Here is a 57671-nt window from a genome sequence, read left to right on the forward strand (position 1 = left end):
GTTTTGCCATTTGCTTCCTTCAGATTTCACCTCACGATGAACACCCTTGCATAGGCTAACGGTTCCCGCTCGACTGAGCCCGTAGAGGACTTTCACCTCCTAGATCAACGCCATGCTCGGCGCACAACCAAAACGGGTAAGGAATTATCTTACCCGTTTTTTTAAAACGTAAGGATTGAACTTAACGGATATCGATCGGTGCAAAGCTCTTAATCAAATCATCCAACGCTTTCATTTGTACTAAGAAAGGTTCGAGCTTATCCAACGGTAAGGCCGAAGGACCATCACATTTCGCTTGATCAGGCGTTGGGTGAGCTTCGATAAATAAACCAGCGATGCCCGTCGCTAAACCAGCTTTAGCCAGTTCCACGGTTTGTTCACGGCGACCACCGGAAGCGGCTCCTAATGGATCGCGCATCTGCAGTGAATGGGTAACATCGAAAATGATTGGACTGCCTTTAGAGGCTTTTTTCATCACGCCAAATCCGAGCATATCAACTACTAAGTTATCGTAACCATGGCAAGCACCACGCTCACATAAAATGACTTGCTCATTGCCACATTCCGCGAACTTTTCAACAATATTACCTACTTGTCCTGGGCTCATAAACTGCGGTTTTTTAACGTTAATGACTGCGCCCGTTTTTGCCATCGCTTCGACTAAATCCGTTTGACGTGCTAAAAATGCTGGCAATTGAATCACATCAACGACCTCAGAGACTGGCTGAGCCTGCGCTTCGGTGTGTACGTCGGTAATAATTTTCACCCCGAAGGTCTCTTTCAGCTCTTGAAAGATTTTCATGCCCTCTTCCAAACCTGGCCCACGATATGAATGTACCGAGCTACGGTTAGCCTTATCAAACGATGCTTTAAACACGTAAGGAATACCAAGCTTTTCGGTTACTTTGACGTAGTACTCGCAAATTTGCATCGCCAAATCACGAGATTCCAACACATTCATACCAGCAAACAGAGTAAAGGGATGATCATTGGCGACCGGAATATGACCGATATGAACAATTTTTTGTTCCATAGTGAGTTCTCTTAAGTTGTGATTAATGCAGCGTCACTGGATAAACCGTTAGCGCATTCATTTGATTCTTGAGTAACTGCGCTGCGGGATCATCAGGGCAGTGTTCAATAAAATATTGGAAATCGGATAACGCCACCTGATGACAGTCTAACTGCTGATAGATAAAACCACGATCGCGTATTTCATAAGGATCATCAGGGACAAAGGTTAACGCTAAATTGGTGCAGCGCAGCGCCAAAGTATAGCGCTCTTCGCGCAACAAGGCACTTTTCAATAAGGCTAACCAACGACCAATAATCGTTGGATTATCGGTCGGTTTTAGATGCTCAGCCTGCAAGCGGGCCAAAGGGCCTTTATGACCAACCAACCACGCATTGAGCATGTATTTCGAGACAAACTCGCCGGAAAAAGGATTGAGATACAGCGGAGCTTCATCAGGCCACTGCACTTCAAGTAAAAACTGGGTAGGAAAAGTAATTCCTTGCACGGGAAAATCAAAGCGCCTAGCAAAATAGAGCAGCAACGCTCCAAGACTCACCGGTATTCCCTGACGACGTTCGAGGACTTTATCAATAAAACCGTTACGAGAATGAAAATAGGTTTCTTTATCGCCAACAAAGCCCCATTGATGATAAAAAACATCCAAAAATAGGGCAAAGCGCTGCTTTCTATTTGATTCATCAGCTAAAGCTAACTCAGCTTGATGGTACAGCCTTTGCAATTCAGCGAGAGCCCAATCGACTTTAGTCTCCGGATTGATGGCTTTATTTAATGCCAGCGCACCTTCCACTAAATCCATTGCATCAAAATCTTCATCAAATAAATTCAGCATTGATTTATCGAGTCCATAATATTAACTGAAAAACATCGGTGCTTTAGAAGCCGTCACTTTACCCGCCATGATCAGCCAGCCCATCGCGCCAAGAAAAGCAAACGAGCGTAACAGCTTATTACGACCAAACTTAAGCGCAAAAAAGCCCAAAGCGATATAAGCCAAGACACAAGTAATTTTATCGGTCATCCACGGCGCTGCAGCCGTATAAGGTATAAAGCCAGTGATCACGATAAGCCAAATGCCAGTAACTAATAACAGACTATCGTTAATGTGCGGATAAATTTTCAGAAACTTATGTTGTAGCCAATGGGAATCCATCATCATTAAAATATAACGAACACTCAATAAGAAAGCGCTAGTAGCTATAGTGAAGAGATGGAGTGATTTAAGTACTTCGTACATGTGTTCCTCTTTAAAATCGACATTGACCCAAGGTGACTCGATCGTTACCAGCGTAGTCTTGCTCCGTAACCACTTGCTGATAGCCCAGTTCACTCAGAATAGTTCGCACTGCTTTGCCTTGTTGGTAACCATGTTCAAACAACAGCCAGCCTTGATCGAGTAAATATTCACGCGCCGAAGTCGCGATATGTTTAATATCGGCTAATCCATTATCGCCTGCGACCAGAGCGCTTCTCGGTTCAAAACGAACATCCCCTTGCTGTAAATGGGGATCGTGTTCCTCAATATAAGGCGGGTTAGAAGCAATCAAAGCAAACTTTATACCGTTAGCGAGAGGGGTAAACCAACTGCCTTGCAAAAATGTGACATTGGAGAGCTGTAATCGTTTGCGATTATCCTCGGCAAGCTCAACGGCCTCTGAACGCAGATCGATCCCCAGCACGTGGCGCTGAGGTAGCTCTGAAGCAAGCGCTAATGCGATAGCTCCAGTTCCTGTGCCTAGATCAAGGATATCGCCCTCAATAAATGCGGCCTTATCCAGTGCTAATTCAACTAAGCGTTCAGTATCCGGACGAGGTATTAAGGTCGATGGTGCGACTTTTAGGGGCAGCGACCAAAATTCGCGTTCACCAATAATATAAGCGATCGGCTCACCGGCGATACGCCGTGCGAGCAACACCTCGAAAGCAGAAATAGCGTCTGCATCGAGCCTTTTATCTGGCCACGTCAATAAATAGGAGCGCGGTTTTTGTAACACATGGCAAAGCAGCAGCGCGGCATCAAGAGACGACGAATCGCTGCCGCTCTCGATAAGTTGCCGCTTAGCGTTAGCCAATAAGGCTTGTATCGTCATGATAATGAATGAATTAATGGTTATCAGATAACGCAGCCAGCAGATCCGCTTGATGCTCTTGGACAACAGGATCAATCAAGGCTTGTAAATCGCCTTCCATCACCTCATTGAGACGATAAATGGTGAGGTTAATACGATGATCGGACACTCGACTCTGTGGATAGTTGTAAGTGCGAATGCGATCACTGCGATCGCCTGAGCCAAGTAGATTGCGTCGGGTATCGGAGATTTCCGCCGCACGTTTTTTCTCTTCAGCCTGAACAATCCGAGCGCCAAGTACAGACATCGCTTTAGCTTTGTTCTTATGTTGAGAACGCTCATCCTGACACTCAACCACAATCCCCGTTGGCAAGTGAGTAATTCGAATTGCTGAATCCGTCGTGTTAACGTGCTGGCCACCTGCTCCTGATGAGCGGAAGGTATCAATTTTTAGATCGCTGGCTTTAATTTCAGGAATTTCGGCTTCAGGGATCTCAGGCATCACAGCCACAGTACACGCAGAAGTATGTACACGACCTTGAGATTCGGTCGCGGGAACACGTTGCACTCGGTGACCGCCCGACTCAAATTTCAATACCCCGTAAGCTCCGTCACCATTAACTTTGGCTATCATCTCTTTGTAACCACCATGCTCAGCTTCACTCGCCGACATGACTTCAATCCGCCAGCCTTTTTTCTCAGCAAAACGGCTGTACATCCGGAACAGATCACCAGCAAAAATCCCGGCTTCATCACCACCCGCCCCAGCACGAATTTCTAAGAAACAGTTGCGATCATCATTCGGATCTTTAGGTAACAGAAGAATTTGCAGCTCAGCACTTAAGCGTTCAATTTCCGCTTTAGCCGCTTTCATTTCATCTTGGGCCATTTCGCGCATTTCAGCATCGTCTTCTTTGGTCATCTCTTCTGCGGCCAGCAAATCTTCCTGAGCTTGCTGATAGGCTTGGAAGCATTGGGTGACTTCTTCGAGCTGCGAGTACTCTTTTGAGAGCGATCGAAATTTATTTTGATCACCGATCACGGCAGGATCGCCTAATAAGTGTTGCACTTCTTCGTAGCGCTCCACCAAAGATTCAAGCTTAACTAAAATCGACGCTTTCATAGTTTCTTCTTTAATAAATAAGGATTTACAAATTATTACAGGTCATCAAGACCCAAACTTTGTCTAATAATTGCCAGTTTTGCTGGCTCCCCTTGCTCGGCTGCCATCTGCAACGCGCGCGTTGGGGTATGGATCAATCTATTGGTGAGTTTATTACTTAATTCGACCAATAACTTTTCCGCATCGCCTCCAGCGGCTAACGCTTGTAAACTTTTACTGAGTAATTCTTCACGGATATTGTTCGCCGATTGACGATAGTCACGAATGCTGTCGACCGCCTGCAGCGAGCGCATCCAACTCATGAATTCTGCGCTTTCTTCGCTGACGATCGCTTCGGCTTGAATCGCCTCAATCTTACGTTGCTCAATATTACTCTCAACAATCGATTGTAAATCATCCACTGAATAGAGATAAGCATCGTCAAGTTCACTGACTTGTGATTCCACATCACGCGGAACGGCAATATCGACTAACAGCATCGGTTGATGACGACGCGCTTTGAGCGCGCTTTCGACCATCCCTTTACCGATGATGGGCAGCGGACTAGCGGTCGAACTAATCACAATATCCGCCTGTGCTAAATAATCTGGAATCTCATTTAAGGTAATCACTTCAGCGTCAAAATTTTGCGCTAATGCCATGGCCCGTTCGCGTGTTCGGTTAGCAACGATCATTCGTTTACAACCATGACCGTCCAAATGTTTAGCGACCAATTCGATGGTCTCTCCTGCGCCAACTAATAGCACCGTAGCCTGCGTTAACGATTCAAAAATATGTTTTGCCAGCGTACAGGCGGCATAAGCAACAGAGACCGCATGACCACCAATGTCGGTTTCAGTCCGCACACGCTTAGCAACCGAAAACGCTTTTTGAAACAACTTATCTAAGGCCGAATCGACCATGCGATTCTCTCGCGAATCCGCATACGCTTGTTTTACTTGACCCAAAATCTGTGGTTCGCCCAGTACTAATGAATCCAATCCACAAGCAACGCGCATCAGATGACGGATTGCCGCTTGCTCTTCATGGACATATAAACTCGGCTTTAAGGTTTCCAGATTGACTTGATGAAACTGAGATAACCACTCTATCAGTTTATTCTTACTTGCCACCTTAACGTCACAATACAGTTCAGTTCGGTTACAGGTTGATAAAATCACACTTCCCTTGACGTAAGGTTGGCCAGATAAATGGCGCAACGCTTCGGACAGTTTATCTGCTCCAAAGGCCACTTTTTCTCGCAACTCAACCGAAGCTGTATTGTGATTGATACCAATAACAAGCAAGGACATGTATCGAGGGTTCTCTGATAAGAAGTGGATTGAGCGGCGAATTTTACTTGATGCACCTATTTATTGAAAGAGCGATTGGGATTTGTTTTCCCGAGTTCGTGATATCAATGGTATAGTGACGGCTCTTGTGTCCCATAAATGGATAAATAACGAGCATATGATGATATCACCGCCACGTATTTTTCTTATTATTACCTTACTCTTAGGACTATGGGGCTGTAGCAGCATTCCCGACCCCATTAGTGACGTTGAATGGCAATCGCACCAAGCTCGCTTAAAGACCATTACGCAGTTTCAACTGGTTGGAAAACTCGCCTATATTGACCCCAATCAGCGTCAATCTCTTAATTTTCAGTGGCAAATTTCACCTCAGCAAACCCAGCTCCGCCTAACGACCTTTTTAGGACAGACGGTATTAAACTTATCGATTGATCAACAAGGAGCGCAAGTCATCACCCATGATGACAACGTCTACCGCGCTGACAGTGCCGAACAATTGATTACCTCTCTGACTGGATTAACGCTCCCTATTGAGCTTTTACAAGCATGGATTGTCGGCTTACCCACTCAAGCCGATCACTTTGAATTAAATTCGAACAATACCTTGGCTAGATTACAAAAAAACCAAGGTTTTTCGCGCTGGACGGTAGATTATCATCGCTACCGCGAATATCTCTGGCAAGATAAACCTCTCCCTCTGCCAGACCGAGTATTACTCACCCAACAGGACACCTCGATTAACCTTGTGATATCTAAATGGACACTCACGCCATGATACAACGACCAACCGTATGGCCATCACCCGCGAAATTAAATCTGTTTTTGTACATTACCGGACAACGCGCTGATGGTTATCACGACCTGCAAACATTATTTCAATTTATCGATTATGGCGATGAACTGACGATTACCGCGAATCAGACAGGGCAAATCACACTCTCACCGCAACTGCCTGGCGTCGCACTGCAAGATAATCTAATTTACCGTGCGGCTTGCGCCTTACAGCAGCAAACCGAGAGCTCATTCGGCGCAGATATTCAACTAACCAAACGCTTACCAATGGGCGGGGGGATTGGTGGCGGTTCTTCTAATGCGGCAACGGTGTTGGTCGCACTCAATTATTTATGGAGCTGTGGGTTAAGCGATGATCAACTCGCGACGATTGGCCTAACCTTAGGGGCCGATGTTCCAGTTTTTATTCACGGCTTCTCAGCTTTTGCCGAAGGTATTGGAGAAAAGCTCCAACCGGTACAGCCCGAAGAAAAGCATTATCTCGTGATTCGCCCAAATGTGAGTATTGCGACAAAAGTAATTTTTTCTCATCCAAAATTACCGAGAAACACAGCAAAACGTGATATTAATACTCTACTCAATGCGAACTACGAAAACGATTGCGAAAAAATTGTCCGATTGGAGTACCCAGAGGTTGATAAGCAACTTTCATGGCTGCTACAATACGCGCCGTCAAGATTGACCGGGACCGGGTCTTGCGTTTTCGCTGAATTTTCGAGCAAAAAAGAAGCGCAAGCTGTCCTTGCGAAACTCCCAGACACTGTCTCTGCGTTTGTCGCTCAAGGCCGCAACGTTTCACCACTAAAAGAGACACTGGCTGATTACCAATCAGCCGACACCCAACCTAATTAAAAACTGGACGCAACCCTGAGGTTTCCACCGTGCCTGATATGAAGCTATTTGCTGGTAACGCCACACCTGAACTAGCCCAACGTATTGCTGAACGTCTATACATCTCCCTTGGTGATGCTACTGTTTCTCGCTTCTCTGATGGAGAAGTGGCAGTGCAGATCAACGAAAATGTTCGTGGTAGCGATGTATTTATTATTCAATCAACTTGTGCACCAACCAATGACAATTTAATGGAATTGGTGGTAATGATTGACGCAATGCGCCGCGCTTCAGCAGGCCGTATTACTGCTGTCATCCCTTACTTTGGCTATGCACGCCAAGACCGTCGAGTGCGTTCTGCTCGTGTTCCAATTACGGCGAAAGTCGTTGCTGACTTTCTCTCTAACGTAGGGGTTGATCGGGTCTTAACCATTGACCTACACGCAGAGCAAATTCAAGGTTTCTTTGATGTACCGGTAGATAACATCTTCGGTACACCCGTTCTCTTGGAAGACATGAAAGCACGTAACTTAGAAGATCCTGTCGTCGTATCTCCGGATCTAGGTGGTGTGGTACGTGCTCGTGCAACAGCAAAAGCACTCGGTGATATTGATATCGCGATTGTCGATAAACGTCGTCCTCGTGCCAACGTCTCTGAAGTCATGAACTTAATCGGTGACGTTGAAGGCCGTGATTGCGTGATTGTTGACGATATGATCGATACCGGCGGAACCTTATGCAAAGCGGCTGAAGCACTCAAAGAGCGCGGAGCAAAACGTGTGTTTGCGTATGCAACCCATGCTGTCTTCTCAGGTAATGCCGCAAAGAACATCAAAAATTCTGTTCTTGACCAAGTGATCGTCACAGACTCCATCACTTTATCTAAAGAAATGGCAGCAACGGGTAAAGTTACCCAATTAACGTTATCAACCATGCTCGCCGAGGCGATCCGCCGAATCAGTAACGAAGAGTCTATTTCAGCCATGTTTAACTAAGCAGCGATAGTCTTGGATCGGTAAAATACCTCGTCAAAATGACGAGGTATTTTTGTTTCACGGCGTCGAGCATCAGCCATCTCGCCCTTTTGCGTTTTTCTATGCTATCATACCGCGCTTTTTTCGTTTCCGAAGGGATCCTAGCCTTGAGTCAACCAATTAAATTACTTGTCGGTCTGGCCAACCCGGGCCCTGAATACGTCAATACTCGACATAATGCAGGAGCATGGGTCATCGAAGAACTGGCCCGAGTGCACAATACGACACTGAAAAGTGAAGTGAAGTTTTTCGGATTAACCGGTCGTATATTGGTTAATGGTGAAGATCTGCGTTTACTGATCCCAACGACTTATATGAATTTATCTGGTAAAGCCGTCGCAGCCCTTGCTAAGTTTTATCAAATCAAACCGGAAGAGATCATGATCGCTCATGACGAACTGGATCTTCCTCCCGGCGTGGCTAAATTTAAACAAGGTGGCGGGCATGGTGGTCATAATGGGTTAAAAGACACCATCAGTAAATTAGGCAACAATAAAGAATTCTATCGTCTTCGTATTGGCATTGGCCATCCAGGACACAAAGACAAAGTTGCAGGCTATGTGTTAAGTAAAGCTCCTAACAAAGAGCACGAGTGCATACTAGCAGCAGTAGATGAATCTGTTCGCTGTCTCGATATTTTACTGAAAGATGGCCTAACTAAAGCGCAAAACCGCTTACATACGTTCAAAGCTGAATAAGGTTACCAAACATGGGTTTTAAATGTGGCATTGTGGGTTTACCTAACGTAGGTAAATCAACCCTTTTTAATGCACTGACTAACGCAGGTATCGAAGCGGCTAACTTCCCGTTTTGTACTATTGAACCAAACACTGGTGTGGTACCAGTGCCTGATTTGCGTCTCGACGCATTGGCAAAAATTGTTAATCCACAACGCATACTACCAACCACAATGGAGTTTGTTGATATCGCAGGCTTAGTGGCTGGGGCATCAAAAGGTGAAGGTTTAGGTAATAAATTTTTAGCCAACATCCGCGAAACCGATGCGATTGGTCACGTTGTCCGCTGCTTTGAGAACGAAAATATTGTTCACGTCGCAGGAAAAGTATCACCAATTGAAGACATCGAAGTGATCAATCTTGAGTTGGCTCTCGCTGACTTAGATAGCTGCGAACGCGCGATTCAACGTCAAACGAAACGTGCCAAAGGTGGCGATAAAGACGCTAAATTTGAGCTTGGTGTCTTAGAAAAACTATTGCCCGTACTGACTGAAGGTGGCTCTGCACGCTCTGTCCCCTTAAGCAAAGAAGAACTTGCTGCGGTTGGATACCTTAATTTCCTGACCCTTAAGCCAACCATGTACATTGCTAATGTGAATGAAGATGGCTTTGAAAATAACCCCTATTTAGACGCGGTCCGTGCTCATGCCGCCCAAGAAAATGCCTCTGTCGTCGCCGTGTGTGCTGCTATTGAAGCCGAGCTTTCTGAATTAGAAGAAGAAGAGCGTGCTGAGTTTCTTGCCGATCTGGGTATTGAAGAACCAGGCTTAAACCGAGTGATTCGTTCAGGGTATGAACTGCTTGATTTGCAAACTTACTTTACCGCAGGGGTTAAAGAGGTCCGTGCTTGGACCGTTCCGGTAGGCGCGACAGCTCCTCAAGCAGCAGGAAAAATCCACACCGATTTTGAACGTGGATTTATCCGTGCCGAAGTGATCGGTTACAATGACTTCATCCAGTACCAAGGCGAAAGTGGTGCCAAGGAAGCGGGTAAATGGCGTTTAGAAGGCAAAGATTATATTGTCAAAGATGGTGATGTCATTCATTTCCGCTTTAACGTATAAAACCTAACCACTATCGAAAGAAGCCAACACAATGTTGGCTTTTTTTTGCATCGAACTTTCATGGCTTACTTTTACATTCATCGCTAATAAACCATGATCATCTGCTTGACGTATAATGAGAAAATCACTCGGTTTGGGATAGATTTTGATCAGAAATAGCTAGCTTTGTTTAAAAAAAACTCGAACAGTTGGTTTTGAGGAATTTATTCAAAAAAACTATTGACGCTCTACAGCCATATCCGCATAATGCGCACCGTTCGCAGCGAGAAGGCAACTTCGAAACTCCGAGCGTAACGCTGACTGTGAGTGATAAGCAGTTTAGCAATTGGCTACGTAGCTCAGCTGGTTAGAGCACATCACTCATAATGATGGGGTCACAGGTTCGAATCCCGTCGTAGCCACCATTTCCTAAGTGTTCTTTGTGTAGAATAGTTAGGAAATAATGCGGAAATGGCGAAATTGGTAGACGCACCAGATTTAGGTTCTGGCGCCGCAAGGTGTGAGAGTTCAAGTCTCTCTTTCCGCACCATTTATTGATAAGCTGCCCAAAGCAACTTATCACCGTAGGTCTATCGCCAAGCGGTAAGGCAGCGGCTTTTGATGCCGCCATTCCCTGGTTCGAATCCAGGTAGACCTGCCATTGTTTCTTTAGGTTTCAATACGTAAAAACTATTGGAACTGATGGCGAGAATAGATTATAGTTTCTCGCTCTAAAAAGATGGCTACGTAGCTCAGTTGGTTAGAGCACATCACTCATAATGATGGGGTCACAGGTTCGAATCCCGTCGTAGCCACCACTTATTTTACCTCTTCTCTTGAGATAAGGTACAATAACGAGATGCGGAAGTGGCGAAATTGGTAGACGCACCAGATTTAGGTTCTGGCGCCGCAAGGTGTGAGAGTTCAAGTCTCTCCTTCCGCACCATTATCTCGTTATAAAAGTAAAGTTTTGCGGAAATGGCGAAATTGGTAGACGCACCAGATTTAGGTTCTGGCGCCGCAAGGTGTGAGAGTTCAAGTCTCTCTTTCCGCACCATATTAGAGGTCAGCAGTAGATAGCTGTTAACCGATGTAGGTCTATCGCCAAGCGGTAAGGCAGCGGCTTTTGATGCCGCCATTCCCTGGTTCGAATCCAGGTAGACCTGCCAACTATTTAGTTCCATCAATACTGTGTCAGCATTGACTGAATTTGTGGTGGTGGCGAAATTGGTAGACGCGCTAGCTTCAGGTGCTAGTGTCCGTTAGGACGTGAGGGTTCAAGTCCCTCCCTCCGCACCAAGTTCAGTATTACAGGTCTATCGCCAAGCGGTAAGGCAGCGGCTTTTGATGCCGCCATTCCCTGGTTCGAATCCAGGTAGACCTGCCAATTACAACGATGATTTGAGTCAATCAAGTTATCTAAAAAATTTGTGCGGAAGTGGCGAAATTGGTAGACGCACCAGATTTAGGTTCTGGCGCCGCAAGGTGTGAGAGTTCAAGTCTCTCCTTCCGCACCATTTATTGAGTTAGCATAGCCTGCTATCAACAACAGGTCTATCGCCAAGCGGTAAGGCAGCGGCTTTTGATGCCGCCATTCCCTGGTTCGAATCCAGGTAGACCTGCCAATTACAACGATGGTTTGAGTCAATCAGATTATCTAAAAAATTTGTGCGGAAGTGGCGAAATTGGTAGACGCACCAGATTTAGGTTCTGGCGCCGCAAGGTGTGAGAGTTCAAGTCTCTCCTTCCGCACCATTGATTAGTCGTGGCTACGTAGCTCAGCTGGTTAGAGCACATCACTCATAATGATGGGGTCACAGGTTCGAATCCCGTCGTAGCCACCATTTATCGTTAGTTACTGTTGAACAGTTGCTTTATAAATAAGACTGTTATTAAATTAACAGCATTGCAGGTCTATCGCCAAGCGGTAAGGCAGCGGCTTTTGATGCCGCCATTCCCTGGTTCGAATCCAGGTAGACCTGCCAATTACAACGATGATTTGAGTCAATCAGATTATCTACAAAATTTGTGCGGAAGTGGCGAAATTGGTAGACGCACCAGATTTAGGTTCTGGCGCCGCAAGGTGTGAGAGTTCAAGTCTCTCCTTCCGCACCATTTATAAAAAAAACCCAGCTTAGGCTGGGTTTTTTATTATCACTTAAATCTTAATTACCCTAATAGCGCGAGTGCCGCTGTTGGTGCTTGTTTCGCTTGAGCTAAGACTGAGCTCGACGCTTGACTTAAAATCTGTGATTTAGTCAATGCCGTGGTTTCTTTAGCAAAGTCGGTATCCTTGATCCGGCTCTTAGACGCATTAACATTTTCATTAATGTTATCCAAGTTATTAATGGCATGACCAAATCGATTCTGGAACGCACCTAGCTCTGCACGATGACTATCAACATACTTAAGCGCAGCGTCAACAACGGCCACTGATTTTTGCGCTCCGCCAACGGTCGTGACATCAATCGTATCGATCGTAATCGCCTGTCCCGCTTGCATGTCTAGCTCGGTAGCTAATGCGCCACTAAAAGCGACTGCGCCAGTAACATCATTATTTCCGGTAAAGACCTGTAACTGCCCCTTCTCATTAACCGACGCTTGCACTAAGTCTGTTTGACCATTAATGTAGGTGGCAACTTCTTCAATATCATCACCAACTTTGGCGGTAATATTAACAATTTGCTCATCACCATTAATATCGGTCAAGGTTAAGGTTAAATCGTTACTACCATCACTGACCGTCCAATCTTTATCGGCCTCAGTAGCGGCAACGTAGCTGGTTCCTCCCATCATCGCGTTATCACTACGCATGTCTTTCATGGTCAGCATCACAGCTTCACCGCTCTGAGATCCAATCTGGAACGACTTCGTTTGGAAAGTACCGTTCAATAGACGATTACCCGCAAATGAGGTGGTCTCTGCAATACGATTCAATTCATCATTAAGTGCCGTGACTTCTTCTTGGATAGCGACACGCTCAGATTTTGAGTTTGAACCATTCGCAGATTGTAAAGAAAGATCCCGCATCCGTTGTAAAATGTTGGTGGTCTCATTCATGGCGCCTTCGGCGGTTTGTGCCATGGAAATACCATCATTCGCGTTACGAACAGCAACGTCTAAACCACGACTTTGCACATTCAAACGGTTTGAGATCTGCAAACCTGCAGCATCATCTTTCGCACTATTAATTTTAAAACCTGAAGACAAACGTTCCATTGACGTTTGCTGTGCACTGGTTGCACTGTTCAGGTACCTCTGTGCCGTCATCGCTGACACGTTAGTGTTTACATTTACCGCCATAATTGGTCTCCTATTAATATTAGACGTAGCGGAACTTGCCGAACGGTTTCCGACGTCTCGGATAACCACGTAGTTCTCTCAAAGTATCTTTAATAGCGACTCAAACGACGATTCCTTTAGGGGATTTATTGAGCAAGGTGAATTAAGCGACTTAGAAAGAAGAAACTGAGGCATAAGACGCAAAACCAACCGAAAAAGACATAAATCGCTCAAGATTTAGCGGTAATGGCCGGGGGGATGAGAAATGGATTGGCAGAAAAAAGAAAAGCCCCTTTTCCTTTGAGAGAACCGGGGCTATGGTTGGCAGCCATTGCCAATGTGGAGATCAAGAGAAATGAACACATTATGGCTAACCATAATGTATGGTTATTTTCCTAGTATAAACAGGCGTATCTGAGAGAGCTTATACTGTTCTAACAACCATACCTTGCCAAGGTTGCGGATTACATACTCACGTCTGAGCTTATTAATGCCGCCTCCCAGGACTACTGCAATAATGATATTGCAGAGTTTGGCAACTGTTTTGCTTGAGCAAGAATTGACGTTCCTGCTTGCTGCAATATTTGTGACTTAGTCAACTGAGTCGTCTCTTTCGCAAAGTCGGTATCTTTAATCCGGCTCTTCGAGGCTTCGACGTTCTCTTGGATGTTGGCCAAGTTATTAATACTGTGGTTGAGTCGGTTCTGTTTAGCACCTAAATCCGCGCGTTGTGAGTCAATGTATTTGAGCGCTGCATCTAAGATACCGACTGCGTTTTGCGAGCCACCAACGGTGCGCATATCAATATTTTGCACGGTCGTTTTCTCTCCAGGACCACCGGCTAAACCAAGTTCAGTCGCTAAGCCTCCAGAGATGGTTAAATCACCTTCAATGTGTGGTTCAGCAACAAAAATCTGTAGCTTACCATCTTCGTCGACTGAGGCTTTGAGCAAGTCAGTCTGACCATTGATGTAAGTTGCGAGCTCTTCAATATCGTCACCGGTTTTGGCTAAGATATCTAATGTCACTTCTTGGCCATCTTTTTTGGTGAACTCTAATTTCAAATCGTTTGCCGTCGGATCGACGCCCCAATCTTTGTTTTTGCCTTCAGTAGCAATAAAAGATTGGCCGCCCATCCGATAGTCATCGGCACGGATACTGGTTAAGCCCATGATGATCGCTTCACCGGAACTAGAACCAATTTGGAATGATGCTTCACCAAATGACCCGTTGAGCAATCGACGACCACCAAAAGAGGTCGTTTCGGCAATTCGGTTTAACTCATCTTGCAGAGCAACCGACTCTTCGTTGAGTGCTTGACGCTCGGCATCTGAGTTGGTTCCGTTGGCTGATTGTAGGGCCAAATCACGCATACGTTGCAGAATGCTGGTTGACTCATTCATTGCTCCTTCAGCGGTCTGAGCAATCGAAATACCATCGTTAGCATTACGCATTGCCACATCAAGACCACGAGACTGAGCGATCAATCGGTTTGAAATTTGCAAACCTGCCGCATCATCTTTGGCACTGTTAATACGGTTACCAGAAGAAAGACGCTCCATCGAGGTATTTAAATCGTTGGACGACTTGGTCAAGTAACGCTGAGCGGTCATTGCCGACACGTTGGTATTTACATTAATGGTCATATTTTGCTCTCCTATCGAGTCCGCAAGTCTTTTGCGAAGCGGTCAGCTTTACTCTCTTGGAAGCACTGACCGTAAATCACTTGCCAAATACACCCTAAGGTATATTTAAGATCGGGTGGTATTCACTCTGTTTAAATTAATCCAATAAACATGCCAACTTTTCAAACGAACTCAATGAAAATTTTAAACCTTTATAATCAATAAGTTAATTTCAATTATTTACAAAACTCTCTTTCGTTCAGCACTGGTAATATACCGTTGCCGCTTTTTTGCCGCTCCGCCTGCTGTCGACTGGCAAAGGAAAGCCGACCGAAGACAAGATGAGATTTAAAGCAAAAAAACACCTCTCTTTTCGCACTGATGGCATAGCACATAAGGCACAAAGATAGGATTTATTAACCTTTCGAGGTTAAGCGTTGTTCGAGAGAAACAAGTTCTTGTCCCGAACTCAAACAACGACTTAATGATGCTGAGCAAGCGATTCTCACTAACCTCTAAAGGTAATTAAATAGGGTTAAATCTTTCGCTTTGCCAAACGCCAATTGAGAGGCTTGCAGCGCTCTCGAGTTTTCATTAAATTCAATCACTGCTTGCGAGTAATCGAGATCTTCAAACTGACTCTTAGAGCGAGCCAGACTGATTTTAAAATCTTCATGCTGATCTTCTTGTAGATCTAAGGTGCTCAATCGAGCACCGACATCCGAACGAACTTGGTTTAAATGAATAAAGGCAGTGTGTAATTCTTCGGTGATTTGATGAAGCTTGCCAGTGGTTGAAGCATCGGAAACAGAACCTTTCGAGTACTCAATGGCTTTTTTAAAACTATCAAATACTGTAAATGTTTTACGTGGATTCAGAGTGATGCTGTCTCCGGCTGTGATACTGCCTTTGATATTAATAGTGAGACCTTGATATTGAACCCCTGTTCTTGGATCAAAGTCATTAACCTCGACAACCTCACCATCGCGCTCTAACTGATAAGCAAAGCCGCCATTGAGCATATCCACAAACGTTACCGTATAGCTGGCATTATCACCGTCATCACTGTTCGTTGCCCGCTCAAGCAATAATTCCGATCCTTCTTGTAATGCATACTCAGGTTCAAAATCACCAAATGGATTATTAATATCCATAAACATTTGGTTGCCTGGGGTATTGAAGGGCATTTCTAAATTATTGGAGATGCGCATTTTTCGCTGATAATCATCACCGTAATAGGTCACGTTACCTTGATTATCTCGAAAAAAAGGTTGGTTCTTCGGCCGAGTTCCCGCAAAAATAAAATTACCCGTTTCGTCTTGTACATTGGCAAGATTCAAAAAGTTATTAGCAATTTCTTGAATTTGCCGCGCCTGAGTTTCACGATCTTCGGGAGATAATGAACCGTTGATCATTTCCATGACCATACGCTTGGCTTTATCGGTAAACTCTTCGGCATTAGAAATGATCACTTCTTGGTGCTCAAGACGATTACGAACCAGTACAATGGCATCTAAGTATTGGCGCAACTGCTCTTCTTGTTGTGTTACATTTTGAATGTAATGCGTCGCGAGTGGGTTATCTCCGGCAGACAAAAGCTTTTTTCCCGAAGCTAATTGCGCTTGGTTGTGATGAACTTTATTTTCTTGGCGACGTAAATCGTTTTGCACCGACTGATAGTTATGGAAGCTAGAAATTCGATTTAACATTTACTTGTCCCCCTACCTGAGCTGCAAAATGGTATTAAACGTGTCATTTGCAGCCTGCATGATGCGCGATGAGGCCATATAAGCATGCTGAAACTTCATCATATTGGCTGCTTCTTCATCCAAGTTAACCCCAGACACTGAACCAATACGCGATTCCGCCGCCTCTTTTTCTAAACGAGCCACATCGGCTAAGCGAGTCGAAGTCGAGAGTTTTAAACCGAAATCGGTATTCAAGTTATGATACAAACCGATAATGGTTGACTCATTGTCATTCATTTTTTTGGTGGTTTGTAGATGAATCATCTTGCGTAAATTACCGTTATCACCTTCCGCCGGATTTAAATTGGCGGTAAATTTATCATTCTCAATCGCCCCTCGAGTCAGGGTAAAGACGGTCGGTTGACCACTCGCTTGTTGAGCAGGGATAACTATCGGTAACTTTGATTGGTCGTCATTAAATAAATAAGGTTGCGTTGCGAGCAACTGGCCATTTTTGTCCACCACACGAATTTGCATCTCATGATCGCCAGCACCTGTATTAGGGACAAGATAAGCTTCAAACTCTTTGATATCACCAACTTGGTCAATTTGAAATTGGGCACGCCCTTGAGCAAAAGAAGTCGAGGCTTGATAGCTTTGGGCGGCAATCTTTGTCGGATCATTGGTTGCCATCTGAATCTGAGCGGCGCCATCACGGGTTGGGCGAACGATGACTCGCTCACCAATTTCTGGTGGAGTATTGACCTGAATACGCAAGCCATCTAAATAAAGATTACCTTGATTAAGTGCGAGGATCTGTTGCTTGCCATCTGGTAACGTCGCCACATAATGACTGCCTGTATAAGACAGAGCAAACTCGCCACCTTTTAACTGACTAAGATCATCGATGTACACTCGAATATCAGCATTCGAATCACTGGCTGTGGCAATACGTGAACGAGCATTGACTTCAGAGTTAACATCGGAAAAAAGCAGCCCACCAACATTACCACGCAGATCTAAACCTTGGCTTTGTAACTCGTTGACCTGATGAGCAAAAGAAATTGATAAACGACCGATTTCATCCAGTAATCCAGGAATATGTTGATCACGCATTTCAAATAGCGCAGCCATCTTTCCGCCGATCTCTTTTTCAGAAATAGACTTTAATGTATTTCCTTCAACGACTGCCAAGCGACGCTGTTTGACATCTGGATAACCGTCAATCATTTTTAATTGACTCGCTTCCGTTCCCGAGACAAGGGTATGTCCGCTACCAATATGAATATTAAAACCTTCAGCACTGGTACGGGGTGTTACCGTTACTTTGGTATATTGGGAAAGTTCAGCGACTAATTTTTCATGCTCATCCATCAAATCATTATGTGGACCAGGCACACGCATCATTAGCCGCTGTAAATCACGTATTTCTAACGCTAACTGGTTGATTCGCTCTATACCAACGTCGAGTCCTTTATTAGTGATATCAAACTGACGTCGCACGGTTTCATGAAAATCATTCAAATTTTGAGTAACAAGATTCGCTTTTTCGAGCACAACTTTGCGCACCCCGACATCATTGGGGGTGTCGGCTAAACTTTTTACTGAATCAAACCATTCGTTAAGATTTTCGGGGATTTTCTTAGAAGCAACAGAAGAGAGTAACTTAGAGAGCATATCTAAGTTTTCTTCGGTATCGCTATTAAAAGCGTGGTTGGTTGTGGCAAGATTCAGCTCTTTAACGGCAAACTGATCCCAAGAGCGGCGAACATTTTCCACATGTACGCCCATCCCATAGGTTTGACCACCGAGTTGGCGAGGTGCATTGGTCCCTTGGATCACAGACTGACGGCTGTAACCCTCGGTATTAACATTCGCAATGTTATGACCCGTGGTATTGAGTTGTCTCTGAGCCGTTAATACGCTCTGCGCACCAAGATTCAGAAGATCAGACGCCATACTTGCCCCCAAAAAACCGATTAACGCCAGTCGTTACTGACCCCATTACTACTTATAAAAGCAATAACTATGCCAATGAATGAGGTTAGTTAACTAGAGGAAATATAAAAGATAAAACTGAAGCGCTAGAAGAAACTGGTTGCGAGGCCAACCAGCCAAAGCCTATTTCTATATTCAATAAGGTACGAAATGAAAGGATGTTTATTGCGCTAAGTGAATGATCGCCAAGTCAGAAAAAATCCAATATACCCAAACGACTTGGAATTACAGGTAGGCAGCAAGTGAGTGAATCTTCATGAGCATTAGCTGTTATCCATTTGATCGATCTGCGCTTTTACTCGCAATACTTTATCTGCATAATGAGGATCGGTCGCATAGCCAGCTTGATGAATACCATGAATAAACGCTTCACTACTTCCACCATGCTCTAAGGCGGTGCTGTAGCGAGGATTATTTTCTAAAAAGCGTAAATAATCATCAAAACTGTCTTGGAAGCTTGGATAAGCGCGAAAAGCGGCTTTTTCCATAACCGGAGTTTGATCGTAATATTCTAAGGTTTGAGTGGCAACACGCTGCCCCTGCCAACTTCTATCAGCTTTAATATTAAATAAATTATTACTGCTTCCACGGGCATTACTGACCATTTTTTGTCCCCAACCGGTTTCTAAAGCAGCTTGAGCAAGCAGTAAAGAAGCATCAATACCTAACGCTTGTGCCGCTTTATCGGCGTAAGGTTTGAGTGATGTGACAAAAGATTGTGGTGAATCAAAACGGTATTCATGAGCCGGTGATGAAGATGCCGCCACTACGCTATTATTGGGCCGCTCAGCCGCCACCGATCGCGCTTGTTGGACGCGATTCATCGCCTCTTGGAAACGGTCGTTATCTTGATCGGTAGGTGCGACATTATCTGCCGCCGTCAGCTGTGCAACAATCATATCGGCCAAGCCTAACGAACCTGAGGCGCTTAACTGACTGACCATTTGCTCGTCTTGCATTTGTCGATAAAAATCTTCGTTATTACTGCTGAATAAATCCGATTTAAACGCTGAGTTCGCATCGCGCATCGACTTTAACATCATGGTGGTAAAAATAGCCTCAAACTGTCTTGCAGCGGCAGTCAGTGCCTCTTTTTCAGCGCCAGCATCACCATTGAGTGCTTGTTGACGTAATTTATCTAGGCTGGCGATATCATGAATAAAGCCGATATCATTGGGGTTATTCACCATCACGAACTCCTTAGATAATAATTAACTGACCTTGAATGGCACCAGCTTGTTTTAATGCTTGTAAAATTGCCATTAAATCTGACGGAGCAGCCCCGACTTCATTCACAGCCCGGACCAATTCATCTAAAGTCGTTCCGGTTTCTAACTTAAACATTTTTCCTTGCTGCTCAACGACTTCAATATCTGTATCGGGAATGATCGCCGTCTCTCCTCCAGCAAAAGGATTGGGTTGATCAACGCCCCAGTTTTCTTTGATCGCCACCGTCATACCGCCGTGAGTCACAGCGGCGGGTCTTAAACGTACATGCTGACCAATCACAATCGTTCCGGTTCGTGAATTGACGATAATCTTTGCCGCCATATCCGCAGGTTCAAACTCAAGGTTTTCTACGGCAGAAAGAAAAGCCACTCTTTGCGAGACTTCTCGAGGTGCACGAACGCGTACTGAAGTTGCATCAATGGCTGAGGCCATATCTGGGCCTAAAAATTGGTTCACGGTATCGGCCATTCGTTGTGCCGTCGTAAAATCCGATTGGAAAAGATTAAAAGTGATAAAATCACCACGACCAAAAGGCGTTGGAATTTCTCGCTCGACTATCGCCCCATTAGAAATCATACCAACCGTTGGGTTGTTGCCAACCAAACTTGACCCATCCGCTCCAGTCGCACTAAATCCACTGACCACTAAATTGCCTTGAGCCACAGCATACACTTGGCCATCCAGTCCTTTTAAGAAAGTTTGTGTCAATGTACCACCACGTAAACTGCTCGCTGAGCCTATCGACGATACGGTGACATCAATTGTCTGTCCTTGCTTCGTAAACGGAGGCAGTTCCGCCGTCAACATGACTGCGGCAACGTTTTTGGTATTGGTTCGTGTGCCAGGCGGCAATTGAATGCCAAAGTTTTGCAGCATGGCGCGAAAACTTTGATCAGTAAACGGGTTTGATTCTCCTGTACCGGGTAACCCCGTCACTAAACCATACCCGACTAATTGGTTACTACGCACACCGGCTACTTGTGCAACATCTTTAATTCGCGTGGCATGAGCACTGCTTGCCATGAACACCATTAAGAGCAATAAAATTTTTTTCATCATCGTTGACCTTCTCTCAATGTGGATACGCATCGCCATGTGATCATTTTATCGTGTCAAAAAATCGACTTATATTGTCATACTATAAAGAGACATTAAAAAATCGTGCCAAGAATCCAGGCTCTTGCATATCTTGATTCGATCCGGTACTGGAGTATTGAATTCGAGTATTAGAGATACGATTAGACGCTATCGTATTGTCATAACCAATATCATCTGGACGCACGGTGCCACTTAAACGAATGTATTCATCACCCGTGTTGAGCATTAACCACTTTTCGCCTCGAACCACTAAATTGCCGTTAGATAAAACATCAATGACTTCAACGGTAATCGAACCTTGTAAATTATTATTTTGGTTTGCTTGCGCACTACCCGAAAATTGATTGTTATTTTTCAAAGCGTAAGAGAAGTTGTAATCACCAATGGTCAGCTCCTGACCACCAACACTGAGTGGGTCCATCGATGCGTCATTATTTTTAGTTAATTTAGCATCCGCGCTTTTGGTCGCCTTGGTGTTTTCATTCAACGTCACAGTAATAATGTCGCCAATCCCTCGCGGCTTAGCATCACTGTATAAACTCACTGCTCGAGCGAGATTAAACAATGAACCAGTCTCAGCAGCATAATGCTCAGGTTTGGCTTTCGGATGAATAGGAGCCCAAGCAGGGTCACCAGCAACCGGATCATTTCGGTTACGTAATGTATCAAGTAAGCCTGTGCTACCGTCAGACGATCGATCACCCTCAACTGCATCGACTACCGTTGTGCCTTGCACCACATCTGCCGTTTCAAGGGGTGCGGGTAATAAACTGCATCCTGAAAGTAATGCCACAAAGGCTAAACTGAGTATACGTTTCATCATCATAGTCTCTTAGTTAGTCAGTGATTAGAGTTGTTGATTAACAAAACTCATCATTTGATCCACAGAAGAGATCACTTTAGAGTTCATCTCATAGACTCGCTGCGCTTCAATCATGTTGACCAACTCTTCGGTAACATTGACGTTAGAGCTTTCCAACATAGATTGACGGATATTGCCAAGCCCATCCAAACCAGGAACGCCTTCTTGTGGATCGCCACTGGCCCCCGTCGGTAAATATAGGTTTTGCCCAACAGGTTCTAAACCGCCTGGGTTAATGAAATCCACGATGGTGATCTGTCCTAAGACTTGGTTCTCTTGCTGACCACGTAAACGCACCGAAACTTCACCGTCATTGCCCACAGTGATCGAGATAGCATCTTCAGGAACGACGATTTCTGGTTGTACTAAATAACCAGCTCCAGAAGTCACGATCGCGCCTTCCGCGTTCAAAGTAAATTGACCGTTACGGCTATAGCCAATATTGCCATCCGGCATGAGAATCTGGAAAAAGCCATCGCCTTCAATCATCATATCTAAGCTATTGTTAGTGGTCTGGACGTTACCGTTAGTGTGAACTTTTTGAGTTGCTACCACCTTCGCCCCGGCTCCTAACATTAACCCGCTCGGTAACTCCGTATTTTGTGAAGACTGACCGCCAGGCTGATTAATATTTTGGTAAAACAGATCCTCAAATACCGCTCGACTCTTTTTAAAACCCACCGTTGAGGCGTTAGCTAAGTTATTTGAGATGGTGGCAATATTGGTCTGCTGGGCATCTAGACCCGTTTTACTTATCCATAATGCAGGTTGCATACTAAATTCCTCTCACTTAGCTCATACGCAGTAAAGAGTCAGACGCTTTGTCCATCTCTTCTGCCGTACTCATCATTTTGACTTGCATTTCAAACTGACGCTGTAAATCAATCAGGTTGGTCATCTCTCCCACTGCATTGACGTTGCTGCCCTCAAGAGCGCCAGTCAACACTTTCACTGTGGCATCGGCTACGTATTCTGCATTAGGATCTTTGGCTCGAAATAAGCCATTAATATCTTTGAATAAAGAACGATTATCAGGCTTGACCAATTTAATACGATCAACGATTTCCATCGCATCGGCAGGTGCCCCTTGTGGACGAACCGAGATAGTGCCGTCATTACCTATCTCTACTTTATTCAACGGGATTGGCAAAGTAATCGGCGCACCCAACTCACCTAACACTAAATGACCATTACCATTAAGTAATAAGCCATTTTGATCAATGCGTAGATTACCGCTGCGCGTTAAACCTTCATTGCCAGTTTTATCTAATACTGAAATCCAGCCATCACCTTGAATGGTAATATCGAGTTCTCGTCCTGTGGTGATCACGCTGCCTTGGTCAAAGCGGTGCCCTGGGCGCTCTGTCATGCTAAATACGCGACTAGGTAGCCCTTCACCATACGCTTGCATTGAACGCGCTTGTTCTAAATCAGCTCGAAAGCCCGTAGTACTGACGTTAGCAAGGTTATTGGCTCTTAGCTGCATCGCCTGCATATTTTGTTTAGCGCCACTCATGGCAAGGAACAGTGCGCGATCCATCAGACGTTCTCCACAATCATTAATTAATCATAAATAAGCAATTGGCGTGCCATTATTTTTACACTTATTAATCAGTAATTTAAGGAAGATAAAATGACAATTGCGCAATGAAAAGCGGCAATTTAACGGCAAGAGAAGACAGAGGATGCCATGTGGCATGCCGTTCTACCTAAAGATCACTAGTGAAGGTCGAACGAAGAGAAAAAACGAAGGAAGAAGTACATGCCTAAGTAGACAAAGCAACTTAGGCATGTTGAATCGAATAAATCTAGGATTAACGGATTTGTAAAATCGTTTGTTGTAATCCAGTATGCACTTCTAAAGCCCGCGAGTTAGCCTGGAAGTTACGCTGTGCAGAAATAAGATCCACCAGCTCTTGGGTCATATCAATGTTTGACTGCTCAAGCACACCATTACTGATAGTACCAAATGAGCCTTTGCTTGATTCACCCCAAATTTTAACGCCAGATTGCTGAGTAGAATCCCATTGCGTGCCACCTTTTTTATCCAAACCTTGCTCATTAGCCACTCGAACCATCGCGACTCGACCTAAGGTCACATTTTGTCCATTTGAATAGGTGGCAAGTACACTACCGTACTCATCAAAATCGATTTTGGTCAAAAAGCCCGTGGTCGCACCATCTTGATCAAACTTCGTTAATTCAAATGGCGCAGCAAATTGAGTCGCTTGGTTAAGATTGAACGCTAAAGTTTGTGTACCATCGGCTCCATTCATATCGATGGGATTATCCCCTTGATCAAATGCCACTGAGACAATCGGATTACCACTATTTAAACTGGCTAGGGTACCATCATTGTTAAAGCGTAATGTATGCCCCACATGGCCATTTGGAGAAACCGCATCCCCACCAGCAATATTGAGTGGTTTTTCACCGGTTTTATCGGTAACCGTATAGTAGGTATTCCACTTATTATTTTCATTTTGATCTTTTAAATAATAGGTGGTGAGCTTATAAGGTTGCCCCATTGAGTCATAAATGGTTGATGACGTGGTGCGGTTGTAAGTATCAGGATCAGTAATATCAAACAGCGCAGGATCTTTTAAATCACCGTTCGCAGGTAAATTAGCTGAGAGTTCTATATTGCCGGTTTGCTTTGGTTTACCAAACTGAGCCGGAATATTGATCGGCTTAGGCTCGTAAGATAGAACTTCTCCATTATCAGGGTTCACTTCATAACCTAATAGATATTGATCGTTTGAGGTGACCATGAAGTTATTTTTATCGAGGTGAAATGCACCGTTACGAGTCAATTCATTTTGCTGAGGGATTAAGCGATCTTTAGCAACTGCAAAAAATCCGGTACCGGCAATACGCAAATCCATTGGGTTATTGGTATAAATACTCGACCCTTCGTGAAATTGTTGCGCAACCTTACTCGCCTGAACACCTTGGCCTGGTGTAGTTTTTGAATTGGTAAATAGCGACGTTGAATACACATCACCAAACTCAGCCCGCGACTCTTTAAAGCCGTAGGTATTCGCGTTGGCAATATTATTACTGGTGGTATTCAAATCTAATTGAGCAGCAGAAAGACCGCTTAACGATATATATGACATAACAAATTCTCCTGTTTGGCGAGCATAATTATGCTTTGCCAACTCCTAGTACTTCAGCAAGTCGTACTGGTGATTCAAAACCAGCAAGATTGAGCAGTACATTACCGTCGCCTTTACCGAGTAGAACACTATTAACATTCGCGTAGGTTGATACGCCAAATTCGGCATTCTCACCACCGAGCAAACCCGAGGCTCTGACTCGATATCGCCCTTCAGGTAATGGATTTCCATTTTCATCATTACCATCCCACTCGACACGATTATCACCGCCAGGTTTTGCACCAACATCAAAAGTACGCACCAATTGGCCAGCTTCATTTTCAATGCGAATGAATAAGTTTTGTACTGCTTGAGGCAATTTGACCATTGCCGCCATGCCGCCAACATCCGACTTCATTCCAGCAGAACCGGGAACCAGAACATCTCGTCCTACTAGCGACGAAGCCTGTAGCGCCTGATTAGAAGTCATTGCCGAGTTTAAACTTTCAAATTGACCGTTCATTTTGCCAATGCCATCAACGGTGGCAAAAGAGGCCATTTGAGCAATCATTTGATCGTTACTCACGGGTTTAAATGGATCTTGTTGTGCCAACTGTTTGGTCAATAACGAGAGAAAATCCTCTTGTTTCAACTCTTGTTGCCCAGTCGTCTCCGTGGGCTTTTTCTGCTCTTGTAGCGCTTTCAGTTGGTCTATATAGGACAAGCCGCTTTGACCAAGGTTATTAATGCCAGCCATTTGCTACCTCCTACCCTTATTGACCCATCTGCAGCGTACGCAGCAGCATCTGTTTACTTGCATCGGCCACTTGAACGTTTGTTTGATAAGAACGTGAAGCAGAAATCATATTGGCCATTTCTTCCATAACATTAACATTGGGCTTATAAATAAAGCCTTCATCGTTGGCCAAAGGATGATCGGGATTGTATTCCGCATTTAACGGCTTATTACTTTCGACAATCCCTAACACTTTTACCGGAACATTGGGGTCACGATGATAACGAGCTTTATTTAACTCTGCACCGAACACCGCGTGACGGGCTTTATACGTTTCTTTCGCCGAACTACTGACACTGTCTGCGTTCGCTAAGTTACTGGATGTCGTATTTAGACGAACAGATTCAGCACTCATTGCAGAACCAGTCACATTGAATACATTAAATAAGCTCATCTAATTAATCCCCTTTAATCGCTTTTGATAGGTTCTTAAACTTACTGCCTAAGAACTCTAGAGAGGCTTGGTGGCGCAGTTGATTTTCCATAAAGAGGTTACGCTCTAAATCAACATTGACCGTATTGCCATCTCCGGTATCCGGTTGAGTCGGAATGCGGTAAAGCATTTCCCCTGTCACCGTTTTTGAGGCAGGAATATGCCGACCGTCCGTACGGCTAAGACTAATGCTTGCCCCTGAACTTGCCGCCTTTAATGCTCGATCAAAGTCCATTCCTTTTGCTTTAAAGCCCGGAGTGTTCGATTGTGCAATATTGGTCGCAATCACTTCTGCATTGCGTGCACGAACACCAACTGTGTGTTGATGGATACCGAGTGCTTTATCAAAAGAAATAGTCATGTTTTGCCTCTTTACTAAGAACCGACCGTTACTTGATTTAAAAAGCAAATTACGTACCAAGTTTTAGATGCTTTAGGAAATTAGTGGTTCATCACACGCTGGGGTACTTTAGTCTGTCTTACTATCATAGAACATGCTGCTAAAAGAAAAGGCCAATGATACGACTTTAGGTTAAAGCAAGAATTTAGCCATATTGAGCTTAATGATAAACAAAACCCGGCATACTGCCGGGTTTACCAGAATCAATCTGTTGTGTTTATTTTAGCTTATAAATAATACCGGGATTACAGCGAACCATATCAAAACGATCCGTCAGCCCAGTCAATGACTCTGAAGCTCCGAGCAATAAATAGCCACCAGGATTTAAACTACTCGCCATCTGATTCAGTACTTTTGATTTCATATCCGGTGCAAAGTAGATCAGTACATTACGACAAAAAATAATATCGAACTTACCCAAAAGGGCGTAACTTTCCATTAAGTTTTGAGGCCGAAAGTTAACCAATTTTTTTACGTTATCTTTGACTCTCATTCGTCCATCACCGTTTTCTTCAAAGAAAGCCCGACGACGCTCTGGCGACAACCCTCTGCCGAGTGCTAGATTATCGTAAATTCCTGATCGACACATATCTAGCATGCTGCTGGAAATATCGGTCGCCGTTATCGCCACACTCGGAAGCATACCCGGGCGCTTTTGCTGAACCTCTAAGACCGTCATCGCCATCGAGTAAGGTTCTTGACCTGAAGAGCTCGCCGCAGACCAGATTTTAATCGGTCTTTTGCTTTTCGCAACTTCAGGCAATAAACGTTCAGCCAACACCGTGAAAGGGTATGAATCTCGAAACCACAAGGTTTCGTTCGTGGTCATTGCATCGACCGCAGCGACTCGCAATTCACGATTTCTGCCCGTCACAACATCGCGCAACAGATCAGACAATGAGCTGAGCTTAAACTTATTGACCAGTGGACTAAGACGACTTCTCACTAGGTATTGTTTACTGTCGCCCAGCACGATACCGCACTGAGACTCTAAAAACCGACAAAAATCGCGATACTCTTGATCGCTGATAGTAATAGCAGTCATGTAGTTCTCTTTATTCTACTAGCGCAGCTTTCACCGCGTTGCCAAGCTCATCGGGATTGAATTTAGCGATGAAAGAGTTGGCACCGACCCTTTCAACCATTGCTTGGTTAAATACCCCACTCAGTGACGAATGGAGAATAACATATAAATTTTTTAATTCATTATGACGTCGAATCTCTGCAGTTAAGGTATAGCCGTCCATCTCAGGCATTTCAATATCCGAAATCACTAAACAGATTTGCTCATAGATACTGCCCTCTTCAGCCATACTTAATAGTTTTTCATAAGCATCTTTGCCGTCTTTGGTGAGAATACACTCAAAACCAATTGACTCAATCGCTCTTTGCACCTGTTTGCGTGCCACACTTGAGTCATCAGCAATAAGAATTCGGCGTACAATCGGTTTTTCTTGCTCAGCATGAGCAATATCTTCCCCAATCGATGCATTCATAATTTCGTTGACCGGGGCGATTTCAGCGAGGATTTTTTCTACATCAAGAATTTCAACCAACTCATTATCGATATTGGTGACGGCTGTGAGGTAATTGCCTTTACCTGCCGCTTCAGGTGGTGGCAATATCGCTTCCCAACGCATATTGATGATTCGCTCAACGGAGCTAACTAAAAAAGCTTGAATCGAACGGTTAAACTCGGCGATAACTACAAAGCTTTTATCAATATCAACCGTTGGACGGCCCCCAACGGCTAAGCTAAGATCGATCACAGAGACCGTTTGGCCACGGATATGAGCAACACCTTTAACTAAGCGATGTAAGTTTGGCATGGCAGTGAGCTTCGGGCATTGCAGAACCTCTTTAACCTTAAATACGTTAATACCATAACGTTGACGCCCGTTAAGACGGAAAGTCAATAATTCTAGTCGGTTTTGACCAACAAGTTGCGTACGCTGATTCACAGAATCAAGAATACCCGTCATAAGCTCATCTCCATCTCAAACTTTTATAGGAAAAAAGTGGTAGTCTAAATCAGGCTATGAAGAAATCAGAGAAACGAACTATGAATTCGAAGACCCGTTTATTTTCCCATTCCCCAACTAAGTGTAGAGGGTTCTACCACTTTTTTTATAACTCTATCGGCTTTTTATTATTTTTCTTTAGTCTCTCGGTTTTTTCTGCAACGCCAGAGCAAATCGAACAGATTCAGCGAGCAGCCGAAAGTCATGTCATCAACACCGTCGATAAGCCGATAGGCGGTGAATTGGTCGTCAATGCGGCCAACATTGATCCTCGGATCTTTGCTACCGATTGTCCTAATGAGCTACAGACATCGTCCTCATCTTATAGCGGCTCTGCTAGTAATATCACTGTATTGGTTGAATGCCCAGCAGATAACTGGCGAATTTATGTTCCCGTGAGGCTGACGATGACCGTTCCTATGGTGACGGCTCTTAATGCTTTATCCAGAGGACAAACGATTACGCAAAATGATATTACTCTTAGTATGGTAGATCTGCTTCGCTTTCGACGGCAAGGATTTTCCTCACAAGATATGGTAATTGGAGCAAAAACGAAAAGAAACTTACAATTGGGTGACGTGATCAATCGTAATGATATTTGTGTCGTTTGTCGAAATGAAAGCGTGTTGATCAGAGCCGTTAGTAACGGGATGAATATCACAACTAGAGGCACCGCTCTCTCTGATGGTAACCTAGGAGAGCAGATAAAAGTGAAAAATGATCGTTCAAACCGTATAATAGATGCACAAGTGAGCGGAATGGGGGAAGTTACCGTACAATTTTAATCCCTTTACGATCATTTTTTTATCGATGAGTAAACAAAGCACTAAAGTTTTCTCTCTCTCCGTCGATATGACGGTACCTATAGATCAATTTTAAAGGCTCGTTTATGGCAGGTATTGATAACATACGCTCAGGTCAATCGTTGGTTACAACGAATCGTTCACCTGCTCGTTCAGACACAAATACAGCAGCATCATCAACATCGAGTGCCGCTCGCTCACAATCATCTCAACAAGATGCGGTATCACTCAGTACCCAAGGCAAAGCCATTGGTGAAATGCACAGTGAGATGGCCGCAACACCCAGCTTTGATACGGCAAAAGTAGCGGCAATAAAAGAAGCCATAGCGAATGGTTCCTATGTCGTTGATGCTGAAAAGCTCGCAGATAATATGATTAAGTTTGAGAAAGAGTTGGGTGGTTTTTAACCATCAACCGACTTTCCAATCAAACCCGTTCGTTAAGGTGGTTGATTTATGGCAGCATTAAACGATTTAGTTGCATTCCAATTGAAAAATGCCCAAGAGCTTTCAGTGGTATTGGAACAAGAAAAAATAGCCATTACCAGCCGTGTTTCTACTGATATAGAATCAACAGCGAAACAAAAGATAGCCTTAATCAATCGATTACAGCAAACCGATCAACGTATCGCGAGTCATCCCCATCTTAATCAGCTCACGGAAGATGAATATTTACATAGTACAATGACTCAAATTCGTTCGATTATTCACGATTGTCAGCAAGCCAACCTAGTGAATGGTGAAGCACTGGCAAGAGCACAAGTCAGTTTTAATAAGCTGAATAATTTGATGCAGCAAAGTCACGGCAAAATTGGCATGACTTATAATGCGACAGGTCAAACTCATACCGTTTCTACCTTAGGCACCAACCTTAAAGCTTGATGATCCCCGTGCCGTTTTTACCTACCATTTTTTACTCGCCACTATTCTAAAGTCACTGATAGCTTGCCAACTCAAACCCGCAGCATAAAAAAAGCGGCCACAGCATTTGCAGCCACTTTCGTATATTCTGGAGAAAGAAAAGAGTTAAAATAAGGTTTGCTGACGTTTTTCTGGGACCTGCTGAACTTCGCCATAACTGCGTAATCGATCCATTTTACGGATATCTAACCGCAGTTCAGTTACATAGCTATCGCCAACTTTATAACTGCGAACCACTTCTGCACCTCGAATCACACCATCCACCGCACCTGAGGTCAGTTCAGTACCTAAACGTTGATCATGTAAATCGGCTCGGCCACTAACTCGCATACCATAAACTTGTTCTGCTAATTCACGGTAAGCATCTATTTTAGAAGCACGCATTGCTCGCACTTGCTTTTCCTCATCATCACGGCCTCGTTGTTCACTGATGCTGGCATAACCGACTGCCGTCAACCAATCATCTTCACGCATCGCCTGCAATGGCTGGCAACCGCTGAGCAATATGACGATGGTCAGAAAAAAAAGTAATGGTGATCTCATCATATTCTCCTAAGGGCGCAAGATAACACTGTATGGACGAGTCATTGTCGGATCAGAACGAATAAGTACACCGTCTTGCGTACGAATGGTATTCAAAGTATCTAAGTCACGTCCAATGCGATCAGCCGGCAAGAAACCTTGGGCAGTCGCAACCACGATTCTCGATTGCATACCAACCACTCGAGCATTAACCAATACCCCCCCTTCTTGACGGAGCATAGTACCCGTTAATACGTATTGAATTTCTTGCTCTTGAGCCAAATCTTTCCAGTCTCGACTAAAAGCAAAGTCACCTTGACGAGTGACTTGAATTGTCCCTGTGGTTTTAAAATCTACTACTTTAAAGCCGCGACGCTGGAACTGATGAATTAATCCTTCAGATACAGAGTTACCTAACCAATTGGTGGTATCCATATCTTGTAGATCCACAAACGAAGTCACCGCGATCGGGGTACGAGCCGTCACACTGGTATTGGACTGAACGAGATCTTCTGTCAAACTATCAATAAAGAAATCCAACGTATGGCGCGGACTTTCAATCAACATAAATTGTGAGCCAGAATACGGCTCTTTACCATTATAAATTGGCGCATAAGCACACGCCGTCAAAAAGACTACCGGTACTAAACCAAGCCATTTTTTCATTTTCTTCATCTCCAGATATACTAAGGCTATCGTCCCGTTCACCCGTTTTGACAAAACTGGAACGCTCTTTGCTTTTCTCAATCTGTCTTGGATTCAGAATTGCGCACCTACATCAGCTAACACTTACTAAGCAAGATTTATACCCAACTGGTAACTAATAATGAAAAAAAATGTTTCTTTTTTAATCTCAATGCTTTTCATGGCTTTTTTTGCCACCAAAAGTCATGCCGCTTGGTACGAAGTGACTGGCACCGCAACGATCGTTTCCTCTGAAGAGGTCGCTAGATTGCATGCTCTGGAAGATGCGCTGTATAAGGCGGTGAATTTTGCCGGGGCAGATATTGGTAGTATTAGTCATTTAATGCCTTTACTCGAAACCGATAGAAAGGAATATTTGTTTAATAACCATGAAGTTCGTTATATCTCCGTTGAAAATCGTAAGGTTCGCGGCAATGTCATGAAGGTTACGGCTCGTATCGACATTTATCCATCGGCAAGGGCTTGCCACAAAGAACAATACAAAAAGACCTTTTTAGTCGGCAATATTGATCTTGCTTCGCCACAACAAGCGGTGATGGGACAAATTTACACCATCGGTGATGATTTTGCTGATGTCCTCGATAGACAAATCGCTCAGCAATCTCATAGCTTTGTCTCTGTTGGAACCACTGATTACGATATCAATCATCGCAACCCGACTCGCATACAAATGATCGCACAAGATACCGGGGCTCACTATATTATCGGTGGGGTAATTAATGATTTAACAGCAACGATTGAACAGAAGGTTTTGCGAGATGATGCTATTAATCGTCAGTTTGCTCTCGAAATGCAAGTCTTTGATGGCAAAACCGGCAGTGAAATCTTGAGAAGAAATTATCGAGAAGTTGCGAGCTGGCCGTTTGCAAAAACTAGCCAAGTCGATACTCGTAGCGCCCGTTTTTGGGCATCTACCTATGGTCAAATGTTGTTACGGGTGAGCCGGAACATTATGCTGGATCTCGAATCTGAAATCTCTTGTAAAATCACCTTACCAGAAGTCGTCGCCAAATTTGGGCAAACCGTCAGTATCGATCTAGGTCGTATTCATGGCGTGAAAGAAGGGGATAAATTACAACTTTGGCATACAGGATCGTTTATCGATCAGAACGGTTTGCCTCGTAATAAGGTGTCACAAAGTGATATCACCTTAACCGTCTCGCGCGTCTATGAAAAAAATGCAGAGTTGACGGTTGATCAGCCTGAACTGGCGTCAAGCATTCAGATTGGTGATGTTATGCATAAACAAGTGTCATTTTTAGAATAATCTCGTGACTAACTGGTCATTCAATCAGCGAATACCATCAAAAAAATGCACAATTTGGCGTATTGATGAGATACAATTAATGCGCCAAATTAATCAAAGCTCCCGTAGCTCAGTAGGATAGAGCGGTCCCCTCCTAAGGGACAGGCCACTGGTTCGACTCCAGTCGGGAGCGCCAAGATTGTTCGTTGTCCCCTGCCATTTTTTCGCACAATGTTGACCTGACGTTGATGAAGCTTTTTTTTATTCCTCTAGACTAAATTGACTGTCTCTATTATTTTTGGCCTACTCTTATTATTAACAAAGAACTCTATAGCGTAATCGGCATGACAAAAAGTAATCTCCAAACGAATACTGGCCATCGCTTTATCTCAAAAGCGAAAACGGCTTATAAAGTTCACATCCACACTCCCGATGATACCGTGTTACACCGATCAGTCGGTTATATCCGTTTAGGGGAAGAAAAAGGCTTAAAAAAAGCCATTAAACTGCGTAATGAGCTAGGGCGTGAAATGTGGGGCAAACACTGGCGACGAATTCTCAAAGATCCGTACCTCATGACTCGATTGCCACATAGCCTGGAACCGAAAATTATTTATAAGCCAAGACCCACTAAAGAAAATCCAAACTATCGTGACGCTTGCTATATCGCCGCCTGGCGTGATTACAATGAGCAAGGTGAATGTACCTTTAGAAGTGTCGTTTGTTCAATCAGTAAACACGGTAAACTTGCCGCTTATACGAAGACCAAAAAAGCCTTATTGGATGCTTATAAAGATTGCCTTGATATTTTGATCTTTATGGGCCGCTTAAACAGTATCGACTTAAAATAAGAAAGCTCACCGAAGTGAGCTTTCTTGCTGTATTAATCAACTACATCATTATTGTTTAACTTGATAATCAAACTCTGGAATAGTGATGTCAACCCGACGGTTAAGCTCACGTCCTTCCGCTGTACTATTAGAAGCGATAGGATTCGTCTCCCCTTCTCCTCGCCAAGTCAAGCGAGATGGCTGGATACCCTGCTCAACTAACGCATCCGCAACGGCTTTCGCTCGTTTTTCTGATAACGTTTGGTTGTATGCTGCAGGACCAGTAGCGTCAGTGTGCCCAGTAATTACTACCTTAGCTTGCGGGTATTGATTTAAAAAACGAACCAGCTTAGTCAGTTGCTGTTTACTTTCTTGATTTAAACTAACACTATCAAAAGCAAAACTGCTGCTATCAAGTCGTTGGAAGTCATAGGTTTTATTGACGAACACAGGTCCAGTTTCTACGATTTCTTCAACAACAATCACCTCTTCAATCACCGTGACGGGGCGACTTTCAACCACTTGAGTCGGTTGGGCTGCGGCACCAAAACGGTAACTCACACCAAGTGACACGGTGTTAGCTTCTGCTCTGGTTTGATCGTTATTGATATCCGTTAAAACTTGATATTCCGTGCGTAAGGAAACATTTGGGCTGACATTAAATTCTAGACCAGCAGCAGCAAGAAACGAGTAGTCACTTTCATCACCATAATCGACATAAGCACCACCGAGCTTAGCATAAGCACCGACACTTGGTGATAAAGAAAGAGTAAACTTAGGCGCCAAAGTAATCGCTTTCACTCTATCATCGGCCAATCCGATACCAGTAAATTTGCCAAGCATGTCATAACCCGCTTCCACGGCTAACCATTCATTTAGGTTGTAACCAAGAAAAGCCCCCATACTCGTATCTCTGTCTTCACAAACCTCACCAGCTCGACAGGAATCATTCAACCATGTTTGTCCTAATTTGCCGCCTAAATATACGTCTGCCATTGCAGAAGAAGACGCCGCCATTAAAGACGCTGATATCATCGCCACTAACTTTTTCATAATCCTTTCCTTTTGACTAATTATTATCATTAGCATGACCAAACCGGATTGTAGCTAACCAATAACAAAACGCTAAGGCCTCCGTTACCAAACGGACCACTGCTGTATCTATTACTCATCGAGAGGTGCCGTTGAGTAACCCACGGTTTAATATCTATTAACCAAGGTCATTTATCAACCGCCAGATTCATAATACCTGAAGAATGTTAAACCAATGTCATGTGAATTAAAAATAAGCAACAACACACAAAAAAAATAGAGATTAACCAAATTAAAAGGGGTTAATAATCGTTAATGCGCTGATAACAAACTTGCTCCATAAAAAAACCGCAGCTTCAATCGGCCGCGGTTTCAACACTATGGATTATTCTCAATCGTGTTATGCGTTTGCTTCACGCTCTGCAATAAAATCTAATGCCATTTGAATACGTTGTACTACACGCGCTTTACCAATCAAATGCATAACCGCATCAACAGAAGGTGATTGCCCACCACCGGTGACCGCGACTCGTAGTGGCATACCAATTTTCCCCATACCAATAGCCAGCTCTTCACACACTTGAGCAATCACTTGATGCAACGCGTCAACACTCCACTCTGGTAATTCGTTAATCTTGGTTAATGCCAATGCCAGTGGCTCTTTGGCAACACCGCGTAAATGTTTTTTCGCGGCATCGGCATCAAACTCAGTGAAATCTTGGTAGAAATAACGCGATTGTTCTGCCAGCTCAACCAAGGTATGGCAGCGCTCTCCAACTAATTTAACCACTTCAGATAGGGCTGGACCTTGCTGCTTATCAATACCTTGCTGAGTAAAATGCCACTCTAAATGTTTAGCGACGTATTCAGGATCTGAGGTTTTAATATAGTGATTATTCAACCATAACAACTTGTCGGTATTAAAAGCCGAAGCCGATTTAGAAATGGCATTAAGACTAAACAGATCGATCATCTCTTGACGAGAAAAAATCTCTTGGTCGCCATGTCCCCATCCTAAACGCACTAAATAGTTGATCAGTGCTTCTGGCAAATAACCTTCATCACGATATTGCATCACCGACACCGCACCATGGCGTTTGGATAATTTGGCTCCATCATCGCCCAAAATCATCGCACAGTGAGCAAATGTTGGAATCGTCGCTCCCATCGCCTGATAAATATTAATCTGACGAGGCGTGTTGTTGATATGGTCTTCACCGCGAATCACATGGGTAATCCCCATATCGACGTCATCTACCACGACACAGAAATTATACGTCGGCGAACCATCGGTACGACGAATAATTAAATCATCCAGTTGATCGTTACGAATTTCAATTCGGCCACGGATTTTATCATCAAAAATCACGCTGCCTTCTTTGGGATTTCGGAAACGAATCACGCATGGATCGCCCTCTTTTGCAGCTTCATTCACCGCTTTGATTTTAGGATGATTGGCATCATAACGAGGCATCTCTTTGTTCGATTCTTGCTCGGCACGAATCTCATCAAGCAGCTCTTTGGAGGCGTAACACTTATAAGCTTTATTCTCAGCCAATAGCTGTTCAACCACTTGGTTGTAACGGTCAAAACGCTTCGTTTGATAGTAAGGGCCCTCATCCCACTCAAGGCCCAGCCACGTCATCCCCTCAAGAATCGCATCGACTGCCGCTTGAGTTGAACGCTCGAGATCGGTATCTTCAATACGTAGAACAAATTCACCACCTTGACTCTTCGCATAGAGCCAAGAATATAGAGCGGTACGAGCGCCCCCTACGTGTAGATAGCCTGTTGGGCTTGGAGCAAAACGAGTTTTAACCGTCATTATTGATTACCTTTTTCATAAACTTCAGCCAAAGCTTGGCATGAGCGAAATTTTGCGCGCCATTCTATCACTCCCACTGCACAGACCCAAGAAACTTCAAAAAAGTCATGATCATTCGCTTGACCTTACCTTAAGGTTAAGGTTTATCCTACTTCCAATCAGTCAGGAGAGATAACAATGCATCATTACGCTTTATCTTTATCAGGGTTAAACTGTATGGGCTGCGCGCGCAAGCTAGAGCGCCAATTACACAGTGAGTTTACCCTGCACATCCATTCGTTGTCGCCCACATTCATTGAACTCGATGTAGACACCTCGCTTGATAATCTGCTGCGCTGTATCGAGTCTTTAGGTTATCAAGCGACATTAAGTCAGTCGCTAACAAAAGAGGAAGCCTCGATTACGACGCCAACAACCGTTGGTGACAGCGCAAAAGAACCTATCCCCCTCGAACCGACATCAGCGACAATTAGCACCTATTTATTGATTGAAGGAATGACTTGTGCCAGTTGTGTGGCTTCGGTAGAGAAGGCCCTCACTGCACTTCCCGGTGTTAATAAAGTACAAGTCAATTTAGCCGAGCAAAGTGCATTAGTACTCAGTCAGCAACCACTCACTGAGCAGTTATTAATCGCAGTAAAACAAGCAGGTTATCAAGCTCAATCGGTCGATGATCCTCTTGAACAGCAAGCTAAACAGCAACAACAATTGACGATGATGCAACGATTACACCAACGCAACGCGATGATAGGCCTTGTACTTGGTGGCCCGATGATGCTGTGGGGGATGGCTGGCGGTAGCATGATGATCGATAATCGCTATGATCAACTAGGTTGGGGACTGATTGGCGTGGCATGCTTAGCAATGCTCGCCACTGCAGGACGTGTGTTTTTTGTCAATGCTTGGCAAGCACTACTCCACCGTCGAGCCACGATGGATAGCTTAGTTGCTTTAGGAACGGGAGCAGCATGGTTTTATTCGATGCTAGTGGTTGTCTTTCCTGAATGGTTTCCCGCCGCAGCGCGGCATGTCTATTTTGAAGCTTCAGCGATGATCATTGGTCTTATCTCTCTGGGTCATTATATTGAAACGAAAGCCAAATCAAGAACCACCCAATCGCTGCAAGCCTTAATCAATCTACAGCCACAACAAGCCATCTTGGTGACGGATAAAGGTGAACAAGTCATGGCTATTGCTCACATACAGCAGGGTATGACGCTGCGTATTAAACCCGGAGCAAAAGTCCCAGTCGATGGTGTAGTGATCGACGGCGATTCTTATATTGATGAAGCCATGCTGACTGGTGAGCCGATTCCCGCCCATAAAATACCGGGCAATACCGTTTCCGCAGGTACCATCAATCAAGATGGCAGTTTATTAATTGAAGCCACAGGGATCGGTTCACAAACCATGTTAGCTCGTATTATTCAAATGGTACGTCAAGCACAAAGCAGCAAGCCAGCCATTGCCAAACTGGCCGACCAAATTTCGGCCGTATTTGTCCCTATCGTGGTGGTGATAGCCTGTATTGCTGCGGCAATCTGGTTTTGGTTTGGTCCAGATCCTAAAGCCAGTTATATGCTCGTGGTCGCAACCACCGTGTTGATCATCGCTTGCCCCTGTGCCCTCGGTTTGGCGACCCCACTTTCCGTTACGGTTGGTATCGGTAAAGCAGCAGAAATGGGCATACTGATTCGTGATGCCAACGTTTTACAATTAGCCAGTAACATCGATACTGTGGTTTTTGATAAAACGGGCACGTTAACGCAAGGCAAACCTAGCGTTCAACACGTCGTTAGCTTTGAAGATGACGAATCGGCATTGCTCAGTTTAGCCTTTGGCTTAGAGCAGTATTCAGAGCACCCACTGGCTAAAGCCATTTGCGAATACGCACGGCAGTACAATGGAACGGCCGCAAATATTGCACAGTTTGAGAATCAGCGTGGTAAAGGCGTTCAAGCGTCTTATCAAGGTGATAAGGTACATTTAGGCTCATTAAGCTACATGCAAGAGCTCGCTATCGATCTCAGTGTTGCGCAAAGTACCATTCAATATTTTGCGGTTCAGGCATGGACTCCCGTCGCTATCGCTCGACATCACCAGTTGATTGGGATGATAGCCATTGCTGACCCTATCAAAGCCAGCGCAGCCAAAGCCGTTAAAGCTCTACAACAAATGGGGATTCATACCGTAATGCTGACTGGCGATCAGTACAGTGTTGCCGAGTCAATCGCCAAGCAACTAGGTATCGATCAAGTCATTGCCCAAGTCCTACCTGAACAAAAGGCGCAGCATATTGAGCAGTTACAGCATCAAGGCCGGCACGTAGCGATGGTTGGAGATGGCATCAATGATGCACCTGCTCTGGCACAGGCAAATATTGGTATCGCAATGGGTAGCGGCAGTGATGTGGCGATAGAAAGCGCACAAATGACATTACTGAACTCTTCACCGTTAGCCGTCGTCAATGCCATCGACCTGTCTAAAGCGACCTTAAAGAATATGCAACAAAATCTATTTGGTGCTTTCATTTATAATACGCTCGGTATCCCAATTGCGGCTGGAATACTCTATCCGGCATTTGGTTTTTTACTCAGTCCGGTCGTGGCTGGTGCCGCAATGGCTTTATCTTCAATTACTGTCGTAACCAATGCTAACCGCCTTCGTTTTAGCAAAGTACGCTATCATGATTGATGGCTAAACACTCAGAATATAAAAAAGCCTCTCAATAGAGAGGCTTGAGCGTATATCATTCGTTTATGACAGTAACCCGACTGAATCGCATTCCGCTTGCCGACGTCGAACGAAGCGCGACTTCACCACTCACTTGAGGAGGATTGCTAGCATCAAAATCAGACCATTGCTGTCCATCCAATGAATATTGCAGGCTCACACCTGGAAATTGAACATTCATGGCTAAATAGCCATTATCGATACGTGCTCCCGGTATTGGTAGACGGTAATCGATACCCGCTTTTTCAAGCTTCGCCAATTCACGCTGACCCAGCACATTGGCAAAGCGGTTGTAATCTTGGTTAAGCGCTGCTTGGTTAACAAGTTGGCTGTCTTGTGAATACTCAACCCCTACTTTGTAGTCATTTTCCCACTCAGCTCGGTGCCACGCACGTTCAGCCGCGGCTAATACGCGAGGGAATACCATATACTCATATTGCTCATCATTGCGCACCGTCTCAGACCAAAGCTGTGCCGATAGACCATAGAAAGGTTTGCCTTGTACTTCACCTTTGCCCGTAAAACCATTCCCGTCGCGATCGAGTGAAGTTTCCGCATTTTGTGGCATGTTCTCAGGTGCGAAACTGAACATTTTACGCGTATCGGTAGCACGTGTAGCCCAATAGTAGCCGCGCTCTTTTGGATCGGCTTCATACGGCATATCCATATAAACGTAATCTGGGTTAGAAACAATCACGTCATAGCCTTGTTTGGCCCATTCGTAAACCGATGCGCTGCCGCCCCAATATAGAGTGTCCCAGAAGTTAACACGTTTATTCGTGGTGGCGAAAGCTTCTGGACCTTCACTGTACTTCAGACCATCTTGCCACGCTTGGAAGCTTGGGATGCCTTTCTCAGCGACAATTTTAGAGACTTGCTCTGCAAAGAAACTTGGCAGGTGACCAAAATCACTCACGGTACCGTCTGCAATCAGTATCTGACATTGTGGCGACTGTGCGAATGGCTTATCTTGCTTAGCGAGATCTATCGTGCCTTTCCAGTCAACTTTATCTTGAGCGTTTACGTCTTGAAAGCCTGCGCCAAGCTTGATGTTTTTCGCTTCGTCGCCACCAAAGTGCCATGTGGTTAGCGGTGCACCTGCTTCGATGTGCATGGCGGCCACTTCAGAAATCACTTTATCGACAAAGCGCGTTGATGATTCCATACAAGGGTTAATGAAGCTTTGTTTATCATAGAACTGAACCGTGGTCACATTTGAAGTATCTTGCGGATCCATCAAACGGTATTCATTCGCTTGTATTTGCTTACCTTGTGCCATTAGTCGCTCGTAACGTGCTTCCATTGAAACCACCGCTGCGCGAGCGTGCGCTGGCATATCAATTTCAGGAATGACTTCAATATGGCGTGCTTTGGCGTACTTAACAATATCGATATAATCGGCTTTACTGAAATAACCAGAGCCAAAGTTATCCGATGTCGGTCCAGAGCCTAGCTGAGGCAACAAGCAATGCTTCTCTTCCAGATCAAAACAACGCTTAGCGCCTACCTCGGTCAATTCTGGCAAACCGGGGATTTCTAGACGCCACCCTTCATCATCGGTTAAATGAAGATGAAGTTTATTCATCTTGTACGCCGCCATTTGGTCTAGCGTAGCTAAAATGGCTTGTTTGGAATGAAAATTACGCGCGACATCAACCATTACGCCGCGATACTCAAAACGAGGAGCATCTTGAATAAACAGCTGTGGTAAAGCATCAGGCTGTTGGCTGTCGATAAGACCAAAGATAGATTGTACTGCGTAAAAAGCACCCGCCTGGTCAAACGCTTTAATCACAATACCGTCGCCTTTGATGGTCAACTCATAAGCCCCTGATTTTGCTAATTCACCAGTGAAACCTGTAGGAACAACCGTAACGCTGACAGGAAGCTCACCACGAACATTTATCCCGATCACGGCTGCGCGATGTTGAATTGCGCTGTATTGGGTGGCATTGAATGCTTCTTTAGGCAACGCGATACCTGCCGCAATATCCACCACGCCTTGACCCGCTTCAACGAGCATTGGGGTTGGGAGTAACGTAGTGGAAACCTCTTGTTTTGCTAGGTCGGCATTCTGCTCAAAACGCGATATCGCGTTGGCAAAAACGTTATTGTCTTCTGGAGTCCGTTTTAAATTATTACCGTCAATACCGCTCACAAACGAAGCAATATCTTCGGTATTCAGCGATGCAATAAGCCTAGGCTCTGCATTAGGAGCGACCACAAAAGCACCTGGCATAAAATCAGTGTCAAACAGCGTCCAATATTCACCGATGAGTGGTAAAACGACCTCTTCACCCGCCGCAAAACCGGCAAATTTCTCTGTTGGCTCTAGTTTATGTAAATCACCCGTCACGCGAGAAATTTTAAACTGGTCATTCTCCACATCCAAAATCAAGCGAATACTGTGAAAGTAGATAGCCCAGTCTTTCGACTTTATCGCCTCACCTTGATTAAGAAGCGTCATATTAACCTTATTACATGAAGCCCATTCTGCACCGAGAGCTTCACAAGCCAAGCCGTCATTAGCGCCGTGGTTTGTGACGACGTGATATTGAATACCCAAATTGCCCGCCAGTGAATTGACTAGCGCTTGATTAGACGTGCCCATCATTGAACATCCCGCTAATACTGCGGTGACTGAAATGGCGATTACACTCTTGTTCAACATAGAATTACCTTCTTTCGGTTGGAAATACAGGAAGGAGTAAACTCTTTTTCCTCCCTTGATGACGGCATTATCCGATGATTGCCATGATTCATCTTCCAACCATAACGCGAGTTATTTTGCGGCGTAAAATTAATCATACTAAGCAGTGATCACGTTCAAATTTTAGGTTTTATGAAAATAAAAAATCATTATTTATCAATAGGTTAAAGTTAACGTCAAAATCGACACTTCTATTTTGACGAGATTACTGCGATCTCAATCACATCAATGTCATAATCCTATCTACTTATTGAGATAATGATCACTTTTCGTAGCAGCAATCGCTGATCGTCAACTTAAAAATAAAAGTAAATTTGTGATTAAGATCTTAAGTTTATAGTCATTCTGATTATGTTATTTACGCTAGAGTATCTCTTTAACTCAAGTTTAAGGTGAACGCTATTTTGTTGAATTCTCGATTACTCTCTTATTTAGCCATTTTTTTCGCCTTAGGCCTTCATGCTGAGCCACTCTACTGGCAAGCAACAAAAGGAAATTTGTCTTTTGATATCGTTGGGTCTATCCATGTGGGTAAATCATCCATGTACCCCTTGCCGAGCACTTTGTATGAACGCCTCGCAACCAGCAATGGTTTAATTATTGAAGTCGACCTAAGTGATTTGAAGGCTATTACCTATCCAATCCCTTCCGTAACCAGTCAACAAATACTGACCACACAACAATATCGTCAGTTGGATAATATGGCGCAACGACTCAAACAAAACACAGATAGATTGGCCAATCTTCCACCATGGAGTAGCGCACTACAACTGCAGTTTTTACATCTCCATCAGCTGGGTTATTCTGCAGAACAAGGGGTTGACCTACATTTTATTCGTCAAGCCAAGCAAATCGGTATAACGCTGCTTCCTTTAGAGACCGCACAATATCAAATCGATGTGTTAACGAATTTACCTAATGACGGACAAGAGCTATTGATAGCGCTACTCGATGAATGGGAAAACCAACACAGCATGACTGAATGTCTGCTCGAAAGCTGGCAAAGTGGCGATAGCGTAAAGCTAGAACAGCTTTTAAAACAGACGAAGATGTCAGCTGAGATGGAAAATTCACTGATTACCAAGCGCAATCATCAATGGGTAGATAAGCTAATTTCGCCAGACTTTCTTCCTTCATCATCTGGCCATTATCTCGTTGTCGTGGGGACACTTCATTTGGTGGGGAAAGATAATGTATTAACGTTATTGCAAGACCAAGGTTTTGATCTCATTCAACGCAATCAAAGCCAACAAGCAACTTGTTTTCCAGCTAAGCAATAACGAAAAAGCCCCAGCACAATGGCTGAGGCCTTAAATATGGTCGGTGAAGAGGGATTCGAACCCCCGACCCTCTGGTCCCAAACCAGATGCGCTACCAAGCTGCGCTATTCACCGAATTGATTTTTTACTTTAGATTAGCGAAAGAAGAAGCTCCTCTGGTCCGCTATTCCTAAACTCAGAGATGCACTACAAAGCTGTGCTAATCACTGAATTGATTTTTTACTTTAGATTAGCGAAAGAAGAAGCTCTTCTGGTCCGCTATTCCTAAACCCAGAGATGCGCGACCAAGCTGCGCTATTCACCGTTCTATGTTGGGTATGTTACCGATTCTTTTTTGTGAAGCAAGTCCTTTTCGACGCTTTTCAATTTTCCGGATGACGTTCGAACAAAACTTAAACAAAGCGAACAAAACGTGACTCAATGCACGCAAACTTAAACATAAATGCAACTAATTAACTACATTTGATCTAGATCAGCGTCAAAACTTGGGCAGGGTTTTAAGGTGTCAGGGTCTTTAAACACTTTGTGAGAAACAGAGACGTCAGACCTAAGTAACGACTGGGTAATGCTATCCGCTTAATCTACAGACGGTCAGCCTCAGGCTACTTTTAGCCAGTTTAGTGGTTTACAAAGTGATCAAGGACAAATCTCCTCACTAGATCGCTTAGCTTCGATTGTTAAATAGTCTCACGCTATGCACCGAAGTAGATAATTTGTCTACTTCGGTTTTTTTAATAACAAACTGATCAACGCTTTCTCTGCATCGGTATAATCAACTTACCAAGCCAATTGCGAATTTAAGGTGTGATGATGCCTAACGATGATTTAGAACTATTTCAGCAAATGATGGATGATGTGAAACCACTGGCTCACGATGTCGCACAACTTAACAAACCGCATACTATCACCGAAGCACAACTCGCCAAACGCCAAGCAGCCATCACGTTATCGACGCAAGAACCGGATTATCTTTCCATCGATTGCGCCGCCATGCTCAAACCTGATGACATCATTGAATATAAAAAAGCAGGTATTCAGGATGGGGTGTATAAGAAACTCCGCTTAGGTAAATACCCCTTACAAGCACGACTAGACTTACATCGAAAAACCCTCAAACAAGCTCGCGACGAAGTGATTCACTTTATCGCTCAATGCATAAAAATGGACTTGCGAACCGTGCTCATCGTCCATGGTCGAGGGGAGCGCTCTACCCCACAAGCGTTAATGAAAAGCTTTGTCGCCAGCTGGTTAACTCAAATTGATGAAGTACAATGCGCGCATAGTGCACAACGCTTTCACGGTGGAAGTGGTGCGGTTTATCTGCTGTTAAAGAAAAGTAAAAATCAGAAAAGTGAGAATCGAGAACGCCATCAAAAACGGCTTGGTTAAAGTGCAATAACTGGTAAAATGCTCCGTTCATCTACTTCATTTCATTTTTTCACCATTCCGTTGAGAAACGTCAGGAGTTTTCATGTCATCGTTAACCGAAAAACGCTTAAATAAATACATTAGTGAAACGGGCTTTTGTTCGCGCCGTGAGGCCGACAAACTGATTGAGCAAGGTCGTGTAACCATTAATGGGCAACTGCCACCAATGGGCAGCAAAGTCACTGAACACGACCAAGTATGCATTGATGGCAAACCGGTCGGCTATAAAGAAAAACCGATTTATATTGCGTTAAATAAACCGACTGGCATCACCTGTACCACCGAACGAGATGTCCCTGGTAATATTGTCGATTTTATTGGACACAATAAACGTATATTCCCCATCGGTCGCCTCGATAAACCCTCTGATGGGTTGATTTTTTTGACTAATGACGGTGATATCGTTAATAAAATTTTACGTGCCGGTAATAACCACGAAAAGGAATACGTGGTACGGGTCAATAAACCGATTAGTGCAGAATTTATTCGTCAAATGTCTGCGGGGGTCAATATTCTTGATACCGTCACCCTACCGTGTAAAGTGGTTCAAGAGACCCAGTACTCATTTAGAATTATCCTTACCCAAGGATTAAATAGACAAATTCGTCGCATGTGTGAAGCACTGGGTTATGAAGTGTTTAAACTACGTCGTGTACGTATTATGAACATCACACTAGATGGCATACCGAATGGTCAATGGCGTTATTTAACCGATGCCGAAGTCAATGAGATCCTCGCGATGTGCGAAAGCTCAGTCAGTACTGAAGAGGCATCAAAAACCGATAGTTCAGGTAAACAGATCCGCAAAGCCACCGATGCAAAATTGTTTGATAGTCGATTGGCGCAATCCAAAACCACCTCCGAAGCTCCCCACAAAACTTATCAGGGGCGTCAAGCCCATGAGTTTCGTCATGCGCCAAATTCAAAAAAAGGGCGAGAACAGCGCCAGCAGCACGGCGACGTTAAACGTAACGACAATACTGCTCGTTCTGCACGCCGTAATCCAACCCGAAAAGCCGGCACGCTGAGCTTGAAAAAATAGCAGACCTTGAAACATGATGAGGAGCCAAGGCTCCTCATCATGTTTGTATCACTTAGCGAATTAAAAAACGCCGTTATTTAGTACCAAAAATCTTATCGCCAGCATCTCCCAAACCAGGCACGATGTAGCCTTTGTCATTGAGTTTCTCATCAATGGCGGCGGTGTAAAGTTCAACATCTGGATGCACTTTTTTCAGTGCTTCAATGCCTTCTGGCGCTGCGACCAAGACTAGCACTTTTATTTGATTACATCCTTTCTCTTTTAGAAGATCAATCGTTGCAATCATCGAGCCACCAGTCGCCAACATAGGGTCAACCACCAGCGCAATACGCTCTTCAATGTTCGATGCCAGTTTATTAAAGTAAGGCACTGGCTCAAGTGTTTCTTCATCACGGTAGATGCCGACAACACTGATTCTTGCGCTAGGAATATGCTCTAGTACCCCATCCATCATACCAAGGCCCGCACGTAGAATCGGGACAACCGTGACCTTTTTGCCTTTAATTTGATCAACAGCAACAGGACCATCCCAGCCTTCAATCGTCACTTTTTCTGTCTCAAAATCTGAAGTCGCTTCATAAGTTAATAAACTGGCAACCTCAGTCGCTAGCTCACGAAAACGTTTAGTGCTGATATCACCTTCTCGCATTAAACCCAGTTTATGTTTGACTAGAGGGTGTTTCACTTCAACAACTTTCATTTTCATCTCCGGCATAATTTAAATAAACTTTTCGATTATACACGCATTTCTACCTATTTTAAGCGTTTAAATCTGGATAAAAAAACTGACGCAAACGTTTTCTTTTTTGATTTAAGCCCTGTAGAATAGCGGCGTTTTCATATCCAATTAGATCGAGGACTTCCCCCGTGAGCGGTAACAACACTTCTCTTAGCTACAAAGATGCCGGTGTAGATATTGATGCAGGCAACGCACTGGTTGAACGAATTAAAGGCGCAGTAAAGCGTACTCGTCGTCCTGAAGTTATGGGTGGCCTTGGCGGCTTTGGTGCCCTGTGTGAACTTCCAAGTAAATACAAGCATCCGGTTTTGGTTTCTGGGACCGATGGCGTAGGGACAAAACTACGCTTAGCTTTGGATATGAAAAAACACGACACCATCGGCATCGATTTAGTGGCGATGTGCGTCAATGATTTGATCGTACAAGGTGCAGAACCGCTGTTTTTCCTTGATTACTATGCGACCGGAAAACTGGACGTCGATACAGCAGCGGATGTCGTCTCTGGGATTGCCGATGGCTGTGTCCAAGCGGGATGCGCGTTAATCGGCGGAGAAACAGCAGAGATGCCGGGAATGTACGAAGGCGAAGACTATGACGTCGCTGGGTTCTGTGTCGGTGTGGTTGAGAAAGAAGCGATTATCGATGGTTCCAAAGTGGCCGTGGGTGATGCACTCATCGCTGTCGGTTCCAGTGGTCCTCACTCTAATGGCTACTCACTAATCCGTAAAATTCTTGAAGTCTCGGGCGCTGATAAGAATGAACAATTGGCTGGTAAAACCATCGGTGAACATTTACTTGAACCAACCCGAATTTATATAAAATCTGGCTTAAAGCTGATTGCTGAACATGATATTCACGCTATTTCTCATATTACTGGCGGCGGTTTCTGGGAAAACATCCCACGAGTATTACCGCAAGGAACTAAAGCGGTGATTGATGGTAGCAGTTGGCAATGGCCAGCGATTTTCACTTGGCTACAAGAGAAAGGCAATGTAGCAACGCGTGAAATGTATCGTACGTTCAACTGTGGCGTCGGCTTAGTGATTGCCCTACCTCAAGCCCAAGCTCAAGGGGCGGTTGAGCTGCTACAGCAAGCAGGTGAAACGGCATGGGTTATCGGTCAGATTGCTCAAGCACAAACCAATGAAGAGCAAGTAGAGATCAAATAATTCATGAAAAGTATTGTTGTTTTAGTTTCAGGAAATGGTTCTAATTTACAAGCGATCATCGATGCTTGTGAGACAAGTATCCATAATGGCAAAGTAACGGCTGTTTTTTCAAACAAAGCAACAGCATACGCTTTAGAGCGAGCAAAAAAAGCGGGAGCCGCAGCACATTTTGTTGATCCTAAGGCCTATGAAACTCGTGATGCATTTGACGCTGATTTAATGAAGTGGATGGATGAATATGCGCCAGATTTAGTGGTACTCGCTGGCTATATGCGTATCTTAAGTAGTGATTTTGTTCGCCATTATTTTGGTCGGATGATCAATATCCATCCCTCATTACTGCCTAAGTACCCAGGGTTAAACACTTATCAAAGAGCGATTCATGCTGGCGATGAAGAACACGGTACTAGCGTCCACTTTGTTACTGAGCAATTGGATGGCGGTCCGGTGATTTTACAAGCCAAAGTGCCTATTTTTGATAACGATACGGTAGAAAGCCTGACTGCTCGAGTACAATCTCAGGAATATCGTATCTATCCCTTAGTCGTACAGTGGTTTGTCGAAGGACGCTTAACCATGACGAATAGCAAAGCCCTTTTGGATGGTCATATTTTAGGGATTCATGGCTACGCGGATCAGTAGCTCACGCCACGACATAACCAAGGGGAGTATCAACTCCCCTTGGTATTAATGAAACTCTTTAGCCTAACGGTTCAGTCGGGGCCTGATTACCCGGCTTGGCTTGGGCAAAGGCGACCGCAGTCAATTGGTCAACATTCGTCGCCACTCGCTCACCTAAGTGGAACAAATTAAACTCGCCTGGCTTCATACGTTGCCATATTTCATTTCCTGTCAAAGGTTGAGTAGCAATCACCGAGACTACATCATTAGGCGTCGTCTCTTCTTGAAAATTCACTTCAACATCTTCATCAATCAATGCTGCATGACCAAAGGGGGCACGACGAGTGATCCAGTACAGATGGTTAGTACAATAACTCATCAGATAATCGCCATCAGACAAAAGCATATTAAATACGCCTTTATCACGCAGTTGATCGCATAATTGACTCACATACTGGAAAACCGACAGCATATTGTCGGGGATCTGCGGGTAACGCTGCTCTAACTTATCCAGTAACCAACAAAATGCCGCTTCACTATCAGTTTGACCAACCGGGCGATGACGCCCTTGCGCCAAACGCTGATAATCAACCAGTTGACCATTATGCGCAAAAGTCCAATATCGCCCCCATAATTCACGCGTGAACGGGTGGGTATTTTCTAAGTTAACCGCCCCACGATTCGCTTGACGAATATGGCTAATCACTGCACAACTTTTTATCGGATAGTTCTGCACCAACTGAGCGATTTGTGACTGACAACTGGGCGCTGGATCTTTAAACGTCCGAAAACCACGACCTTCATAAAAGGTTATCCCCCATCCATCACGATGGGGACCCGTTTTACCGCCGCGTTGCATTAAACCCGTAAAGCTAAAGCAGATATCGGTCGGAACATTGGCACTCATACCGAGTAATTCACACATGGTTTATATCACTCCTAATAAACCCTCGGCGATTAGATTCACTCTCAGCAAATCCATCGTTCGATTTATGCCATCTCTTTTTCAATCAGTTGGATAACAATGTGAATGATTTTAATGTGCACCTCTTGGATGCGATCAGCATAACCAAAATGTGGAACGCGAATTTCTACATCAGCAAGGCCAGCCATTTTTCCACCATCTTTTCCGGTGAGGGCTATCGTCTTCATCCCTTTCGCCTTCGCCGCTTCAATCGCTTTTAAAATGTTGCCTGAATTACCTGAAGTAGAAAGACCAAACAGCACGTCGCCTTTGCTTCCCACGGCTTCTACGTAGCGCGAAAAAACGTAGTCATAACCAAAATCATTACTTACACAAGAAAGATGGCTGGGATCTGAAATCGCAATTCCAGGATAACCCGGACGATTGTCACGATAACGACCCGTTAACTCTTCAGCAAAATGCATCGCATCACAATGCGAGCCGCCATTACCACAAGACAGTACTTTCCCCCCCTGTTTAAAAGAATCAGCAATCATTTTTGCTGCAGCTTCAATTTGCGCAATATTGTGATCATCGCTTAAAAAGGCATTCAATACTTCGGCGGCTTCATTAAGTTCACTGCGAATTAAATCATGATACATAATCTGGTCTCTTGGTTATTCTGCTGACAGGTAAGTTTCAATTAGGGAAACTCAGGTATGTCATTGAGTTTACCCAAACGAGATTCTCTGTCGAGAGTCTGTTCTCAACAAATTGACCGAATCCGATGATATTTTCTATGCAAAATTGACGCTTGACGCACAATTTGCAGTTTTCTTTTCACTGAGATCACTTTTTGACCGGTTTGATGTTTTACATTTCATTAATATATTGATTACAATCATACTGGTTAGACCACTTCACCCATCAGGTCTCATTGAGTCTGTAAAAGGAAATAATTATGGATATCTTGCTCTCTGCACTCGGCATATTGCTGGTATTAAGCGCTTGCTTATACCATCGTACGTCGCTATTTACTGGATTAGTCGCTTTAACCCTAACCATGTTTGGCTTAACCTTGTTTGGCCCGATTGGTTTCTTTGGCTGGGTTATCTATCTAGCGGCAGTCGCTATTTTTGCCGTTCCATCCGTTCGCCAAAGCTTAATCAGCGGGAAAGCTCTACGGGTTTTTAAAAAAGTATTACCTGCCATGTCACAAACGGAAAAAGAAGCACTCGAAGCGGGTACCGTGTGGTGGGAAGCCGAGCTGTTTAAAGGTAAACCAGACTGGCAGCAACTGAAAAATATCAAAGCTCCAACACTGAGTGCCGAAGAACAGGCTTTCCTTGATGGCCCAGTTAACGAAGTCTGCGCGATGGTGAATGACTATCAAGTCACTCACGAGTTGGCCGACTTACCCCCTGAAGTCTGGCAATATCTGAAAGATCATAAATTTTTTGCGATGATCATTAAGAAAAAATACGGCGGTTTAGAATTTTCAGCTTATGCACAATCTCTGGTACTGCAAAAATTAACCGGTGTCTCTGGAGTGCTTTCCTCCACCGTTGGTGTTCCAAACTCTTTAGGCCCAGGTGAGCTGTTGCAACATTATGGTACTCAAGAGCAGAAAGACTACTATTTACCTCGCCTCGCGGAAGGTAAAGAGATCCCCTGTTTTGCACTCACTAGCCCAGAAGCGGGATCGGATGCTGGATCTATTCCTGATTTTGGCGTGGTCTGCAAAGGCGAATGGGAAGGGAAAGAAGTGCTTGGTATGCGTCTCACCTGGAACAAGCGTTATATCACTTTAGCCCCCGTCGCTACCGTACTTGGCTTAGCTTTTAAACTGCGAGATCCTGATGGTCTACTAGGGGATACGCCTGAGCTGGGCATCACCTGTGCTTTGATACCCACTCACTTAAAAGGGGTTGAGATTGGTAATCGTCATTTCCCGCTCAATGTGCCTTTCCAAAATGGTCCAACCCGAGCGACCGATCTTTTTGTTCCCCTTGATTTCATCATTGGTGGGCCAAAAATGGCTGGGCAAGGCTGGCGTATGCTCGTTGAGTGTTTATCGGTTGGTCGTGGTATTACTCTTCCCTCCAACTCAACGGGAGGCCTAAAAACCGCCGCCCTAGCAACCGGAGCTTATGCGCGTATTCGCCGTCAGTTCAAGCAACCGATTGGTCAAATGGAAGGTATTGAAGAACCACTCGCGCGTTTAGGGGGCAACGCTTATGTGATGGATGCAGCGAGTAATTTAACCGTAGCAGGCATCGATTTAGGCGAAAAACCGTCCGTTATTTCAGCGATAGTGAAGTACCACTGTACTCATCGTGGTCAACGTTCAATTATTGATGCGATGGACATCGTCGGCGGAAAAGGGATCTGCTTAGGCCCAGCCAACTTTTTAGCGCGTGGTTACCAAGGTTCACCGATTGCCATTACCGTTGAAGGGGCGAATATTTTAACTCGTTCCATGATCATCTTTGGTCAGGGAGCCATTCGCTGCCATCCTTATGTACTAAAAGAGATGGAAGCCGCTTACTCAGACCGTTCAGACGCTGTAGAGCAGTTTGACCAAGCTCTCGCTGGCCATGTTTCCTTTACTTTAAGTAACCTGGTGCGCAGTATTTGGTTTGGGATTACCGATGGCTATGGCTCGGCAGCGCCAAGCAAAGGCCCCACCAAGCGTTATTACCAAAAACTTAATCGTTACAGTGCCAACTTAGCATTACTGGCCGACATTTCGATGGCGGTATTGGGTGGTTCACTCAAACGTAGAGAGCGCTTATCCGCCCGCCTTGGAGACATATTAAGTCAATTGTACTTAAGCTCTGCGACTCTAAAACGCTTTGAAAATGATGGACGACCAAGTGAAGATTTACCATTCGTTCATTGGGGACTTCAAGATAGTTTGAAGCAAACTGAATTAGCGATTGATGAGTTCTTAGCTAACTTCCCTAATCCTGTTATTGGTAAGTTGCTTCGCGTTCTGATTATGCCTATTGGACGAGTTCGCAAAGCGCCCAATGACCATTTGGATAGTCAGGTTGCTCAGATCTTACAAACCCCTAGTGCTGCACGTTCACGCTTAGGACGTAATCAATACTTACTGCCAACCGAACACAACCCAGCAGGTAAGATAGAACAAGCGTTGAGTATTATTCTCCAAGCTGAGCCAATCTTTACTAAGATGTGTGACGCGCTCAATCAGCGTCGCCCTTTTACTCAGTTGGATCAGCTAGCGAAAATCGGATTAGAGAAGCAGTTGCTTACTCAGTGGGAAGCAGATCTATTGATTGAAGCTGAGGCCCATCGCCTATACACGATTAACGTTGATGATTTTGACCCGCAGGAACTTGCAGCAAAAAAGTCTCACCCCAAACTCGAAGAAGTCGCGTAACTTCAAACGAGAAAAAGGGGACCACTCAATCAGAAAAAACGAGCGTTTAGCGTTTGCTCAATAAACAAAAAAGGAGGCTTGCCTCCTTTTTTGTTGCGGTTATTTTCTTTTCTTCACTATTATGGTTTACGGTTTTTTCGGAATATTTAGATTCATCTCTTGTATAGCTACCGCTTTCGCTTTCAGCTTACGACGAATAAACCACCCTGCAAGCGCAACAATAATAACGAAAAGATTACCCAAAATAATGTACATCATCGTACGGCGGCGAGCTTGCTCTCGCATATGTTGAATGAGCTTTTCTTGCTCTAAACGACGAAGATTTTCTAACTCAGCTTCTTGCATACGCCGAGTCGTCGCTAAATCAATTTCACTGACCACCCCATAGGTTTGCTCTCGAATGGGGAAGATGAGTGGTCTTTGGGTTGCTAAATCCGTCGCATAAACTTGCCCATTCCACGCAAAATTACCAAATTGCTTCTCATTAGGAACCATTAGAACAACGCCTAAACCAGAGGGGTCGGCTTGCCCTTGGGCAAGAAATGGCGGTTGTCCTAACTCTCGATGCTCGATATGCGCAACCATAGAACCAGGCTCTATCATGCCTCGTTCACCATTAAAACTAATTTGATGAGCAACACCTTGAGTTCGTGACTGAATAAAGGTGGCCACAACTGGAGCGGGATAAACCAAAATTACCTGTTCTTGAGCACGTAAAAAGACACCATTGCCCGAAGTGATGCGCACACGGTACTTACCCGGTTCAGGAGTTATCGGTAAAGCGACGGTAAAAACACCATCACCCGGCTTTTCATCTAATCCTCGACCATCATCGGTAAATTGCCCAATTACTTCGGGAATTGGACGCATTTCTTGAGGTAACTGTTGTTCATCGTCGACATAACGAGTAAAGGTCACGGTAAGCTTAACCCGATCAAGGAAATCTCTTAATAACAGCGGCTCGCCGTCCGAGGTTAAACGCGCGGTAAATTTAATTGTTTCATCTTGATATAAGCGATGCGGTAATTGATCAGTTTCCAATTGCAAATGCGAAATCAAACGCACGTGGTTATTGGGCGAAATCTGGCCTATAGCTTGCCACGGCCCCGGCATCGGTTTATCAATCGAAACGATATCCATTGATGACTCTTGATACCATCGAACGTAATCAGGGTGACGAGAAGCATAATACTTAAAACCGTCTGGGCGAACTAATACCACAGGACGGGAGTTTTGCTCTCGATAAATGACAAAGGTGATTTGTGAAATCGTAGGATCCACCCGAAAACGGTTATCAAGCAAGGTAAGCGATGATTCATTGCTGGCAAAACTTCCTATACTGCATAACAAACTCAGTATCACTATTCCTAGCCGTAACATACTCTCTCCTACTGACGCCAGAGGCAAATTCCACTTTTTTCAACCACATCCAAACGTTGTTGGTGAGCTTCTATTTCATCGGCCGATGCACGTAAAACCTTAAGGTTTTTCCTCTCACCTTGTACGCGCTGCACAAAACTCCCAGCCGGCTCGCCACTTTGTGAACTAGCAGAAAACTGTAATGAAGTCTGCCCACCAGTCATTAATAAATAAACATCAGCGAGGATTTCCGCATCGAGCAAAGCGCCGTGCAAGGTTCGATGTGAATTATCTATCCCATAGCGATCACAAAGAATATCGAGGTTATTGCGCTTACCGGGGAAGATTTTCTTCGCCATCGCCAAGGTATCGGTAATTTTGCAATACTGCTCAGTTTTGCCAATCGCAGGGTTGACTTTGGCGAACTCATAATCCATAAAGCCGACGTCAAATGACGCGTTATGAGCCACTAACTCCGCCCCTTTGATAAAGTCTAAAAACTCCTGATGGACTTCTTTATATTGCGGCTTATCGACTAAGAAGGCATCGGTAATACCATGAACTTCAATTGCTTGCGGTTGAATCTCACGATCTGGTTTTAAATAAACATGGAAATGCCGTCCGGTTAATTTCCGATCGATAATTTCAACCGCGCCGATCTCAATGATCCGATGGCCTTCATAATGAGGTCCGCCTTCAAAGTTCATACCTGTCGTTTCGGTATCAAGTACCACAATACGATTGTGTTGCGAATTGCTGCTAGTATTCATAAGGATATCTATGTCAGACTATGCCAATTGTGTGAATAATCCAATAGTATCAAATCATGAACAAACAAGTGGAAATTTTCACTGATGGGTCGTGTTTAGGCAATCCTGGCCCGGGTGGCTATGGCGTAGTGTTACGCTATAAAAAAACTGAAAAGACCTTATCGAAGGGCTATCGCCTCACCACCAATAATCGAATGGAAATGCTCGCGGCGGTCATCGCTCTACAAAGCTTAAAAGAGCCCTGCGATGTCATCCTAACCACCGACAGCCAATATGTTCGTCAAGGCATCACTCAATGGATTCATAACTGGAAACAACGAGGCTGGAAAACGGCGGATAAAAAACCAGTGAAAAATGCCGACTTATGGCAAGCCTTAGAAAAAGAAACCGAGCGACATCAGGTCGATTGGCGCTGGGTAAAAGGGCATGCCGGTCACCGTGAAAATGAAATGTGTGATCAATTGGCACGTAGCGCGGCGGAAAACCCAACGGAAGACGATGTCGGTTATCAACCCTAAATTCATGACTATTAAGTCAACTTAGAATGGCACATAGGCTCGCTATCGTCTGGTTCAACCAGCGCTTGGAAATATCATCAACTATTGATCTTCTGACTTGACCCGATAGTTAAAACCAACTGGCGAAAAACGTCGCTTCAAACGCCAGTGTGGTTTAATGGGTTTAAGTGGATAAGTTCGCTTGCGAGCCACAATAAAATATAAGCTTCCTAACGGACTTGCCCAGCCACCCATCGCATTTTCTAACCAGGCCCAAAGCGGACGATATTTCTGCATCGGAAAAAGCGCGTATTGATCACATTCTAAAACTTGATAGTTCAGCACACTGAGCCAATCTTTAATGCGGCTCGAAGTAAACATACGCCCACTCCAAGGAAGGTTATGTTTACGCCAAGGCATCATACTGGCAAGGCCAGTTAAACTGATCGGATTAAAACCAGTAATAATCACATAACCGTCATCAATCAATACTCGGTCAACTTCACGCAAGATACGGTGCGGGTCGTTACAGTAATCTAATTGATGGGCAATAATCGCAACATCAATGCTCTTTTCTAAAAAGGGTAAATCATAAGCATCAGCGATGACCGTATGGAGCGGATTATGGATATCCAGATGGACTTGGTGTTGAATAGTACAATTACCGCTGGACAGCTCACAGCTCAAACCGCCCAATTTTAGCATGTGATAACCGAAAAGCTTTGGACACCACTCGTCAAGCCGGGTTTGAATAGACTCACACACCCACTGGCCATTTTTTAGTTGGGACCAAGAGTGAGGACTCTCAATTTTTTTTTGACTGCGTGCTGGTTTCATTGCTAAATCGCTTTACCACGTGACTGGAGATAACTCATGTTACACATCAAAAGCATACCCGCATTTAACGACAATTACATCTGGCTGATTGAAAATCGCGATCGCCGTTGTGCGGTGGTCGATCCGGGGGATGCTCAACCTGTTTTAGCTTACCTACGACAGCAGGAATTAACCTTAGAAGCCATTCTGATCACCCATCATCATCATGATCATATCGGTGGCGTCGCCGAATTAGTCCGCCAATATCCTCATGTGGATGTTGTGGGGCCAGCTCAAGAACCCATTCCCACCCTCACTCATCCCGTTGAAGATGGTGATCAAATTGAATTATTTGACGAACGTTTTATGGTCTTAGGGCTTCCTGGACACACTTTAGGCCACATTGGTTATGTTGGTGACAGTAAGCTTTTTTGTGGCGATGTGCTGTTTTCTGCAGGCTGTGGGCGGGTATTTGAAGGCACGATGGAACAAATGTTTTCCTCACTCAATAAATTATTAGCATTACCTGAGGAAACCGAAATCTATTGCGCTCATGAATACACCGCCAGTAACGTCGCTTTTGCGATGGCCGTTGAACCTGATAACGAACAGTTACAAATTTATCGCGACACCGTGATTCGCATGCGTGCACAAGGTCAAGCTACACTCCCCACCACCTTACAACGTGAAAAATGGGTCAATCCCTTCTTGCGTACCGGGGTTCCGAGCGTGATTAAGTCAGTAGCCAATCGTACTGAACAACATGATCCACTCGCTATTTTTAGCGCTTTACGTGAGTGGAAGAATGAATTTTAACGATTTGCTACTTGTCATCCGCTTAATACGACAAGTATTATCAGCAGCCAATTTATGACAAGGCTGTGTGATATGCGAGTACAATTCAGCTGGGTAATTGCACTGCTATTAGCAGGTTGCCAGCTTACCCAGCCAGAGATCGAGACCAGTTCAGAAACCAATCAACGCAAGGTAAAGCCAACCGATCAGCAGGTTCAAGTACAAAAGTCACCCAAAAAAACCGCTAAACCTCACGTCGTGGCGCCTAAAATTGACGTCCGCTCACCACAAGAGCAAGAGGATGTCTGGCAACGTATCGCGATGCAGCTAAGCATGCCGATTGCTGACGATCCTACGGTCGATTATTACCGTAACTGGTATCTCAATCATCCCAATCATCTCGCCACTGTTGCCAAACGTGCCGAACCGTTTCTGTACTTAATTACTGAAAAGATTGAACAACGCGAACTGCCGTTAGAGCTCGCTTTACTGCCAATCGTAGAAAGCTCCTTTGATGCCTTTGCTTACTCTCATGGCCAAGCCGCAGGGCTATGGCAGTTCGTACCAGCGACGGGCAACATGTTTGGTTTGGAGCAAAATTTTTGGTATGACGGCCGTCGAGATGTGGTTGCCGCCACTGATGCTGCGCTCGAATATTTAACCCGTTTGAATCAGCGTTTTGACGGCGACTGGTATTTGGCCATTGCGGCCTATAATAGTGGTGGTGGCCGGGTCTCGAGTGCAATAAGAAAAAATACTCGACTCGGTAAAGAGACCGACTTCTTCTCTTTAGATCTGCCCAAAGAAACCAGCAGTTATGTGCCTAAACTTCTCGCACTGGCAGATATTGTCGCCAATCAAGAACAGTATGGGATTTCCATTCCTAGTATTAGTAATCAACCCGTATTAGCCTTGGTTGATCCTCAAGAGCAGTTAGATTTAGCTATCGCGGCCAATTATGCGGGGATCAGCGTTAAAGAGTTACAAAGTTACAACCCTGCCTATAATCAATGGGCGACCGCCCCAGAAGGCCC

At 44.5% G+C, this 57671-nt stretch carries 52 protein-coding genes and 17 tRNA genes (1 of these 69 running past the window's edge); 36 read left to right on the forward strand and 33 right to left on the reverse strand.

What is annotated here, in order from left to right; all coding sequences use genetic code 11:
• Positions 1-181: 181 nt before the first annotated feature.
• From kdsA to hemA, 6 genes are read right to left on the reverse strand one after another with little or no spacing between them, the layout of a single operon-like run.
• Complete coding sequence (kdsA, locus tag FKQ60_RS11420) at positions 182-1033, reverse strand: 3-deoxy-8-phosphooctulonate synthase (RefSeq protein WP_158138785.1); 852 nt, start codon at positions 1031-1033, stop codon at positions 182-184.
• Between the two features lie 22 nt (positions 1034-1055).
• Positions 1056-1865, reverse strand: a complete 810-nt coding sequence (locus FKQ60_RS11425; RefSeq protein WP_158138786.1) for a SirB1 family protein — start codon at positions 1863-1865, stop codon at positions 1056-1058.
• Positions 1866-1886: 21 nt separating this feature from the next.
• Positions 1887-2270, reverse strand: coding sequence for a SirB2 family protein (locus tag FKQ60_RS11430; RefSeq protein ID WP_040904120.1), 384 nt, complete (start codon positions 2268-2270; stop codon positions 1887-1889).
• A gap of 10 nt (positions 2271-2280) precedes the next feature.
• Positions 2281-3129, reverse strand: a complete 849-nt coding sequence (gene prmC / locus FKQ60_RS11435; RefSeq protein WP_170904353.1) for a peptide chain release factor N(5)-glutamine methyltransferase — start codon at positions 3127-3129, stop codon at positions 2281-2283.
• Positions 3130-3136: 7 nt separating this feature from the next.
• Complete coding sequence (prfA, locus tag FKQ60_RS11440; protein ID WP_154170407.1) at positions 3137-4225, reverse strand: peptide chain release factor 1; 1089 nt, start codon at positions 4223-4225, stop codon at positions 3137-3139.
• A gap of 35 nt (positions 4226-4260) precedes the next feature.
• Entirely contained in the window at positions 4261-5517 is a 1257-nt protein-coding gene (gene hemA, locus FKQ60_RS11445) for a glutamyl-tRNA reductase (protein WP_004394726.1), read from the reverse strand.
• 160 nt (positions 5518-5677) lie between these two features.
• Between hemA and lolB the strand changes: the two genes are divergently transcribed.
• The 20 genes from lolB to FKQ60_RS11545 all read left to right on the forward strand — a co-directional run bounded on the left by lolB (position 5678) and on the right by FKQ60_RS11545 (position 12069).
• Entirely contained in the window at positions 5678-6292 is a 615-nt protein-coding gene (lolB, locus tag FKQ60_RS11450) for a lipoprotein insertase outer membrane protein LolB (RefSeq protein ID WP_154170743.1), read from the forward strand.
• A complete protein-coding gene (ispE, locus tag FKQ60_RS11455) occupies positions 6289-7161 on the forward strand; it encodes a 4-(cytidine 5'-diphospho)-2-C-methyl-D-erythritol kinase (RefSeq protein WP_154170405.1) in 873 nt (290 codons plus the stop codon). The genes lolB and ispE overlap by 4 nt, the downstream gene beginning before the upstream one ends.
• Before the next feature lie 29 nt (positions 7162-7190).
• Positions 7191-8135: a ribose-phosphate pyrophosphokinase gene (locus FKQ60_RS11460; RefSeq protein ID WP_004394723.1), complete on the forward strand. Its 945-nt coding sequence runs from the start codon at positions 7191-7193 to the stop codon at positions 8133-8135.
• Between the two features lie 146 nt (positions 8136-8281).
• The gene (gene pth / locus FKQ60_RS11465) at positions 8282-8872 is read left to right on the forward strand and encodes an aminoacyl-tRNA hydrolase (protein ID WP_158139056.1); all 591 of its coding nucleotides are present in this window, start codon (positions 8282-8284) and stop codon (positions 8870-8872) included.
• Positions 8873-8883: 11 nt separating this feature from the next.
• Positions 8884-9975, forward strand: a complete 1092-nt coding sequence (gene ychF, locus FKQ60_RS11470) for a redox-regulated ATPase YchF (RefSeq protein WP_004394721.1) — start codon at positions 8884-8886, stop codon at positions 9973-9975.
• A gap of 327 nt (positions 9976-10302) precedes the next feature.
• A tRNA-Met gene (locus tag FKQ60_RS11475) sits at positions 10303-10379 on the forward strand.
• 40 nt (positions 10380-10419) lie between these two features.
• Positions 10420-10504 (forward strand) — tRNA-Leu (locus tag FKQ60_RS11480).
• Positions 10505-10540: 36 nt separating this feature from the next.
• A tRNA-Gln gene (locus tag FKQ60_RS11485) sits at positions 10541-10615 on the forward strand.
• Positions 10616-10695: 80 nt separating this feature from the next.
• A tRNA-Met gene (locus FKQ60_RS11490) sits at positions 10696-10772 on the forward strand.
• A 43-nt stretch (positions 10773-10815) separates the two neighbouring features.
• A tRNA-Leu gene (locus FKQ60_RS11495) sits at positions 10816-10900 on the forward strand.
• 26 nt (positions 10901-10926) lie between these two features.
• Positions 10927-11011: transfer RNA gene (locus tag FKQ60_RS11500), tRNA-Leu, on the forward strand.
• 37 nt (positions 11012-11048) lie between these two features.
• Positions 11049-11123 (forward strand) — tRNA-Gln (locus FKQ60_RS11505).
• A gap of 43 nt (positions 11124-11166) precedes the next feature.
• Positions 11167-11253 (forward strand) — tRNA-Leu (locus FKQ60_RS11510).
• 13 nt (positions 11254-11266) lie between these two features.
• Positions 11267-11341: transfer RNA gene (locus tag FKQ60_RS11515), tRNA-Gln, on the forward strand.
• A 45-nt stretch (positions 11342-11386) separates the two neighbouring features.
• Positions 11387-11471: transfer RNA gene (locus FKQ60_RS11520), tRNA-Leu, on the forward strand.
• A 33-nt stretch (positions 11472-11504) separates the two neighbouring features.
• Positions 11505-11579, forward strand: a tRNA-Gln gene (locus tag FKQ60_RS11525).
• Positions 11580-11624: 45 nt separating this feature from the next.
• Positions 11625-11709, forward strand: a tRNA-Leu gene (locus FKQ60_RS11530).
• Positions 11710-11721: 12 nt separating this feature from the next.
• Positions 11722-11798: transfer RNA gene (locus FKQ60_RS11535), tRNA-Met, on the forward strand.
• Positions 11799-11864: 66 nt separating this feature from the next.
• Positions 11865-11939, forward strand: a tRNA-Gln gene (locus FKQ60_RS11540).
• Positions 11940-11984: 45 nt separating this feature from the next.
• Positions 11985-12069 (forward strand) — tRNA-Leu (locus FKQ60_RS11545).
• 54 nt (positions 12070-12123) lie between these two features.
• Here the strand turns inward: FKQ60_RS11545 and FKQ60_RS11550 are convergent.
• From FKQ60_RS11550 to FKQ60_RS11620, 15 genes are all read right to left on the reverse strand, one after another.
• Positions 12124-13257, reverse strand: a complete 1134-nt coding sequence (locus FKQ60_RS11550; protein WP_170906535.1) for a flagellin — start codon at positions 13255-13257, stop codon at positions 12124-12126.
• A 485-nt stretch (positions 13258-13742) separates the two neighbouring features.
• Complete coding sequence (locus FKQ60_RS11555; RefSeq protein ID WP_040904115.1) at positions 13743-14882, reverse strand: flagellin; 1140 nt, start codon at positions 14880-14882, stop codon at positions 13743-13745.
• Between the two features lie 494 nt (positions 14883-15376).
• Complete coding sequence (gene flgL / locus FKQ60_RS11560) at positions 15377-16570, reverse strand: flagellar hook-associated protein FlgL (RefSeq protein WP_004394718.1); 1194 nt, start codon at positions 16568-16570, stop codon at positions 15377-15379.
• A gap of 12 nt (positions 16571-16582) precedes the next feature.
• Positions 16583-18508: a flagellar hook-associated protein FlgK gene (gene flgK / locus FKQ60_RS11565; protein ID WP_154170399.1), complete on the reverse strand. Its 1926-nt coding sequence runs from the start codon at positions 18506-18508 to the stop codon at positions 16583-16585.
• Between the two features lie 302 nt (positions 18509-18810).
• The gene (gene flgJ / locus FKQ60_RS11570) at positions 18811-19737 is read right to left on the reverse strand and encodes a flagellar assembly peptidoglycan hydrolase FlgJ (RefSeq protein ID WP_154170397.1); all 927 of its coding nucleotides are present in this window, start codon (positions 19735-19737) and stop codon (positions 18811-18813) included.
• A gap of 10 nt (positions 19738-19747) precedes the next feature.
• The gene (locus tag FKQ60_RS11575) at positions 19748-20833 is read right to left on the reverse strand and encodes a flagellar basal body P-ring protein FlgI (RefSeq protein WP_040904112.1); all 1086 of its coding nucleotides are present in this window, start codon (positions 20831-20833) and stop codon (positions 19748-19750) included.
• An 82-nt stretch (positions 20834-20915) separates the two neighbouring features.
• Positions 20916-21695: a flagellar basal body L-ring protein FlgH gene (gene flgH / locus FKQ60_RS11580; protein ID WP_040904730.1), complete on the reverse strand. Its 780-nt coding sequence runs from the start codon at positions 21693-21695 to the stop codon at positions 20916-20918.
• 27 nt (positions 21696-21722) lie between these two features.
• Positions 21723-22511, reverse strand: a complete 789-nt coding sequence (gene flgG / locus FKQ60_RS11585; protein WP_040904110.1) for a flagellar basal-body rod protein FlgG — start codon at positions 22509-22511, stop codon at positions 21723-21725.
• Between the two features lie 16 nt (positions 22512-22527).
• Positions 22528-23277, reverse strand: coding sequence for a flagellar basal-body rod protein FlgF (flgF, locus tag FKQ60_RS11590; RefSeq protein ID WP_004394712.1), 750 nt, complete (start codon positions 23275-23277; stop codon positions 22528-22530).
• 274 nt (positions 23278-23551) lie between these two features.
• Positions 23552-24856, reverse strand: coding sequence for a flagellar hook protein FlgE (gene flgE / locus FKQ60_RS11595; RefSeq protein WP_170905382.1), 1305 nt, complete (start codon positions 24854-24856; stop codon positions 23552-23554).
• Between the two features lie 28 nt (positions 24857-24884).
• The gene (locus FKQ60_RS11600; RefSeq protein WP_004394710.1) at positions 24885-25592 is read right to left on the reverse strand and encodes a flagellar hook assembly protein FlgD; all 708 of its coding nucleotides are present in this window, start codon (positions 25590-25592) and stop codon (positions 24885-24887) included.
• A 16-nt stretch (positions 25593-25608) separates the two neighbouring features.
• On the reverse strand, positions 25609-26025 hold the full coding sequence (gene flgC, locus FKQ60_RS11605; protein ID WP_004394709.1) for a flagellar basal body rod protein FlgC: 417 nt from the start codon (positions 26023-26025) through the stop codon (positions 25609-25611).
• A gap of 4 nt (positions 26026-26029) precedes the next feature.
• Positions 26030-26425, reverse strand: coding sequence for a flagellar basal body rod protein FlgB (gene flgB, locus FKQ60_RS11610; RefSeq protein WP_170905383.1), 396 nt, complete (start codon positions 26423-26425; stop codon positions 26030-26032).
• Between the two features lie 256 nt (positions 26426-26681).
• Complete coding sequence (locus FKQ60_RS11615) at positions 26682-27509, reverse strand: protein-glutamate O-methyltransferase (RefSeq protein ID WP_170905384.1); 828 nt, start codon at positions 27507-27509, stop codon at positions 26682-26684.
• Positions 27510-27519: 10 nt separating this feature from the next.
• Positions 27520-28446 carry a chemotaxis protein CheV gene (locus tag FKQ60_RS11620; RefSeq protein ID WP_158138789.1) on the reverse strand — a complete coding sequence of 309 codons (927 nt, stop codon included), beginning with the start codon at positions 28444-28446 and terminating at the stop codon, positions 27520-27522.
• A gap of 56 nt (positions 28447-28502) precedes the next feature.
• Here FKQ60_RS11620 and flgA point away from each other — a divergent pair, with 56 nt between their 5' ends.
• The 3 genes from flgA (at position 28503) to flgN (ending at position 30169) form a co-directional block, all read left to right on the forward strand.
• Entirely contained in the window at positions 28503-29270 is a 768-nt protein-coding gene (gene flgA / locus FKQ60_RS11625) for a flagellar basal body P-ring formation chaperone FlgA (protein WP_170906536.1), read from the forward strand.
• 104 nt (positions 29271-29374) lie between these two features.
• Complete coding sequence (gene flgM / locus FKQ60_RS11630) at positions 29375-29695, forward strand: flagellar biosynthesis anti-sigma factor FlgM (RefSeq protein WP_158138791.1); 321 nt, start codon at positions 29375-29377, stop codon at positions 29693-29695.
• Positions 29696-29743: 48 nt separating this feature from the next.
• A complete protein-coding gene (gene flgN / locus FKQ60_RS11635) occupies positions 29744-30169 on the forward strand; it encodes a flagellar export chaperone FlgN (protein ID WP_161438695.1) in 426 nt (141 codons plus the stop codon).
• Between the two features lie 144 nt (positions 30170-30313).
• On the opposite strand, the gene flgP is transcribed toward flgN, so the two are convergent.
• Together flgP and FKQ60_RS11645 are read right to left on the reverse strand one after the other, a co-directional pair.
• Positions 30314-30751, reverse strand: a complete 438-nt coding sequence (flgP, locus tag FKQ60_RS11640; protein WP_040904104.1) for a flagellar assembly lipoprotein FlgP — start codon at positions 30749-30751, stop codon at positions 30314-30316.
• Positions 30752-30760: 9 nt separating this feature from the next.
• Complete coding sequence (locus FKQ60_RS11645) at positions 30761-31396, reverse strand: FlgO family outer membrane protein (protein WP_004394702.1); 636 nt, start codon at positions 31394-31396, stop codon at positions 30761-30763.
• Positions 31397-31556: 160 nt separating this feature from the next.
• Between FKQ60_RS11645 and FKQ60_RS11650 the strand changes: the two genes are divergently transcribed.
• From FKQ60_RS11650 to FKQ60_RS11660, 3 genes are all read left to right on the forward strand, one after another.
• Complete coding sequence (locus FKQ60_RS11650; RefSeq protein WP_170906537.1) at positions 31557-32702, forward strand: flagellar assembly protein FlgT; 1146 nt, start codon at positions 31557-31559, stop codon at positions 32700-32702.
• Positions 32703-32800: 98 nt separating this feature from the next.
• Positions 32801-32877, forward strand: a tRNA-Arg gene (locus FKQ60_RS11655).
• Positions 32878-33025: 148 nt separating this feature from the next.
• A complete protein-coding gene (locus FKQ60_RS11660) occupies positions 33026-33532 on the forward strand; it encodes a hypothetical protein (RefSeq protein WP_004394700.1) in 507 nt (168 codons plus the stop codon).
• A gap of 48 nt (positions 33533-33580) precedes the next feature.
• Here the strand turns inward: FKQ60_RS11660 and FKQ60_RS11665 are convergent, their stop codons facing one another.
• A complete protein-coding gene (locus tag FKQ60_RS11665; protein WP_154170385.1) occupies positions 33581-34564 on the reverse strand; it encodes an OmpA family protein in 984 nt (327 codons plus the stop codon).
• 379 nt (positions 34565-34943) lie between these two features.
• Positions 34944-36368: a glutamate--tRNA ligase gene (gltX, locus tag FKQ60_RS11670; RefSeq protein ID WP_154170383.1), complete on the reverse strand. Its 1425-nt coding sequence runs from the start codon at positions 36366-36368 to the stop codon at positions 34944-34946.
• Between the two features lie 177 nt (positions 36369-36545).
• Here gltX and FKQ60_RS11675 point away from each other — a divergent pair, with 177 nt between their 5' ends.
• Entirely contained in the window at positions 36546-39062 is a 2517-nt protein-coding gene (locus FKQ60_RS11675) for a heavy metal translocating P-type ATPase (protein ID WP_170906538.1), read from the forward strand.
• Positions 39063-39117: 55 nt separating this feature from the next.
• Here FKQ60_RS11675 and FKQ60_RS11680 read toward each other — a convergent pair whose 3' ends face one another.
• Positions 39118-41772: a beta-N-acetylhexosaminidase gene (locus FKQ60_RS11680; protein ID WP_170906539.1), complete on the reverse strand. Its 2655-nt coding sequence runs from the start codon at positions 41770-41772 to the stop codon at positions 39118-39120.
• A gap of 443 nt (positions 41773-42215) precedes the next feature.
• Here FKQ60_RS11680 and FKQ60_RS11685 point away from each other — a divergent pair, with 443 nt between their 5' ends.
• On the forward strand, positions 42216-43091 hold the full coding sequence (locus FKQ60_RS11685; protein WP_170906540.1) for a TraB/GumN family protein: 876 nt from the start codon (positions 42216-42218) through the stop codon (positions 43089-43091).
• 37 nt (positions 43092-43128) lie between these two features.
• On the opposite strand, the gene FKQ60_RS11690 is transcribed toward FKQ60_RS11685, so the two are convergent.
• Positions 43129-43205: transfer RNA gene (locus FKQ60_RS11690), tRNA-Pro, on the reverse strand.
• 696 nt (positions 43206-43901) lie between these two features.
• Between FKQ60_RS11690 and smrA the strand changes: the two genes are divergently transcribed.
• Positions 43902-44480: a DNA endonuclease SmrA gene (gene smrA, locus FKQ60_RS11695; RefSeq protein ID WP_004394695.1), complete on the forward strand. Its 579-nt coding sequence runs from the start codon at positions 43902-43904 to the stop codon at positions 44478-44480.
• Between the two features lie 82 nt (positions 44481-44562).
• On the forward strand, positions 44563-45561 hold the full coding sequence (gene rluF / locus FKQ60_RS11700) for a 23S rRNA pseudouridine(2604) synthase RluF (RefSeq protein ID WP_170906541.1): 999 nt from the start codon (positions 44563-44565) through the stop codon (positions 45559-45561).
• 73 nt (positions 45562-45634) lie between these two features.
• Here rluF and upp read toward each other — a convergent pair whose 3' ends face one another.
• Positions 45635-46261 (reverse strand): uracil phosphoribosyltransferase, encoded by a 627-nt coding sequence (gene upp, locus FKQ60_RS11705; RefSeq protein ID WP_004394693.1) that lies wholly within the window; start codon positions 46259-46261, stop codon positions 45635-45637.
• Between the two features lie 167 nt (positions 46262-46428).
• Here upp and purM point away from each other — a divergent pair, with 167 nt between their 5' ends.
• Together purM and purN are read left to right on the forward strand one after the other, a co-directional pair.
• A complete protein-coding gene (gene purM, locus FKQ60_RS11710) occupies positions 46429-47469 on the forward strand; it encodes a phosphoribosylformylglycinamidine cyclo-ligase (RefSeq protein ID WP_170906542.1) in 1041 nt (346 codons plus the stop codon).
• Positions 47470-47472: 3 nt separating this feature from the next.
• Positions 47473-48111: a phosphoribosylglycinamide formyltransferase gene (gene purN / locus FKQ60_RS11715; RefSeq protein ID WP_170906543.1), complete on the forward strand. Its 639-nt coding sequence runs from the start codon at positions 47473-47475 to the stop codon at positions 48109-48111.
• Positions 48112-48169: 58 nt separating this feature from the next.
• Here the strand turns inward: purN and FKQ60_RS11720 are convergent, their stop codons facing one another.
• The gene (locus FKQ60_RS11720; protein WP_004394690.1) at positions 48170-49015 is read right to left on the reverse strand and encodes a class II glutamine amidotransferase; all 846 of its coding nucleotides are present in this window, start codon (positions 49013-49015) and stop codon (positions 48170-48172) included.
• A gap of 65 nt (positions 49016-49080) precedes the next feature.
• Positions 49081-49656, reverse strand: a complete 576-nt coding sequence (lpcA, locus tag FKQ60_RS11725; protein WP_004394689.1) for a D-sedoheptulose 7-phosphate isomerase — start codon at positions 49654-49656, stop codon at positions 49081-49083.
• A 299-nt stretch (positions 49657-49955) separates the two neighbouring features.
• Between lpcA and fadE the strand changes: the two genes are divergently transcribed.
• Positions 49956-52400 (forward strand): acyl-CoA dehydrogenase FadE, encoded by a 2445-nt coding sequence (gene fadE, locus FKQ60_RS11730; RefSeq protein ID WP_170906544.1) that lies wholly within the window; start codon positions 49956-49958, stop codon positions 52398-52400.
• 126 nt (positions 52401-52526) lie between these two features.
• On the opposite strand, the gene FKQ60_RS11735 is transcribed toward fadE, so the two are convergent.
• The gene (locus FKQ60_RS11735; protein ID WP_158138801.1) at positions 52527-53780 is read right to left on the reverse strand and encodes a TIGR03503 family protein; all 1254 of its coding nucleotides are present in this window, start codon (positions 53778-53780) and stop codon (positions 52527-52529) included.
• Positions 53781-53788: 8 nt separating this feature from the next.
• Positions 53789-54529 carry a DNA polymerase III subunit epsilon gene (gene dnaQ, locus FKQ60_RS11740; RefSeq protein ID WP_004394686.1) on the reverse strand — a complete coding sequence of 247 codons (741 nt, stop codon included), beginning with the start codon at positions 54527-54529 and terminating at the stop codon, positions 53789-53791.
• A 56-nt stretch (positions 54530-54585) separates the two neighbouring features.
• On the opposite strand from dnaQ, the gene rnhA reads away from it, so the two are divergent.
• The gene (gene rnhA / locus FKQ60_RS11745) at positions 54586-55047 is read left to right on the forward strand and encodes a ribonuclease HI (RefSeq protein WP_170905100.1); all 462 of its coding nucleotides are present in this window, start codon (positions 54586-54588) and stop codon (positions 55045-55047) included.
• Between the two features lie 81 nt (positions 55048-55128).
• Here rnhA and FKQ60_RS11750 read toward each other — a convergent pair whose 3' ends face one another.
• A complete protein-coding gene (locus tag FKQ60_RS11750; RefSeq protein ID WP_158138803.1) occupies positions 55129-55863 on the reverse strand; it encodes a class I SAM-dependent methyltransferase in 735 nt (244 codons plus the stop codon).
• Positions 55864-55899: 36 nt separating this feature from the next.
• Here FKQ60_RS11750 and gloB point away from each other — a divergent pair, with 36 nt between their 5' ends.
• Positions 55900-56658, forward strand: a complete 759-nt coding sequence (gene gloB / locus FKQ60_RS11755) for a hydroxyacylglutathione hydrolase (RefSeq protein WP_170906545.1) — start codon at positions 55900-55902, stop codon at positions 56656-56658.
• A 72-nt stretch (positions 56659-56730) separates the two neighbouring features.
• Positions 56731-57671, forward strand: partial view of a LysM peptidoglycan-binding domain-containing protein gene (locus FKQ60_RS11760; RefSeq protein ID WP_154170363.1) — the 5' portion only. It continues 640 nt past the right edge of the window; only the first 941 of its 1581 coding nucleotides appear in the window; its start codon is at positions 56731-56733; the stop codon falls past the right edge of the window.

Source organism: Vibrio sp. A11 (assembly GCF_013048705.1).
GTDB lineage: Bacteria > Pseudomonadota > Gammaproteobacteria > Enterobacterales > Vibrionaceae > Vibrio > Vibrio metschnikovii.

Bases quoted from the DNA above. Each gene is read 5' to 3' on its own strand.
- kdsA (WP_158138785.1), bottom strand. From the start codon at position 1,033: ATGGAACAAAAAATTGTTCATATCGGTCATATTCCGGTCGCCAATGAT.
- FKQ60_RS11425 (WP_158138786.1), bottom strand. From the start codon at position 1,865: ATGCTGAATTTATTTGATGAAGATTTTGATGCAATGGATTTAGTGGAA.
- FKQ60_RS11430 (WP_040904120.1), bottom strand. From the start codon at position 2,270: ATGTACGAAGTACTTAAATCACTCCATCTCTTCACTATAGCTACTAGC.
- prfA (WP_154170407.1), bottom strand. From the start codon at position 4,225: ATGAAAGCGTCGATTTTAGTTAAGCTTGAATCTTTGGTGGAGCGCTAC.
- hemA (WP_004394726.1), bottom strand. From the start codon at position 5,517: ATGTCCTTGCTTGTTATTGGTATCAATCACAATACAGCTTCGGTTGAG.
- lolB (WP_154170743.1), top strand. From the start codon at position 5,678: ATGATATCACCGCCACGTATTTTTCTTATTATTACCTTACTCTTAGGA.
- ispE (WP_154170405.1), top strand. From the start codon at position 6,289: ATGATACAACGACCAACCGTATGGCCATCACCCGCGAAATTAAATCTG.
- ychF (WP_004394721.1), top strand. From the start codon at position 8,884: ATGGGTTTTAAATGTGGCATTGTGGGTTTACCTAACGTAGGTAAATCA.
- FKQ60_RS11550 (WP_170906535.1), bottom strand. From the start codon at position 13,257: ATGGCGGTAAATGTAAACACTAACGTGTCAGCGATGACGGCACAGAGG.
- FKQ60_RS11555 (WP_040904115.1), bottom strand. From the start codon at position 14,882: ATGACCATTAATGTAAATACCAACGTGTCGGCAATGACCGCTCAGCGT.
- flgL (WP_004394718.1), bottom strand. From the start codon at position 16,570: ATGTTAAATCGAATTTCTAGCTTCCATAACTATCAGTCGGTGCAAAAC.
- flgK (WP_154170399.1), bottom strand. From the start codon at position 18,508: ATGGCGTCTGATCTTCTGAATCTTGGTGCGCAGAGCGTATTAACGGCT.
- flgJ (WP_154170397.1), bottom strand. From the start codon at position 19,737: ATGGTGAATAACCCCAATGATATCGGCTTTATTCATGATATCGCCAGC.
- FKQ60_RS11575 (WP_040904112.1), bottom strand. From the start codon at position 20,833: ATGAAAAAAATTTTATTGCTCTTAATGGTGTTCATGGCAAGCAGTGCT.
- flgH (WP_040904730.1), bottom strand. From the start codon at position 21,695: ATGAAACGTATACTCAGTTTAGCCTTTGTGGCATTACTTTCAGGATGC.
- flgG (WP_040904110.1), bottom strand. From the start codon at position 22,511: ATGCAACCTGCATTATGGATAAGTAAAACGGGTCTAGATGCCCAGCAG.
- flgF (WP_004394712.1), bottom strand. From the start codon at position 23,277: ATGGATCGCGCACTGTTCCTTGCCATGAGTGGCGCTAAACAAAATATG.
- flgE (WP_170905382.1), bottom strand. From the start codon at position 24,856: ATGTCATATATATCGTTAAGCGGTCTTTCTGCTGCTCAATTAGATTTG.
- FKQ60_RS11600 (WP_004394710.1), bottom strand. From the start codon at position 25,592: ATGGCTGGCATTAATAACCTTGGTCAAAGCGGCTTGTCCTATATAGAC.
- flgC (WP_004394709.1), bottom strand. From the start codon at position 26,025: ATGAGCTTATTTAATGTATTCAATGTGACTGGTTCTGCAATGAGTGCT.
- flgB (WP_170905383.1), bottom strand. From the start codon at position 26,425: ATGACTATTTCTTTTGATAAAGCACTCGGTATCCATCAACACACAGTT.
- FKQ60_RS11615 (WP_170905384.1), bottom strand. From the start codon at position 27,509: ATGACTGCTATTACTATCAGCGATCAAGAGTATCGCGATTTTTGTCGG.
- FKQ60_RS11620 (WP_158138789.1), bottom strand. From the start codon at position 28,446: ATGACGGGTATTCTTGATTCTGTGAATCAGCGTACGCAACTTGTTGGT.
- flgA (WP_170906536.1), top strand. From the start codon at position 28,503: ATGAAGAAATCAGAGAAACGAACTATGAATTCGAAGACCCGTTTATTT.
- flgM (WP_158138791.1), top strand. From the start codon at position 29,375: ATGGCAGGTATTGATAACATACGCTCAGGTCAATCGTTGGTTACAACG.
- flgN (WP_161438695.1), top strand. From the start codon at position 29,744: ATGGCAGCATTAAACGATTTAGTTGCATTCCAATTGAAAAATGCCCAA.
- flgP (WP_040904104.1), bottom strand. From the start codon at position 30,751: ATGAGATCACCATTACTTTTTTTTCTGACCATCGTCATATTGCTCAGC.
- FKQ60_RS11645 (WP_004394702.1), bottom strand. From the start codon at position 31,396: ATGAAAAAATGGCTTGGTTTAGTACCGGTAGTCTTTTTGACGGCGTGT.
- FKQ60_RS11650 (WP_170906537.1), top strand. From the start codon at position 31,557: ATGAAAAAAAATGTTTCTTTTTTAATCTCAATGCTTTTCATGGCTTTT.
- FKQ60_RS11660 (WP_004394700.1), top strand. From the start codon at position 33,026: ATGACAAAAAGTAATCTCCAAACGAATACTGGCCATCGCTTTATCTCA.
- FKQ60_RS11665 (WP_154170385.1), bottom strand. From the start codon at position 34,564: ATGAAAAAGTTAGTGGCGATGATATCAGCGTCTTTAATGGCGGCGTCT.
- gltX (WP_154170383.1), bottom strand. From the start codon at position 36,368: ATGACGGTTAAAACTCGTTTTGCTCCAAGCCCAACAGGCTATCTACAC.
- FKQ60_RS11675 (WP_170906538.1), top strand. From the start codon at position 36,546: ATGCATCATTACGCTTTATCTTTATCAGGGTTAAACTGTATGGGCTGC.
- FKQ60_RS11680 (WP_170906539.1), bottom strand. From the start codon at position 41,772: ATGTTGAACAAGAGTGTAATCGCCATTTCAGTCACCGCAGTATTAGCG.
- smrA (WP_004394695.1), top strand. From the start codon at position 43,902: ATGCCTAACGATGATTTAGAACTATTTCAGCAAATGATGGATGATGTG.
- rluF (WP_170906541.1), top strand. From the start codon at position 44,563: ATGTCATCGTTAACCGAAAAACGCTTAAATAAATACATTAGTGAAACG.
- upp (WP_004394693.1), bottom strand. From the start codon at position 46,261: ATGAAAGTTGTTGAAGTGAAACACCCTCTAGTCAAACATAAACTGGGT.
- purN (WP_170906543.1), top strand. From the start codon at position 47,473: ATGAAAAGTATTGTTGTTTTAGTTTCAGGAAATGGTTCTAATTTACAA.
- FKQ60_RS11720 (WP_004394690.1), bottom strand. From the start codon at position 49,015: ATGTGTGAATTACTCGGTATGAGTGCCAATGTTCCGACCGATATCTGC.
- lpcA (WP_004394689.1), bottom strand. From the start codon at position 49,656: ATGTATCATGATTTAATTCGCAGTGAACTTAATGAAGCCGCCGAAGTA.
- fadE (WP_170906544.1), top strand. From the start codon at position 49,956: ATGGATATCTTGCTCTCTGCACTCGGCATATTGCTGGTATTAAGCGCT.
- FKQ60_RS11735 (WP_158138801.1), bottom strand. From the start codon at position 53,780: ATGTTACGGCTAGGAATAGTGATACTGAGTTTGTTATGCAGTATAGGA.
- dnaQ (WP_004394686.1), bottom strand. From the start codon at position 54,529: ATGAATACTAGCAGCAATTCGCAACACAATCGTATTGTGGTACTTGAT.
- rnhA (WP_170905100.1), top strand. From the start codon at position 54,586: ATGAACAAACAAGTGGAAATTTTCACTGATGGGTCGTGTTTAGGCAAT.
- FKQ60_RS11750 (WP_158138803.1), bottom strand. From the start codon at position 55,863: ATGAAACCAGCACGCAGTCAAAAAAAAATTGAGAGTCCTCACTCTTGG.
- gloB (WP_170906545.1), top strand. From the start codon at position 55,900: ATGTTACACATCAAAAGCATACCCGCATTTAACGACAATTACATCTGG.